We start from the raw sequence: 57,671 nt of genomic DNA, 5'->3' as shown, positions 1-57,671 counted from the left end.
GACCTCGTCGTCGGTGGCGACGGCACGTGGCAGGGGGTAGACGTCCCGGTGGCGTTCGAGGACGACGGTACGCACCCCGCGCCGGGCGAGCAGCAGGGCTGCGGTCACGCCCACGGGTCCGGCTCCGACGATCACAACCTGTACGTGCTCGGCGACGTCCGGGGGTGCGGCTTGGTCGGCGGTCATGTGCGGCTCACTTCAGGTCTCAGTGCGCGTCGGCCACGGGCGTGCGCTGCTTACCCAGGTCGATCCGGCCGTCCGGGGTGGCGATGGTGGCGGTGACGACGTCGCCCGCGTGCAGGTAGTGGGGGTTCTTGGCCTGGGCCTTGAAGAACGCCTTCCACTTCAGCGCGGGCGGCAGCAGCGCGCCGATCTTCTCGACCGGCTTCGGCGGTGCCTTCAGGGCCGTGCCGCCGGGGGTGCCGGTCAGCAGCAGGTCGCCAGCGTCCAGGGTCTGGAAGCGGGCCAGCAGCGTGAGTGCCTGCGCCGGACGGACGATCATGTCGGCGAGGGTGCGGTCCTGGCGCAGCTCGCCGTTGACGGACAACTTCAGCCGCAGATCGAGGAGATGGGCGAAGTCCTCCGGTTCCAGAAGGGAGAGGTACGGCCCGGTGGGCGTGAAGGTCGGGTACGACTTGCTCTCGTAGAACTGCGTCTTGGTCAGCTGGACCTCGCGGGCGCTGATGTCGTTGGTGATCACCAGTCCGGCGACGTACGAGGGAAGGTCGCGTTCCTCGACGACTGTGCCGATGGGCAGGGGTGCGCCCATGACCAGGCCGAGTTCGATCTCGTAGTCGAGGAACTTCACGTGGGAGGGCCGGACGATGGCTTCGCCGGGGCCGCTGACCGAGCCGGACGCCTTGCGGAAGAAGGCGGGCGGGATGTCACCGGTGAAGCCCGAATCACGGGCGTGGCTGCGGTAGTTGACCATCTGGGCGACGACCCGGCACGGGGTGGTGACCGGGGAGAGTGCGACCAGGTCGGCGACGGGCGTGCCCGCCTCGCCGCTCGCGGCGGCCTCGCACACCGCGGCCCGGTCGGCGAGCAGTTCGGCGGTGGTGACGGCCTTGGTGTCGACACGGACGGCACGGTCGCCGAGGACGGCCCACCAGCCGTCGGCGGTGCGCAGGACGTTGGTACTCATGAGTTCATCGCTTTCATCAGGCCCAGCAGACGCGCGGGGTCGAGTTCGTTGTCGCCGCGCAGCGCGTGCAGCACCTCGCGGAACTTGGCGGGGGACGGGCTGGCGCCGAGGAAGTCCCGGGTGACGGGCGGCCCCCACTGGGCCAGCCCGCTCGCCGACATCGGCGCCCAGCCGGGTTCGATGTCGCAGGAGAACAGGTCGCCGTCGGCGAAGTGCTCCAGCATGAAGCGGTCCGGGTCGCGCCAGTAGTCGAAGAGCTGGCTGCCCTGGATGTGCCGGCCGATGCCCCAGCTGCGCTGGTAGCCGCGTTCGTTCAGGTACTCGCCTCCGGCGGCGATCGAGTCCAGGTCGGTGACCTGGTAGGCGGAGTGGACGTACCCCGTGCCCGGCCCCAGGTGCATGGCCAGCGTGTGATGGTCGGCCGGCACGCTCCCCAGGTCACAGCGGATGAACGCCATCGTCGGACCACGACCGCGCTGCCCGTCCAGGAACAGGAAGTCCGACACGATCATCCCGAGGGTGTCCAGGTACCAGTCCAGGGCGCGGCTGAACACCCGTGTTTCCAGGACCACATGACCCAGACGCTGGATGCGGGAGGGTTCACGGGGCGGGCGCTGGGTGGCGTTCGTACGACGGTGCTGTGTGCCGAAGTTGAGAAGCAGCGGCCGCTGCTCGGGCAGCGCGGGCAACTGCTCGGCGCAGTGCGCGACCCGCACCGGGAAGCCGGACGGGTCGAGCAAGGCGACCACCTTGCCGCCGCCGGGCACGTCCGCGTCCCGTACGGCTGACCCCGTCGCCCGCGCCAGCCGGTCCAGGTCGGCCCGCTCGGCCGCGCGGAACGCCGGCCCGATGAAGCGGGACGCACGACCGCGCCGGATCACCATGCAGGGGGTGCCGGCGAAGCTGCCCCGCAGCCACAGCGCGCTCTCGGTGCGCGCCGCGATCTGGAAGCCGAAGTCAAGGGCGAAGACCTCGGCCCGGTCCAGGTCGGGCTTCTCGAACTCCAGCCAGGCCAGATCCGCCACCTTGATCACGGGGTTTCGGGACCGACCCGGATGTTCGCCGCGCAAGGCGCCCTGCTCACTGTGCAGGTCCTGGTGGGGCGTCGCGACGGCGGCTCCGGCCACGCGTGTTTCAGACATGGTGCCCTCCGAGCAACTTGCCATAATGAGGAAATCATCAGCTTTGACCGTAGCCTCGTCAATGGGTCGCGCCACATGTGATGAGGGTTTCATCAGAACTGTGGAAGTTCTGGACTCCGCGGTTAGACTCGGCCCATGCCCACGTCAGCCCCGCCCAGCAACCGGTTCGAACGGCGTCGCGCCGAGACCCGCAGGGCACTCGTCCGCGCGGCCCGGCAGATCCTCGCCGAGACCGGGGACACCAGCGCCAGCATCCAGGTGATCGCCGAGCGCGCTGATGTCGGCTTCGGCTCCTTCTACAACCACTTCGAGTCCAAGACGGAGCTGTTCGACGCGGCGGTGGTGGACGCCCTGGAGGAGTTCGGGCAGAGCTTCGACGAGCGACTCGCCGGGATCGACGACCCCGCGGAACTCGTCGCGGCCGGCTTCCGGCTCAGCGCCCGGATGGCCGAGTCCCACCCGGAACTCATGCAGGTGCTGCGCCGCCGCGGCCTCGGCCACCTCCACTCGGACAACGGCCTGGCCTCCCGGGCGCTGCGCGATCTTCAGGTCGGCATCGCCTCCCGCCGCTTCACCGCCGTCGATCCGGTCGTCGCCCTCTCCGCGCTGGGCGGGACCCTGCTGTCCCTGGTCGAGCTCCGCTTCGCCCGCCCCGACCTGGACGGCGACGAGGCCGCCGCCAACCTCGCCGAGATGGTCCTGCGCATGCTGGGCGTTCCACCGGACGACGCCTATGAGGTCGCCCGACGCCCGCTGCCCGACTTGGGCTGATGAGTCGGCGCCATAAGGAGATGGACACCACCCATGACCCGGCCGCACACCACGCGCAGGAAGCGCGTGAACGGGGTGAAGTCGCGGCAGCGCATCCTCGACGCAGCCGCGGAGATCGCGAGCGAGCGCGGGTACGAGGGTCTCATTGTGCTCACTGTTGTGAACAGAAGAACTTGACTGGGAAGGCAGCCCGCTACACGAGGTCGTCGCCGACCAGGACGTCATCGTCACCCCCGGCACCGCCACCCGGCTGACGATCACCGACCCGTTCAAGGCCGCCAAGGTCCTCCTGCAGGCCAAAGACGACAAGACCGGCAAGCTCCTGCCCGGCGCGACCGTGAACATCGGCACCGGCACCTCGACGCTGCTCACCCTGACCACGGGCGCCAAGGGCACGGCCTCCGGAGAACTGCCCGTGTCGAGCCGCAGGACTCAGTTCTGGGTCAAGGAAATCAAGGCCCCCGCCGGCTACGACCTCTACAAGCCGACGAAGACGTTCACTGCGGGCCCCGGCGCCCCGGTGACCGTGACCGTCACCAACGCCAAGACAGCCACCGACCCGAAGCCCGACCCCTCAGACAAGCCGACGCACAAGCCCACCGACTCCCCGTCCAGTCCGGGCAAGCCGAGCAGCGGTACCGGAGGGGCCACGCCCTCCGCCTCGGGCAGTGACACACCGGATGCCGACTCCTCGCCCGTGGCCGCGACCCCGGTCGGGGACTCCACGCCGAAGGCGCCGACGGGCTCCCTCGCCCACACCGGAGCCGACGCCACACCGTGGCTGATCGGCGGCGCGGCCGTGCTAATCGCAGCGGGCGGAGGCGGTCTCCTCCTGGCGCGCCGCAGCCGCACGGACAGTCACACCGACGACTCCACCGAGAGCTGACCCGCACTCCACACCTCTCCACGACTCAGAGCCCCCGGATTCCACAGCCTGGAATCCGGGGCTCTGTCGTCCACGAGCGCGCGCGGGCCTCGTTACGCTGCCGCAGTGATCGACCCCTCTTCGCTCCCCGGCATGACACGTAGCCGAGAGGCGGAGTCGGCGTGCTGATCGGTCACGGAGGGCATGATCGTCCCAGTCACGGGCCAGCCGACCGAGGGATGTATGCAGACCGACTCCAAGATCCACGCCTGGCGGATCGAACCCCGGGAGTACGCGCGGCAGGAGGAGAGGCGCGGCAGGCGGCACGCGTACGAGAGCCTCGACCCGGTGCGCACTGCGCTGATCGTGATCGACATGGTGTCCTTCTTCGTCGAGGCGAATCCGTACGTCCGCGGCGTCGTGCCCAACATCAACCGCATCGCTGATGCACTGCGCACAGTTGGCGGCCCGGTCGCCTGGGTGCTGCCAGCGAACGAGGCACCACTCGGGAGCGTTAGCAGCGAGTTCTATGGACCGGCAGTCAGCCAGACGTTCGCGGCGACAGGAGGCGAAGGCTCACTGTGCTCGCGCCTGTGGCACGCCCTCGACGCCCGGCAAGGCGACCTCGTGGTGGAGAAGACCGCCCACAGCGCCTTCTTCCCCGGACGCTCGCCGCTACCAGGACTGCTGGCGGAGCGCGGTATCAACACCGTCCTCATCACGGGCACACTCACGAACGTCTGCTGCGAATCCTCGGCCCGGGACGCGGCCACCACGGGCCTGCGCGTGCTGATGGTCGCCGACGCCAATGCGGCCCGGCGCGACCAGGACCACAACGCTGCGCTGCACACGATCTACCGGTCATTCGGCGACGTACGGACTACGGACGAGGTGCTGGGCTTGATCGGACGGCACCCGAACTGACTACGCTGGACCGGAGGGGTGCCGTGATTCGCCGTCGCCTCTATCTCAGCCGCTGCGCGGTCCGGGAAACAGCTGTAATGCCGCTACTGGTGGAGCGGGTCGGGGGCGAGGGTTACGGTCATCCAAGGCGCGGCTGACTCGCGGAAGCTGTGCCCGACAGGCTCCAGGCCGCTCTGCTCATTGAGGCTGAACGTTGTCACCATGATCATGACTGAATCGTCGGCGGCGGAGACGAGGTGTGTCCCGCAGCGCGGGCAAAAGCCACGGTGGAGGGTCGGGCCTGTTAACCGAACTAACTCAGCTGTCTTCGCAGGTCAGACCGGGTATCTGCTAGCTTCCCGGGGTGTTTGATGAGCAGCGGTCCGGAAGGGACCTGAGGAACTTTGTCCTGCCTGAGTTAGGCCAGTTGCTGAAGACGGGAGATCTCTGGGAGCCGTACAGGGTGCTGGATGGACGCGGGAGGCCGGTCGAGCCCGCTGCGCTCTACCTCAAGGAGCTGATGGCGAGGAACAGCTCGCCGTTGACGCCACGTTCGTACGGCATGGATCTGCTGCGTTGGTTCCGGTTCTTATGGGCGCTCGGGATCGAGTGGGACCGTGCGACCCGGGAAGATGCCCGGGACTTCATGTTGTGGATGAAGGTGGCGGACAAGCCGAAACGTGTCCATTGGCGCCATCGCGGCAGGGCTCTCTCCAAGGTCCCGCCGCCTCGCAGCGACAGGCCGGCACCGGGGACGCCGAATCCGGTGACGGGTAAACCCACGGTCGGGACCAAGTACTCACCGGCAACCCGTGCTCATTGCGAGACGGTGCTGCGGGAGTTCTACAACTTCCATCTGGATGAAAACACCGGTTCGTTGCTCGTGAACCCCTTCCCGTTGGTCCGTGGGCGCCGCTTGTCCCAGCTCGGGACACAGCGTGATGGCGGGAAGAAGCACCGGAACCGACGCACGGGCCTGTACCGGCCGACCGTTCCGCAGCGGGTCCCACGGCGGATTCCCGACGAGATGTACACCAAGGTCTTCGCCGGGCTCCGTTCTCATCGTGACCGCGCCTTGCTGGCCTTCTGGGTCGCCACTGGCGCCCGAGCCGAGGAGCTACTCACGGTCAAGCAGGGCGGCGCGGTCGTCGGCGAGCAGACCGTCAGTGTGATCCGCAAGGGCACCCGCGACTACCAGGACCTGGCCGCCACCCCGGACGCGTTCGTCTGGCTGCGGCTCTACCAAGAGTCCGCCTGGAAGAAAGGCGTCCCTCGGGGCCGCCATCATCCGCTGTGGTGGACGCTGCGGCGCCCATGGCGGCCGCTGGAGTACGACGCGGCACGCATGATGTTCAACCGCGCCAACGATCTCCTGGGCGCCAACTGGACCCTTCACGATCTGCGGCACACGGCGACGTTCCTCATGCTCGATGACCCGAACATGCCACCGGTTTACGTGCAGAAGATCCTCGGCCACAAGTACCTGTCGACCCTGGACATCTACAACCGTCCGACCAGGGACGACGTCATCAGAGCCGGCCTTGCCCACCACGCCCGCCAGGAGAAGCGACGCGAGGAGACTCCTGTGCCTGTTGACGAGCCGTCCTACAACCCCGACTCCTTGTCCATCCTCTTCGGCCGGGACGCGTCATGACGAGCACTGCGACCCACGTCGGCTCGAGCTTCGTTCCGCGGGTCACAAGCATGGTGGGCGCCGAAGCGCTCACGCTGATGAACCGATTCCCGCATCGGGAAAGACCAAGCACGTGGGAAGCGACCTCGATCACTCGTGAAGAGGTCCTTGAGCGGCTGGCTCGCCCACCGCTACGAGTTGTGGAACCCAGCGCCCAGGCGAATCGGATGTTCGGGGCACGCCTCCTGCTCGACTGGCTGATGACCTTTCCGGGAGAAACCTGGCAACAGCGGTGGCAGAGGAGCCCTGCACACGGCCAGCACATTGCGTCGTAGGGATGGAGGGATGACTTCGCAGCCTGGGCCCGCCCGGAAGGGCGAGTATCTCGCCGTGAAACGCTCCTCGTCGGTGTGCTGGCGCTGCTCTGCGCGGATGCCGTCAGACCCGACCCGGAATTCCTCATCGGGTCAAGATCGCGGCATCTTCGGCCGGCGCTGGAGACCACACGCGACCCCGAGGGGTTCGCCCGCTTGAGGGCTTCACTGCCGACCAACATCTCGGCTGCGAATATCTCGTCCGGGCTGAAGACCATTGCGGAGATCATGGCTTGCCATGGCGGCACTATCGAGGACATCGTCGTCGGCGACCTGCTGCTCTGGCAAAGCAAGAATCCGAGCAACAGCAATGGACGGATCCAGCTCGCCTATACCTGGCTACGCGACTTGGGTCTCTTTCCAGCAGACGCACCGCACACGCTGTTCCGGATCTCGAACCGTACCGGGCAACTCACCCCGGCAGACCTTGTCGACCGCTACGAACTGCAGTGCCGTCCGATCCGCGATCTCTTGGTCGCCTACCTCTCCCATCGGTCCGTAGGGCTCGACTTCACGACGCTGCAGGCGCTCACGATCTCGCTGGCGCTTCGGTTCTGGGGTGACCTGGAGCGGCATCATCCGGGCATCGACTCTCTTCGGCTTCCTGCCGAGGTGATCACTGCTTGGAAGGTCCGCCTGGCCACGAAGACCGTCCGCAAGCGTCTGCCTGACGGATCATTTCGTGATTTCACAGAGCCACGCCGAGGTGCGATCGGGATCAAAACCAGGTCAGAGCCTTCTACCTGGACCTGGCGGAGTGGGCAGTGGAGGACCCCGGCCAGTGGGCTGCCTGGGTGGCGCCCTGCCCGATCAGCGAAGCCGAGTGCTCGGGAAGAAAGGCTGAGAAGCAGCTCAAGGCCCGCATGGACCAACGTACTCGCGAGCGCCTGCCGGCGCTGCCCACGCTGGTGAAGACGGCTCACCGCCTGTTGAAAGAGGCCACGATGCGTCTCGATGCACTCAACGCAGCCCCACTCGGTTCGGATTTCAGCGTGCTTGGTGAGACGTTCAGGGTTCCGCGCTTCAGCAAGTGCGCTGACGGGCGCCCGATTCATGCTTGGGATGCGAAGGGCACCCGGCGCTCATTCGCGGGTGAGGAGCGCAGCGCATTCTGGGCGTGGGCTGCCATCGAGATCTTGCGGCACACCGGCATCCGCATCGAGGAACTCCTCGAGCTGGGGCATCACAGCATCGTCAGCTACAAGCTGCCCACCACCGGTCAGACCGTTCCGCTCTTGCAGATCGCCCCGTCGAAGACGGACCAAGAGCGACTTGTCTTGGTCACGCCGGAGCTGGCGGACGTGTTGAGTACGGTCGTCTCTCGAGTCCGAAAATCGGACGGGAGAGTTCCCGTTGTTCGTAGTTATGACCACTACGAACGGGTCTGGAACCCGCCGATGCCTCTCCTGTTCCAGGATCGCTCCAGTGGGTACCTGCGTCCGCTGTCGCCAGCGTCGATCCGTCGGGGACTCGACGTCACCTTGTTGGCCTCAGGTCTGACGGACAGCGCGGGTGCCCCCCCTCATCTTTCAGCCCCACGACTTCCGCCGGATCTTCATCACGGACTCCATCCTCAACGGCCTGCCACCTCACATCGCCCAGGTCATCGCTGGTCACGACCACATCGGAACGACGATGGGATACGCCGCGATCTACCCCACTGATGCCATCGAAGCACATCGAGCGTTCATCGCCCGGCGCCGGGCTCTGCGACCTGCCGATGAATAGCGCACCGTCACTCCTGAGGAATGGGGAGAGTTTCTCGGGCACTTTGAGCGCCGCAAGCTCGCCCTGGGCGACTGCGGCCGCGCATACGGAACTGACTGTGCTCACGAACACGCTTGTGTCAGATGCCCCGTCCTGATCGTCCACGCGACAGAGCGTCCCCGGCTTGTCGAAATCCGCGACAACCTCCTCACGCGCATCTTGGAAGCCGAAAGGGAAGGCTGGCTCGGCGAGATCGAGGGGCTGCAGAGCAGCCTGACCCACGCCGAGGAGAAACTTGCCCAACTCGACGCCCAGACCTCCCGGAAGCAGGAGTCTGTCGACCTGGGAATTCCTACCTTCCGGGAGATCGTTGCTCGCACCACTGCGGCGGCCAACCCGCCGGGGCCTGCGTGACTGAACAGCTGTCACTCCGGCGTGCTCAGCGGACACCGCCACCGAACGCGGCACTTGGACGAGCTTCATCCACGTGGATGATCTACACCACCCCGACCTCGGCCACGGGCCACGTTCTACGGGCGGCGGGCCAGCAGGTGGGTGTCGAGGAAGCCCCGCTCAGACGCCGGGTCGTGGAGCAACCGAGCCACCGTGACGAGTCCGGCCCCGGCCAGCAACTCGGCAAACTGCTCCGCCGGCCAGCTATAGGCAGGCGCCACCTTGTGGTCGAAGCGGACAGGCTCCGACCCTTCGGTTCCGAAGAAGGACGCCAGGAGCAGGCCCCCTGGTGCCAGGACACGCACCTGCTCAGCGAGTAGCGCGGGCAATTCTCCAGGTGGGGTATGGATCATCGAGTAGTGGGCCAGCACTCCGCCGAGCGCGCCGTCCTCGACCGGCAGGGCCTCCATTCGCGCTTCGTCGAACCGCAGCGCCGGATGGGCCCGCCGGGCGTGGGCGACCATAGCGGGGGAGAGGTCGAGCCCGAAGGCGTCCAGCCCCAAGTCGTGCAACATGGCCGTCAAATGGCCGGGTCCGCACCCGACGTCGGCTGCCCGCAAGTTCCCCGTCCCACGCACGAGCTCGGCGAAGGTGCCGATCATGTTCCGTGCGAACGGCTGCGTCTCCAACCGATTAGCGAACATCGACGCATACAGATCGACGACCCCGTCATAGGCCGCCCTGGTCTCGTCCTGGTGTCTTAACACGGGAAGGAAGCTAACACCCGCGCCGTTCACAGCGGTTCTCCGGCCCCAGACCGGCCCCTTCCCCGCAGGACCACCTGACCACGGGACGCCCCGGTAGTTCGGAGAAGCTCCAAGGACGGCCGGTTCTACCTCGGATGGTTCCCGCTCGGCCGCCTCGGCACGGACGGCGAGGGATGGAAGATCGCCGTCACCGGCACCGCCAAGGTCCGCGGCTACCACCTGTCGTTCGATACCGAGACGCCGGCCGACATCGTCGCCGCGACCGTAGCGCGCGTGCTGGAGACCTCACGCTGCCTCTGACAGCGCGGACACCGACGCGTAATGCCCGCCCTGTGAGCGCTGGCCATACCGAAGGCCGGCCCGTCCCGTTCCACTGCCCTGTTTTCCCCGCGCCCCAGGAGGCTGTTCGTGACGTCCCCGGAGATGACCGTCGGCGATCTCATTGACCTGTTGTCCGGCTGCGACCGGAGTGCTCCGGTCCGCCAGGCCATGAACCCGTTCTTCCCGATGGCGCACCGCTTGGCGCAGGTCCTGCAGTCGGTCGACGAGACCGACCGGACCGTCGTCTACCTCGCCGAAGGGCGTGACGAGGACGCACAGCTCGGCCACCTTCCGCCGGAGGTCGCCATCGAGCTGACGTGGCAGGGCCCCGTCCAGGCGCCCCCGCGCCGCCCACGGCGCCGCGCCGGCGGCAACTAGACCCGCACCGAGCCCTTGGAGGCGCCCCTGTACCCTGACTTCCCGCCCGACTCGTCCACCCCGCGCGGCGGCCAACCCGCGTTCTGGGTCGGCCCCCGGCACCTGGCCGGTGACGATGGACGCCTCTACGACGTCGTCGCCGACGCGCTCGCCGGCCTGGGTTGGACGAGCCTGACGATCGTCCGCGGACGGCACGAGCCGGACGAGGCGCCGGAGGACCGCCAGGTCTTGCGCAGCACCGTCCTGCACATCAGCCCCGACGCTTTGCGCTGGGCCCAGTGGGGCCTGGCGGACGAGCCGTTCCACCTGGGCGAGCTGCCGATCGCCTGGCAGATCTCCGCCCGAGCCGAGGCGAGCAGCCCGCTCGCCCAGTGGTCGGCCTACTTCACCCGTGACGTCCCCGGCGAGGCGGTGGTCGACTTCCTCATCGCGCTCGACGCAAGCGACCAGCCGGCCGTGCCGCTCGCCGGATCCGAGCTGGTCCTTGACGCTGTCGCCGCCCACGGATGGTTCCGCGACATCGACCAACCCGAGGCGGCGGCGACGGACCCGATGTTCACCTCGCACATCAGCCTCGGTGAGGTCCCGCCCCTCATCCAGGACGCCGACACGCGGGCCCTGTCCGCCGAGGACGACGAGACGGGACCGGCCGGATGGCAGGCGTGGGCCGAGCCCGCGCTCGGCGCACCGTGTCTGTGGGCGGCATCGTTCGCTGCCAGCGTCCCGCACGATCTCGTCGCCGCCTTCGCCGCCTCCCTCAGCTCGACCGCACCGGTCCTGCGGCGGGTGCTGCCCGAGGCCACCCAGGAGCGCCTCCTGCGCGCGCCGGCCATCTAACGTCCCGCGCACAACTCTCGACGATCGCAGTCCGGCACCCTCCCAGTTGGGGGTGCCGGACTTTCTTGCTTCTCGGGTGAAGTGGCCGTTCGGGGTTCGATGCCAGGAAGAGTTGCCGCCCGTTGATGGAACGATGCAGGATGCGGCAATGCCCCCAGCCCCGGCGCCTTTATGGTCATCGCTCTCATCGTCGCCGTGACGAGCGCGTTGACGGTCCGTTCACGCCGCAAGCGTACGGCTGCCCTCGCGGCGCAGTGGCAGGCATTTCAGCAGCACTGAAGCTCCGGGCAGGGGCAACTCCTCCATGTGTCGCGGGTCTACCAGCACGGCCGCCGTGGCTCCAAAGCTGTCGTGACCTGGTGCGACACCGGGCGGCAGCAGGACGCCTGGTTCTGGAACTGGCACGTTCCCGCAGGCGCGTACCTGCTCGTGAACGCCTGCAGCGGCTACGGGCCGCACAGTCACAACCCGAACGTGCTCTGCTTCCAGCCCGGCCAGGTCCGAGCCTGGGTACCAGGCCAAGCCGCTCGCGCCGCTCAACGCGTCAGCCAGTAACGAACTGCTGCCCCCGACCTGCGGTGGTCGGAGGCAGCAGCGTGACGTGCACGCAGGTCAGCTCGTTGCCGTGGCCTTGTCGAGGGCCTTGTCGAGGTGGCGGTCGACGAGGGCCGGGGAGCCGGAGACGACCAGCAGCAGGTTGCCGTCGCGGATCGCGGTCTGCTTGACCACGGTGCTCCGTCCCCCGGCGATAAACGTCAGAAGCTGGCTCCACCGCTCGTCACCGCTGGCGTGGGGTGCGGGCGCTTCTGCGAGGTCACGTCGACCGGGGTGCCGCCCGCGACGACCTGATAGGTCAGGCAGCCGGTCATGGCGTCGAAGATCCGGTCGATGCCGTCGGAGAGCTTCTTCGGGCTGTCGCTGTACAGCTCCTCGGAGATCTCCGAGGAGCTGCCGCCGTAGGTGAAGTCCGCCTTCGCCTTGTGCGGGAAGGCGAGCGTGCCGCCAGTCGCCGCGTCGCCACCCAGCTCGCTCAGGGCCGGGCAGCCGATGACGGTGACGTCTTCGTGCTGGCCGGACGCTCCGGCTTGGGGAGGTAGCCGCTGCCGAGGTCGCGCGGGTCGAGCAGGCGGGACTCGAGCGCGGCCGAGGAGAGCGCGGCCGGCTTCTGGACGGCGTCGGCCGACTTTCCCGTACGGGAGGAGGGGGTCTGGTGCTTGGACCCGGTGGTGTCGGTGGAGCAGGCGGGCACGGCGAGGAGGGCGGCGGTGATGCCGAGTACGGTGGTGGCGACGCGAACGCGCATGACGGAACTGACCCCTTGGTTCTAGTGACCTGAGTCGGAGATTCGTCGGCAGTAGGCGGCGACTTTGTCGAGGATCTCGTCTGCGGTCTTCGTCCAGACGAAGGGCCTGGGGTGCTCGTTCCAGTCGGCGAGCCAGGACCTGATGTCGCGTTCGAGTGCCTGGACGGAGCGGTGGACGCCTCGCTTGAGCTTCTTCTGTGTGAGCTCGGCGAACCACCGCTCCACCAGGTATAGCCAGGACGAGCTCGTCGGCGTGAAGTGCAGGTGGAAGCGCGGATGCGCCAGCAGCCACTGCTTGATGGCGGGCGTCTTGTGGGTGACGTAGTTGTCGAGAATCAGGTGCACCTCGAGGCCGGCGGGCACCTCCTTGTCCAGCTTGGTGAGGAACTTCCTGAACTCCACGGCCCGGTGCCGCCGGTGGAGGGAGCCGATCACTTTCCCTGTGGCGACCTCCAGGGCCGCGAACAGGGTGGTGGTGCCGGCCCGGACGTAGTCGTGGCTGCGGCGCTCGGGAACGCCGGGCACCATCGGCAGAACGGGCTGCGACCGGTCCAGGGCCTGGATCTGCGACTTCTCGTCCACGCACAGCACCAGGGCCTTCTCCGGCGGGTCCAGATAGAGCCCGACCACGTCACGGACCTTGTCGATGAATAAAGGGTCGGTGGAGAGCTTGAACGTCTCCGAACGGTGCGGGGCCAGGGCGAACGCCCGCCAGATCCGCGAGATCGCGGACTGGGACATGCCCGTGGCCGCGGCCATCGATCGGGTCGACCAGTGAGTGGCGTTCTTCGGCTTCTCCTCGAGCGTCTTGACGATGACGCGCTCGACATCCGCATCGGTGATCTTGCGGGGGACACCGGGCCTCGGCTCGTCGGACAGACCGTCCAGGCCCCGTTCCAGGAAGCGCCGCCGCCAGGTGCGGACCGTGTCCGGAGTGACCCCCAGCCGACGGGACACCTCCATGATATGAGCGCTGGGCCAGAGCCTGAGCCGTCGAACGACGACGCACCCAGCCCTCCAGCACAGCCCGCTGGGCGTCAGTGACCGACAACGGCGGAATCTTAGGACCCGGACGACTCATACCGAACCAACGACGAATCTCTGACTCAGGTCACTAGTGACCTGAGTCAGAGATTCGTCGGCAGTAGGCCGCGACTTTGTCAAGGATCTCGTCGGCGGTCTTCGTCCAGACGAACGGTCGTGGGTTGTCGTTCCAGTCGGCAAGCCAGGACCGGATGTCGCGTTCAAGGGCCTGGACGGAGCGGTGAACACCCCGCTTGAGCTTCTTCTGCGTGAGCTCGGCGAACCACCGCTCCACCAGGTTCAGCCAGGACGAACTCGTCGGCGTGAAGTGCAGATGGAAACGGGGATGCGCCAGCAGCCACTTCTTGATGACCGGCGTTTTGTGGGTGACGTAGTTGTCCAGGATCAGGTGCACGTCCAGGTCGGCGGGCACCTCCTTGTCCAGCTTGGCCAGGAACTTCTTGAACTCCACGGCCCGATGCCTGCGGTGCAGAGAGCCGATCACCTTCCCTGTGGCGACCTCCAGGGCCGCGAACAGGGTGGTGGTGCCGGCCCGGACGTAGTCGTGGCTGCGACGCTCGGGAACCCCGGGAACCATCGGTAACACGGGCTGGGACCGGTCCAGGGCCTGGATCTGCGACTTCTCGTCCACGCACAAGACGAGGGCCTTCTCCGGAGGGTCCAGGTAGAGCCCGACCACGTCACGGACCTTGTCGATGAACAGAGGGTCCGTGGACAGCTTGAACGTCTGCGAGCGGTGCGGGGCCAGCGCGAGCGCCCGCCAGATCCGCGAGATAGCGGACTGGGACATGCCGGTGGCCGCCGCCATCGACCGGGTCGACCAGTGGGTGGCGTTCTTCGGCTTCTCCTCCAGCGTCTTCACGATGACCCGCTCGACGTCCGCGTCGGTGATCTTCCGCGGGACACCGGGCCGTGGCTCGTCGGACAGGCCGTCCAGGCCCCGTTCGATGAAACGCCGCCGCCAGGTGCGGACCGTGTCCGGGGTGATCCCCAGCCTGCGGGACACCTCCATGATCGAGTGCCCCTCGGCGCATTCCAGCACGATCCGCGACCGCTGGGCCAGTGCCTGGGCCGTCGTGCGACGACGCACCCATCCCTCCAGCACGGCTCGTTGAGCATCAGTCACCGACAACGGCGGAATCTTCGGACCCGGACGACTCATGCCCCAACCAACGACGAATCTTCGACTCAGGCCACTAGGGTGCGCCGCCGCTCCTTCCCCTCGACGTCACTGATCCAGTCCTCCACCTGCTTCGGCAGCTTGAAGGCAAGCTCGTACGCACCTTCCTCGCCCAGGGGCGACAGCGTCCACTCCGCCGAACCGCCATTGCCGCGTCGCCGAATGTGCACTGCATGGTCCGGCTGGGCATCCGCGTACGTGGTGAACGCCAGGTGATCGCTGACAGCCAGCGGCAGGATGAATGGTGAGTCTGATCGCGGCAGCGGCTCGCGCTCTGCTCTGGCCGAATTTCAAACGTCCTTGACACCCGCCCTGTGCCACCGCCAAGAGTCACCGGACGAGCCACAGCCATGGTCGTGAGAATCGCCGGTTTGGCTAACCGGCGATCCGCCGCTATGTTGCCGCGCTGCTTCGGCCACTCAGATTCATAGAGCTGTGGGCGCCTCCTCCTTTGAGGCGGGATACGAGGGGCGTGGGCCAGCTGTCCCATGGCGGCGCGTGGTCCGACTTCCGGTCGAGCGCCTTCGCTCCTGACTACCGTCCAGACCGTCTGCGTGACGGTGATCACGGACGTCCTTCGGGGGGTGCTGCGTAGGCTTGGGCCGTCGCCACGGTGGGGTCCGCGAGAGTGAGCGAAGCCTTCCCCGGCTACCTGACGGGGCGTCAGGAAAGTCAGCAAGTGGTCAGCATGAGTCCTGAAGAACCTGGGGACAGCTGCCCGAACATGCGACTCGTTGTAGGGTGTGGAAACAGCCCTTGACCTGCAAAAATGCAGGCAGGGAGCCTACTTGTGGGAGTGCCCCGATGTTGCGTACTATGTTCAAGTCCAAGATCCACCGAGCCACCGTCACCCAGGCCGACCTGCACTACGTGGGATCCGTGACCATCGACGCCGACCTGCTCGACGCCGCCGATCTGCTGCCCGGCGAGCTCGTGCACATCGTCGACATCACCAACGGCGCCCGGCTGGAGACGTACGTCATCGAGGGGGAGCGCGGATCCGGCGTGATCGGGATCAACGGGGCCGCCGCCCATCTCGTCCACCCCGGCGATCTGGTGATCATCATCAGCTACACCCAGGTGACGGACGCCGAGGCGCGGGCACTCACCCCCCGGGTCGTGCACGTGGACCGCGACAACCGGATCGTGGCCCTGGGCGCGGACCCGTCCGAGCCGGTGCCCGGTTCGGACCAGCAGCGCAGCCCGCAGGCCGTCCGAGCCTGACCGACGTACAGGGGACAGGAGCGTGTCGTGAGCGACCCGGAGATCCGTGACGACCGGGCGGCGGGCCGGCTGGAGGCCGTGTCCGGCGGTGAAGTCGTCGGCCACATCGAGTACTTCGTGCTCGAAAGCCCCGAGCGGGCACTCGTGCCCGTCCACACGATCGTCGAGCCGGCCCACGAGGGCAAGGGCATCGCCGGTTCGCTCGCGCGCGAGCTCTTCGCCCTCGCCGATCGCGAGCACAGCGCGGTCGCCTCGCTCTGCCCCTACGTCACCCGGTGGATCGAACGCCACCCCGACGAGGCCTCGCCGGCCGGCCAGGACCTGCTGGCGGCGGCGAAGGACTGGCTGCGGGCCCACCCCGGCCGCTTCTGAACGGGGCTACCCCCGCCGCGCGCACCGCCCCGGCCGCTCCTGAACCGGGCCAGCCTCGCCACGCGCATCGTCCCGGCCCCCCTACCCCCACCTGGTCCCCTCCCGGTCCCGCCGGGGAGTGACTGCCGAGGCGGGGGCCGGGTAGGCGGGGGAGTAGTCCAGAGCCGGAGTCGTCCCACTGGCTGGAGGATCTGATGACGAACCCGATTCCCGACCCCGTGCCGCCGGCGCCGACCCCGGGCCCGGATCCCCAGCGCCCGGAGCCGCACCCCGACCCGGTGCCGAACCCACAGCCCCCGCCGGGCCCGGAGCCGACCCCGCCCCCACCGGCGCCCACTCCACCGGCGCCCCCGGCTCCCGGCCCCGTGCCGGGCCCCGACCCGTCCCCGATCCCCCCGGGGCCGGATCCCGTCCCGAGCCCGGAGCCCGGACCACCCCTGTCCTGACCCCCGATCCCGACCCGTACGCGAGCGGGGCGGTGGACGGCATCCCGTGCCGTCCACCGCCCCGCTCACGTCCCTCGGCGGCAGTCCTTACGCGGAGGTCTCCGACCGGTCCCCGCCCCACAGCGTGTGGAACGACCCGTCACGGTCGACCCTGCGGTACGTGTGCGCACCGAAGTAGTCCCGCTGTCCCTGCGTCAGCGCCGCCGGCAGCCGCTCCGCGCGCAGGGCGTCGTAGTAGGCGAGGGCCGCGGCGAACCCGGGCGTCGGCACGCCCTGGCGGGTCGCGGCGACCAGCACCTCGCGCCAGTCGTCCTGGGCGTCCCCGATCTCCTGCGCGAACGTCGCGTCCGACAGCAGGCTCGGCAGGTCGGGCCGGGCGTCGTACGCGGCGCGGATCCGGTCCAGGAACGCCGCGCGGATGATGCAGCCGCCCCGCCACAGCGCGGACACCGCGCCGAGGTCGATGTCCCAGCCGTACTCACCACGGGCGGCGTCGATCTCGTGGAAGCCCTGCGTGTACGACACGATCTTCGACGCGTACAGCGCCTGCTCGACCCGGTCAGCGAACGCCCGGGCCTCCGCCTCGCTCAGCGGCTGCGCCTTCGGGCCGGCCAGCTCGCGCGAGGCGTCCCGCAGGGCCGCGTGGCCCGACAGGGAGCGCGCGAACACCGCCTCGGCGATGCCGGACACCGGCACGCCCAGGTCCAGCGCGATCTGCACGGTCCAGCGGCCGGTGCCCTTCTGCTCGGCCTGGTCGACCACCACGTCCACGAACGGCTTGCCCGTCTCCGCGTCCACGTGCGACAGCACCTCGGCCGTGATCTCGATCAGGTACGAGTCGAGACGGCCCCGGTTCCAGGTCCGGAAGATCTCGGCGATCTCGGCGGGGGAGTACCCGGCGACGTCCCGCAGCAGCTGGTACGCCTCACCGATCAGCTGCATGTCCGCGTACTCGATGCCGTTGTGCACCATCTTCACGAAGTGCCCGGCACCGTCGGGACCGACGTGGGACACGCACGGTGAGCCGTCGGCGGCCTTCGCCGAGATCTTCTCCAGCATCGGGCCGAGCGAGTCGTAGGACTCCTTCGGGCCGCCCGGCATGATGCTCGGGCCGTTCAGCGCGCCCTCCTCGCCGCCGGAGACGCCCATGCCGACGAAGTGGATGCCCTGCTCGCGCAGGTCGCGCTCCCGGCGCCGGGTGTCCGCGAAGTGCGCGTTGCCACCGTCGATGATCATGTCGCCGGGCTCCAGCAGCGGCGCGAACTCCTGGATCACCGCGTCCGTGGGCTCACCGGCCTTCACCATCACGACCAGGCGCCGCGGCCGCTCCAGCGCCGCCACGAAGTCCTTCGCGCTCTCGCACGCGACGAACTCCCCCTCGCCGCCGAACTCCTCCACCAGGGCGTGCATGCGCGCGGGCGTCCGGTTGTGCACCGCGACCGTGTAGCCGTTGCGGGCGAAGTTGCGGGCGAGGTTGCGGCCCATGACCGCGAGACCTGTGACGCCGATCTGCGCTGTACTGCTCATTCGGTTCGCTCCTAAAGACCTCGGTATCGGTGCTGCCGGTGGGTGGTGCCCTCGGGCATCCCCGGCGACCATCCTTACGTGCCGCTACTTCGTCCGCACGCCCGGGTCGCACGGCGTGGCGCAGGCTGATACGGACGAGAGCCCCGTCGCACTCAGCCGTCGTACGCGTCCTCGCGCACGGCGCACCCGCGCACCGTGTGCCGTCCACGGTGCACCACCGTGGCGCACGTCGCGCAACAGGGGCCTCATACCGGCCATTTGGGCTCCCGGGCGGCGAAAAGCCGTCTTGTTCTGGCCGGTTCGCAGCGCTTACTTTTGCCCCTCCTGACGCATGTCTAGGGGGGCTTTCGATGGCCGTACGCGGCCGGCACCGCCGGTATCAGCCGAACAGGATCAACCGCGCCTCACTCACCGTCACTGCGGGCGGCGCGGGCATGGCACTGCCGTTCCTGGGCGCCGGCGCCGCCCAGGCGGCGGACATGGACACCTGGAACAAGGTCGCCGCCTGCGAGTCCACCAACAACTGGAGCATCAACTCCGGCAACGGCTTCTACGGCGGACTGCAGTTCACCCAGTCCACCTGGGAGGCCTACGGCGGCCGGGCCTACGCGGCCCGCGCGGACCTGGCGAGCAAGGACCAGCAGATCGCCGTCGCGGAGAAGGTACTCGACGGGCAGGGCCCGGGCGCCTGGCCGGTCTGCTCGGTACGGGCCGGACTGACCCGGGGCGGCGGCGAGCCCGACCTCCGGCCGGCCGCCGAGCGCACGAAGCAGAAGGACACGAAGAAGAAGACCTCGATCGAGGACGTACGGCCGCAGTCCACGCCGCAGTCCCGGGCGGGCAACGCGGAGATGTACACCGTGGTCCACGGCGACACCCTCTCCGGCATCGCGGACGACCAGGACGTCCGGGGCGGCTGGCGGGGCCTGTACGCGGCCAATCGCTCGGCCATTGGGTCCGACCCCGATCTGATCGTGCCCGGCCAGCGCCTCGCGCTGCGCGGCGAGGGCGCCACGAAGACGAGGCCGGCGCACCGGCCGGCGCCGTCGGCGAAACCCTCGACGAAGAAGCCGGTCCAGGACCGCGCCAAAGAGCGGCCGAAGGAGCGCTCCAAGGAGCGGTCCCAGGACGAGGGCAAGGAGCGCGCCGGTCGGTCCACGGCCACCCGGCAGGGCCTCGTCGCCCCCGTCGGCGCCTCACTCGGGACGCCCTACCGCAAGGCGGGCTCCTCCTGGTCGAAGGGCTACCACACCGGCATCGACTTCCCCGTGCCCACGGGCACGTCGGTCAAGTCGGTCGCGGCGGGCAGCGTCGTCAGCGCGGGATGGGGCGGCTCGTTCGGCTACCAGGTCGTGGTCCGGCACGCCGACGGCCGCTACAGCCAGTACGCCCACCTGTCGGCGATCTCCGTGCGGGACGGGCAGTCGGTGAGCGCCGGTCAGCGCATCGGCCGCTCGGGCTCCACCGGAAACAGCTCGGGCCCGCATCTGCACTTCGAGGTGCGGACGGGGCCCGGTTTCGGTTCGGACGTCGACCCGGTGGCGTACCTCCGGGCCGGCGGCGTCAGGATCTGACCCGCATGCGGTGGCGGTCGATCACGGGCAACGGGACGTACGGGATGCCGTAGAAGGGCACGTAGGAGAGCGGGCGATCGTCGCCGGAGGCCGCCGCCACCGACGATTCCCCGTTCTCGTACGGGGTCTCCGCTCCGGCAGCCGCCGTTGTCTCGGGCCCTGGCAGGTGCACCGCGGCCGGTGTGTCCGGTAGACCCACGGGGGCCGCCGCCGCCGTCGCCGCCGCCGCCATCGGCTCCGGCGCGAGCACGTCCGCCGCACCCCTCGGCCCCGACGCGGCGGCCGATGAATCCGGCGCGGGGACGGCAGCTGTCGCCTGCGGCCCCGGCACGATCACCGCTGCCGGTGCGTCCGCCGCTCCAGAGGCGAGCACCGCCGCCGTCGCTGCCGGCTGTGGCGACAGTACGGCGGCCGGGGTATCCGGCACCGGTACGCGCACGGTCGTCGTTTCCTGCGGCCTCGGCTCGAGCACCGCGGCCGGGGCGTCCGCTCCGGACGCGTGCACAGCGCCCGCTGTCGCCGGCACCGGTACGCGCACGGTCGTCGTTTCCTGCGGCCTCGGCTCGAGCACCGCGGCCGGGGCGTCCGCTCCGGACGCGTGCACAGCGCCCGCTGTCGCCGGCTCCGGTACGCGTACGGTCGTCGTTTCCTGCGGCCTCGGCACGAGCACCACGGCCGGTGTGTCGCGCCCCGGCACGAGGACCGCCGCCGTGGCCGCGGGCGTCCGCACGTCCTCCACGAGCAGCCGCCCTCCGGTGAGCCCGGCCCGCGCCCCGGCAGGGACCCGCTCGGGGACGTCGCCCGTGCCCTCCGGGCCACCCACCGGCCCGGGCAGACCGGCCCGGCCCGTCCGCTCCGGCACCGGGCGGGGGTCTTCGGCCGCCAGGGCCCGCGCACCCGGCCCGCTCGGTGCCTCCGTGGATCCGGCGGGAACCGCGTCCGGCTGCCCGTGCGTGAGCCGCTCCGTCGTCAGCAGGATCAGGCCGCCCGCGGCCACCACGCCGCAGCTCAGCGCGAGCGCCGTGCCCGCCGTGCCGTAGCGGAAGGTTTCTCCGAACATCGTGATGCCGACCGCGGCCGCCACCACCGGGTTCACGACCGTCAGCGTCGCCAGCGGGGCCGCGAGGCCGGCGCCCCGGTAGGAGGCCTGCGACAGCAGCATGCCGGCCGTGGCGAGGACGCCGATCACGGCGAGGGACGGCACGTCCGCCGCCGACACACCGCCGGTCCAGTCGACCGCGACGGTCTTGGTGAACACCGAGGACATGCCGAACGCGATACCGGAGGCGGTCGCCAGCAGCATGCTGCGGACCGCCGGGTGCCGGTGCGCCGCCCGGGCGGCGATCATCAGCGCCACGACCACACCGGCCGTGACGACGGCGACGGCCACCCGCTCCGCCGTGTTCAGGGACTGCGCGTCGGACGCGGCGACCAGGGACAGCAGACCGGCGAGCCCGACCGTCGCCATGATCGCGCCCCGCCAGGCCGTGGCACCGGCCTTGCGCCCGACGAACAGCGCCGCCATGGGCAGGGCCACCACGATGGTCAGCGCGCCGAGCGGCTGCACCAGACTCAGCGGCCCGTACGCCAGCGCCACCACGTGCAGCAGCCCACCGAGGCCGTTCAGCGCGACAGCCGCCCACCAGCCCGGCCGCCGCAGCGGCGCGTACTGCTCGCCCGGCGAGGACTCCGCCACCCGCTCCTGCACGATCGCCCCGCCCGCGTAGGCGAACGCGGAGACGAGGGACAGCAGGACGGACAACGCGAGGGCGCTCATCGGCTGATCCTCTGCGTCAGGCGGGGGCGCTCGGCCCGGCGCGGCGAAAGGTGGGCTTTCATGACCAACACCCTGCCGTGTCCAGGTCTTCCCGTCGTCGTCCCTGAGCACTCATTGGGTCCTACTGCCGATGGAGTACGAGGGGACCCCCATCATCCCCAGGGTGGGCGAGTCCGGTCGGGGGCCACCGGGTCGCATCCCTTAGGGGCCTTGGTACTACTGCTCTTCGTGGACCTCGACCCCGACCTTGCCGCGCTCCGCCCGCTCGCCGGCTTCTTCGTGCTGCGCACGGAAGGAGCATCGGCCGGGTCTCTTCCCACTCTCGCACAGGCCTACGCCCCAGTGGCACCGGATGTATCGGTAAATCCTCTGATTTTTCGCGTGCGAAAGGTCGCGACCGCCCTGCGGGTCCCGGAGTCGCGTGTCGCCGCGTCCGTCACCCACCAGGGACTCGCGGCCCGACTCTGGTCGATCGCCCTCGGCTGTGCCGCGCTCTACGGCGGCGTCCCCGACCTCGACGCCCGGCTGCTGCGCTGGGACGCCGACGGCAGCGCCCCCGACGACCTGTGGCTCACGGACGTACGGCCCCTCCCGGAGGACGCTGCGGCCCTCGCGGACGTCGTCCTGCACGGCCACCTCGTCCCGCTTGCGGCGTCGCTGCGCGCCCACCACCGCCTCCCCCCGGGCCTGCTGCGGGGCAACGCCGCCTCCGCGCTGGCCGGCGCCGCCCGGGAACTGGACCGCTGGGCCCGGCGGCACGGCCGTCCGGACGTCGCCGCCCGGGCCCGCTCCCTGGCCGCGGAACTCCTCGCCCACCCCCTGCTCACCGGCGCCGGGACCCTCGAAGGCACCGCCTTCCGGCGTCGCAGCTGCTGCCTGTACTACCGGGTGCCCGGCGGGGGCGTCTGCGGCGACTGTTGCTTCACACGGCCGCCCCGCTCTTCCCCACGCGCCCCTTCTGGGTGACCATGAAAGGGAACGGCCGCTGAGAGCAGGGAGTTGCGGGTGCGAGTGGGACTGCTGACCCGGGAGTACCCGCCGGATGTCTACGGCGGTGCGGGCGTCCATGTGGAGTTCCTCGCCCGCGAGCTCAGACCGCTCGTCGACCTGGACGTGCACTGCTGGGGCGAGGGCCGCGCCGACGGCGTGCGGCGCCACCGCCCCTGGTCCGCGCTCGACGGCACCAACGACGCGCTGCGCACCTTCTCCGTCGACCTCGCCATGGCCGCCGCCCTGGAGGGCCGCGAGCTGGTCCACTCCCACACCTGGTACGCCAACCTCGGCGGCCACCTCGCCAAGATGCTGTACGGCATCCCGCATGTGATGACCGCGCACTCCCTGGAGCCGCTGCGCCCCTGGAAGGCCGAGCAGCTCGGCGGCGGCTACGAACTGTCCAGCTGGGCCGAACGCACCGCGATCGAGGCCGCCGACGCGGTGGTCGCAGTCTCCGGAGCCATGCGCGAGGACATCCTGGCCTGCTACCCGGCGCTGGACCCCGAGCGGGTCCACGTCGTGCACAACGGCATCGACACCGCCCTCTACCGGCCCGACCACGGCACGGACGCCCTGGAGCGGATCGGGCTCGACCGCTCCCGCCCGTTCGTGCTGTTCGTCGGGCGTATCACCCGGCAGAAGGGCGTGCCCCACCTGCTGCGCGCGGTGCGGGACATCGACCCGGCCGCGCAGGTCGTGCTGTGCGCGGGAGCCCCGGACACGCCGGAGATCGACCAGGAGTTCCGCGAGCTGTTCGGGGAGCTGAGCGGGGTCCGCGACGGCGTGTTCTGGATACCGAAGATGCTGCCGCGCCCGGAGGTGATCCAGCTCCTGACGCACGCCGCCCTGTTCGTCTGCCCCTCGGTGTACGAGCCGCTCGGCATCGTGAACCTGGAGGCGATGGCCTGCGGCACCCCCGTGGTGGCCTCGGCGGTCGGCGGCATCCCCGAGGTCGTGGACGACGGCACCACCGGGCTGCTGGTCCCGCCCGGCGACGATTTCGAGGCGGGTCTCGCCCGGGCCATGGACACGGTTCTGGGTGATCCGGAGGCCGCCGGGCGGATGGGCGAGGCCGGGCGGGAGCGCGCGGTCGGCGATTTCGGCTGGGACGCGGTGGCCCGCCGCACGGTCCGGCTCTATGAGGAGATCGTCAAACAGGCTTAGTGGGTACTGCTCAGGGGCAGGCATCGGGAAATCGGCGTGAGGGGAGCGGCCATGCGTGGTGGTGGTCCTTCGGTCCTGGGGATCGTGCTGGCGGGCGGCGAGGGCAAACGACTGATGCCCCTGACCGCCGACCGTGCCAAACCGGCGGTGACCTTCGGCGGTACGTACCGCCTGGTCGACTTCGTCCTGTCCAACCTCGTCAACGCCGGTGTCCTGCGCATCTGCGTCCTGACGCAGTACAAGTCGCACTCGCTTGACCGGCACATCACGACCACCTGGCGGATGTCCAACCTGCTGGGCAACTACGTGACGCCCGTGCCCGCCCAGCAGCGCCTCGGCCCGCGCTGGTATCTGGGCAGTGCCGACGCGATCCTGCAGTCGCTGAACCTGATCTACGACGAGCGCCCCGAGTACGTCGCCGTCTTCGGCGCCGACCACGTCTACCGCATGGACCCGCGCCAGATGCTCGACCAGCACATCGAGAGCGGCGCGGGCGTGACGGTCGCCGGGATCCGGGTGCCGCGCACCGAGTCCTCGTCCTTCGGGGTGATCACGCCGGGCTCGGACGGCCAGACGGTGGAGCGCTTCCTGGAGAAGCCCTCGGCCCCGCCCGGGCTGGCGGACGATCCCAACTCCATCTTCGCCTCGATGGGCAACTACATCTTCACCACCAAGGCCCTCATCGAGGCGCTGAAGCGGGACGCGGAGGACGAGTCCTCCGTGCACGACATGGGCGGCTCGATCCTGCCCCAGCTCACCGACCGGGGCGAGGCCGCGCTGTACGACTTCAGCGCCAACCACGTGCCCGGCGAGACCACCCGCGACCAGGGCTACTGGCGGGACGTCGGCACGCTGGACGCCTACTACGAGGCCCACATGGACCTGATCGCCGAGCGCCCCGCCTTCAACCTGTACAACCGCAGCTGGCCCATCTACACGCACTCGTACCAGCTCTCGCCGGCCCGCTTCAACGCCGGCGGCATCGCCAGCGAGTCGATCATCAGCGCCGGTTGCCTGGTGCGCGGACAGGTCACGCGGTCCGTGCTGTCGCCGGGTGTGCTCGTCGACCCGGGGGCCGTGGTGCAGGGCTCGGTGCTGCACGACAACGTGCACATCGGCCGGGGAGCGGTGGTGCGCGGCGCCGTTCTCGACAAGAACGTCGAGGTGCCGCCGGGCGCGACCATCGGCGTCAACCCGGAGCGGGACGCGGAGCTGTACACGGTCTCCAAGGCCGGGGTCATCGCCCTCGGGAAGGGGCAGTTGGTCACCTGACGCGGGGCGGCCCCGGGACTTTGTCCTGCCTATGGACGAAGAGCGGAATCCGTGCTGTCATGCCACCTCCTGTACATGACAACGTTGGCATGGAGGTTCCGTGCGTCCCCGACGCCTCAGAAGCCGCCTCGCGTTAGTGCTCTCCGCACTCCTCGCCCTCACCGGCCTGGCCGCGGTACCCGCCCTGGCGGACGACCCCGCCGAGATCCACGGCCTCAAGGGCGAGTACTACACCCAGTCCGCCCCCGGCGCCTTCGACTTCCACACCCTCAAGGCGACCACGTTCGACCAGGACCTCGACTTCGACAACCTGGAGCCGCGCCTGAACTTCACCACCGGACGCTCCGACGACGTCAGTGTCCGCTGGACCGGCAAGATCGTCCCGGAGACGACCGGCTCCCACACCTTCTCGATCGCCGGCGACAACGGCTTCCGCCTCTGGATCGACGGACAGCTCGCCATCGACCACTGGGTCGACGACTGGGACCGCGAGCAGACGTCCCGGCCCGTCGACCTGACCGCCGGCCGCGCCCACGACATCAAGGTCGAGTACTTCGAGCACTACGGCGGCTCCAACCTCCACCTGCGCTGGACCCGGCCGGGCGCCGCCAAGGAACCCGTACCGCAGTCGGCGTTCCGCCTCCCGGACGGCTTCGACTACGACGGAGCCCTCGCGGCCACGGTCCAGGCCACCGGCCGCACCCTGAAGCTCGACTTCGCCCAGCCCCTCGCCGCACCCCCGGCGGGCTTCACCGACCACCTCGACGCCGTGATCGGCGGCGCCGCATGGCCCCTGGGCGCCGCCCGGGTCGACCCGTCCGACCCCACCTCGCTCCTCGTCGCGCTCGACGAGCCGGTCGTCGGCAACAAGACCGGCACGGCCCGCGGCACGGCAGACCTCCGCTACGACGGCGAGGGCGGTCTCGCCGACACCGAAGGCAACGTTGTCAAAGCCTTCTGGACCAGCGGCCCCAATCACTCGACGCACCAGCTGCGCACCCGCTGGGCCGACGAGGTGGGACCGGACAACGCCCACCCCGAGTACCCGCGGCCCCAGCTGACCCGGGCCGCCTGGCGCACTCTCAACGGCCGCTGGCAGTTCGCCGCCGCCGAGCCGGGCGAACAGCCGCCCGTCGGGAAGACGCTGAAGGAGCGCATCCTCGTCCCGTACCCGGTGGAGTCGCAGCTCTCCGGCATCGAACGGCACGAGGACCGCATGTGGTACCGCCGCACCTTCACGGTCCCGGCCGGCTGGGACATCGGCTCCGGCAAGCGGCTCAAGCTCAACTTCGGCGCCGTCGACTGGCGCTCCGAGGTCTACGTCAACGGCACGAAGGTCGCCACGCACGAGGGCGGCTACGACAAGTTCGCCGCCGACATCACCGACGCGCTGAAGCCCGGCCGCACCCAGGAACTGATCGTCGGCGTGTACGACCCGACCGACGCGGCGTCCGGTGAGAACCCGCCGCTCGGCAAGCAGCGCCTGGACCCCAGCGGCATCTGGTACACCCCGTCCTCCGGCATCTGGCAGACGGTCTGGATGGAGCCGGTGGCCCGCGACCACGTGGACTCCCTCAAGCTCACTCCGGACGTGGCCGGCGAGAAGCTGACCGTGGAGGCCCGGGGTGTCCGGGACGGCGTACCCATCACGGCGACGGCGTACGACGGTCGGCGCAAGGTGGCCACGGCGAGCGGCCGCACCGGCCGGCCGCTGACCCTCACCGTCCACGACGCGCACCTGTGGTCACCCGACGACCCCTTCCTCTACCGCCTGGAGGTGAAGACCCGCGCCGACCGGGTCGGCAGCTACTTCGGGATGCGCTCGATCGCCGTCGAGAAGATCGGCGGCGTGCCGCGCACGGTCCTCAACGGCAAGCCGGTCTTCATGATGGCCACCCTCGACCAGGGCTTCTGGCCCGACGGCCTGCACACCGCGCCCACCGACGAGGCCCTCGCCCATGACCTGAAGGCCCACAAGCGGCTCGGCTTCAACTCCGTCCGCAAGCACATCAAGGTCGAGCCGGACCGCTGGTTCTACTGGGCCGACCGGCTCGGGCTGCTGGTGTGGCAGGACATGCCCGCGATGACGGCCGGGGTGGACCCGGGTGCCGCCTCCCGCGCCCGCTACGAGCGCGAGATGAAGGAGATGATCGACGAGCACGTCAGCAGCCCGTCGGTCGTCATGTGGGTGACCTTCAACGAGGGCTGGGGCCAGTACGACGTGGGCCGGGTCGCCGAGCAGGCCAAGGCCTGGGACCCGACCCGGCTGGTCAACAACCAGTCCGGGCTGAACCTCGGTGCCGACGGCGGCACCGGCGACCTGATGGACGAGCACGGCTACCCCAGCCCCGCCCTGCCGCCCCGCCCGGACGGCGAGCGCGCCCTGGTCAGCGGCGAGTACGGCGGCCTGGGCCTCGCGGTACCCGGCCATGCCTGGTCGGTGCAGCAGTCCTATATCGACGTCGACCCCGCCACCTACACCGAGGACTATCTGACGAAGCTGGACGAGGTCCGGGCGCTGGTCTGCAAGGGGAGCAACGGGGCCGTGTACACCCAGATCGCGGACGTCGAGGGTGAGCTCAACGGCTTCCTCACCTATGACCGCGCGGTGCTGAAACCCGACACGTCGAAGCTGAAGGCCGCGCACGAGGCGTTGATCCGTGACGCCTCCCGGGTGACTCCCACGGGGTGCCCGGCGGCGCAACCTGTGCTGAACTGACCCCACATGCACCATAAGTCCCGCCCCCCTTTCGACGGGGCGGGACTTAATCTGCTGTTAACTGTACGTAGCGTGATCGTACTTGACCGTAATCGGCTGGGGGCGGTTGACTGCTGACCCACCCGTCGTCGACGCGAGGCAAGGCCTTGACTGCTGATCTGCTCGCTCCTCTCGACCTGGCGTTCTGGAACATCGAGTCCGCCGAACACCCGATGCACCTCGGCGCGCTAGGGATCTTCTCGGCCCACTCGCCCGCCGCGGGCGCCCACGCGGCGGACCTGCTCGCGGCCCGGGCCGCCGGTGTCCCCGGACTGCGGATGCGCATCCGCGACGTGTGGCAGCCGCTGCCCTCGGCCCTGCGCCGCCCGCTCGCCTTCGGCGGTGCCGCCCGCGAGGCGGACCCGGACTTCGACCCCCTGAACCATGTGCGGCTGCACGCGCCGACCGCCGACTTCCACACGGTCGCGGGCCGTCTCATGGAGCGCCCCCTGGAGCGCGACCGGCCGCCCTGGGAGGCCCACGTCCTGCCCGGCGAGGACGGTGTCTGCTTCGCCGTCCTGTTCAAGTTCCACCACGCCCTGGCCGACGGGCTGCGGGCGCTGACCCTCGCCGCGGGCGTCATGGACCCGATGGACATGCCCGCCCCCCGACCCCGACCCGCCGCGGCCTCCCGCCCTCTGGTGCCGGACGTGCGGGACCTGCCCGGGCTGATGCGCGGCGCCCTGTCCGACATGAGCCGCGCCCTGGACATCGGCGCCTCCGTCGCCCGCTCCTCCCTCGACGTGCGCTCCACCCCCGCGCTCACCTGCGAGCCGAGCGGCACCCGCCGCACCGCCGGAGTGGTGCTCGACCTCGACGACGTGCACCGCGTCCGCAAGACCGTCGGCGGCACCGTCAACGACGTCCTCATCGCGGTCGTCGCAGGCGCCCTGCGCCGCTGGCTCGACGAGCGCGGCGACGGCAGCCAGGGCGTCGCGCCACGCGCCCTGATCCCCGTCTCCAAGCGTCGCCCGCGCACCGCGTACCCGCAGGGCAACCGGCTCTCCGGGTACTTGATGCGGCTTCCGGTGGACGACCCGGACCCGCTGGCCCGACTGGCCTCGGTCCGGGACGCGATGGACCGCAACAAGGACGCCGGCCCCAACCGGGGCGCGGGCGCCGTCGCCCTGCTCGCCGACCACGTCCCCGCCTTCGCCCACCGGCTCGGCGGCCCACTGGTCGGCCAGGCGGCCCGGCTCTGGTTCGACCTCCTGGTGACCAGCGTGCCCCTGCCGAGCCTCGGCCTGAAGCTCGGCGGACACCCGCTCACCGCCGTCTTCCCCTTCGCCCCGCTGGCCCCCGGCCACTCCCTGGCCGTCGCGGTCTCGACGTACCGGGGGAGCGTCCACTACGGCCTCGTCGCCGACGGCGAGGCGGTCCCCGACCTCGGTCTGTTCGCCACGGCCGTCTCCCAGGAGGTGGCGACGCTGATCAAGGCCTGCCGGTCGTGATCAAGGCGACTTTGGCGGTGCGGCCCGACGCTCCGTAGAATTCGCCCTTCGAATGCGGGCGCGACCGGCGCGCCGCGACGGCAGAGCAGGGAACGACAGCGGCGATGACGGTGACAGAGGACGGCCCGCAGGCCATGGACGGGACCGGCGGGCTCTCGTACGGACCCGGCATCGACCCGGAGCGCCTGGCCGTCTGCCTCGGTGTGCTCGAGGAACTCGACAAGCTGGACGTCGACCACCCGGACGCCATCGCCGTGCGCCGGGCCACCGCGGGCATCTACCGCACGGTCAAGCAGCGCCGCCGCCAGGAGCGCCGGGCCGCCAAGACCGCCCACGACAAGGCGGTCACGGAGGCCACGGCGACCGGCTCCGCCCAGCGCATCGACGACGAGACCGAGGGTCTGCTGCCGTCGTCGAACACCGAAGAGGGCAGGTTCGCGGGGATACTCCAGCGCCCGCGCTCCTGCTACACCTGCAAGTCCCGGTACGTGGAAGTCGACTACTTCTACCACCAGCTCTGTCCGGACTGCGCCCGCGTGAACCGCGAGAAGCGCGACGTCCGCGCCGACCTCACCGGCAAGCGCGCCCTGCTCACCGGCGGCCGGGCCAAGATCGGCATGTACATCGCGCTCCGGCTGCTCCGCGACGGCGCGCACACCACGATCACCACCCGCTTCCCCAAGGACGCCATCCGCCGCTTCAAGGCCATGGACGACTCCGCGGACTGGATGCACCGCCTGGAGGTCGTCGGCATCGACCTGCGCGACCCCGCCCAGGCCGTGGCCCTCGCGGACCAGGTCGCCGAGGCGGGACCGCTCGACATCCTCGTCAACAACGCGACCCAGACCGTGCGGCGCCTGCCCTCCGCCTACGCCGCACTGGTCGAGGGCGAGAGCGCCCCGCTGCCCGCCGGCGAGCTGCCCGCCCACCACGTCATCGGCGCCTTCAACTCCGGCGCGGTCGACGGCATCGCGGCGCTGCCCCTCGGCATCAGCGGCCTCGACGCCCAGCAGGTCGCCGACCTCGCCCTCGTCGCGGGCAACGCCAGCGTCGAACGGCACCTGGACGGCACGGCGATCGACGCGGGCGGCCTCGTGCCCGACGTGGTCGACTCCAACACCTGGGTGCAGACGATCGAGCAGATCTCGCCCGTGGAGCTGCTGGAGACGCAGCTGTGCAACTACACGGCGCCGTTCATCCTGATCAGCAAGCTGCGGCCGGCCATGGCCGAGGCCGCGAAGAAGGCGGAGAGCGGCCGCGCGTACGTCGTGAACGTGTCCGCGATGGAGGGCGTCTTCGGGCGCGGGTACAAGGGCGCGGGACACCCGAACACCAACGCCGCCAAGGCCGCGATGAACATGGTGACGCGGACCAGCGCGCAGGAGATGTTCCAGACCGACGGCATTCTGATGACCTCGGTGGACACGGGCTGGATTACGGACGAGCGGCCGCACTACGACAAGCTGCGGCTCGCCGAGGCCGGGTTCCACGCCCCGCTCGACCTGGTCGACGGTGCGGCCCGGGTCTACGACCCGATCGTGCGGGGCGAGGCGGGCGAGGACCTGTACGGCGTCTTCATGAAGGACTACGCGCCGGGCAAGTGGTAGGCGGGGCCGGCTCCCCGCGCCCTTGAACCGGTCGTGCCCACAAGGCCTTACAGGTGGTGGCGGCCCGTCAGTCCACCGCTCCGAGGCGGGAGGTGCGGGCCGCCAGCAGTTCCAGGACCGTGCGCCAGTCCTCCAGGACCCCGGCGTCGAAACCCGCCGTGCGGCCCTCCTCGGTCGCCTGGCGGAGGGTGAGGAGATCGTCGTCGGCCGGGGCGTCCGGGCGGGGACAGCGGCGTACCAGGGGGAGACCCTCCCCCCAAGCCCACAGCAGCCCGCCGACGGGCTGCACCAGGCCCGCGACTTGGAGCTCCTTGTCCGCCGGACGGCCGCGGCGCAGCAGCGCCGCGGTCCGCAGCGCGTGGTCGTGCAGGTCGACCGGCGGGCGGGCGCGGACCGGGACGTCCCGGGTGCCACGGCAGGCGTACAGCAGATCCATCAGCTCCTCGACGCTGCGCAGCTCCATGCGTCAGTCCTCCCGCGAGACAGCCGTTGCGTACGGCAGCAGAGCATGGCGAGCTTGCGACGCGGCCAACACCGTTTGAACTGCGCAACCGTCTGGAAAGCGCTGCCGCCGACGTACGCCGTTCGAGTGATTTGCAAAACGGCCTTATGCGCACAAACCCGTACGGAAACACGAGTTGAACGGCAGATGACGCGTGATTGTTACCGGCTGTTTTCAGCCCCATCGAGCGGGGCTCCGCTCATCTGGTTAGTCTGATGCGGACGGACAGCAGTACGGGGTCCTACCCACACCCACGGTCCGTCATGGGACCAGCCGGTTCACCACGGCCTGCTCTCCCGTGAGTCGACCGGCGCCACCGCGTCCGAACTGCATTTGACATAGAGGCCCGAGCGGGCGTCAGGCGCAGCAGGACCGGCGCGTACGTCCCGAGGGTGACCGACACATAAGGAGTGCGCGGTGACACCGGAGAAGACGAATCGCGATCAACGCCCCAAGGAACGCGGCGAGCGCGCCGGCCGACGGGCCGACGAGCTCGGCAGCCTCGACGTGTGGGCCCGTTCCGCCCCGATCCGCCTCGCGGGCTACGAGGACGACCTCGCAGAGCCCCACATCCTGCCCAGCGTCGACTGACCCCGGGCGGACCCCTCCGCGACCTCCGAGCGCATGGCCGTGCCAGACTCACGGCCATGCTGATCAGGGAAGCAACGGCTGACGACTGGCCTCGCATCTGGCCGTTCTGGCACCGCATCGTCGCCGCGGGCGAGACCTACGCATGGGACCCGGGTACCTCCGAGGAGGAGGCCCGGGTCCTGTGGATGAACCCGGCGAAACGCGTCTACGTCGTCGAGGACGACAGCGGAGCCGTCGTCGCCTCCGCCTACCTCACCCCCAACTACGGTGGCCCCGCCGCCCGCATCGCCAACGCCGGCTTCATGGTCGACCCCGGCCGGGGCGGCCGGGGCTACGGCCGCGCCCTCGCCGGGCACCTCCTGACCGAGGCCCGGGCCGCCGGTTACCGCGGCATGGTCTTCAACGCCGTCGTCGAGACCAACCCGGCCGTGACGCTGTGGACCTCCCTCGGCTTCACGGTCCTCGGCACCGTCCCCGACGCGTTCGACCACCCCCGGCACGGCCGGGTGGGGCTGCACATCATGTACCGGGCGCTGTAGGGCGACCAGGCGGTCGCGGCGGTCGCCGCTCTCAGGGCCGGGCGTACGGCCGGGTCATGATCTCCATGTTGTGGCCGTCCGGGTCGTCGAAGTAGGCGCCGCGACCCTCGAAGAGGTCGTTGACCCGGCCGGGCCGGGTGTGGTTCGGGTCGGCGTAGTAGGTGACGCCGAGCGCCTCCAGGCGGTCGATCATGCCGTCGAACCGCTCGTCGGGCACGAGGAACGCGTAGTGCTGCGACTGGATCGGCTCGTCGGTCATCTCGTAGTAGTCGAGGGTCACGCCGTTGCCCAGGTCGACGGGCAGGAACGGGCCGAAGGGGGCGCCGACCTCCAGGCCCAGGACGGCCGCCAGGAACTCCGCCGACAGGTGGCGGTCGGAGGCGTAGACGGCGGTGTGGTTCAGATGGGCGATGGTCGTCGGAAGGTCGGTGGCGTGCCGGGTGTCGGACATGCGTGGGTTCGTCTCCGGGTCTCGGGATCCGTGGTGAAGCGCCGCTGAGGGGCGCGGGGATGAGGACACGAAGAACGGAAGGCGGGGCGCGTGCCCTCTCCGGCTCTCGGGCGGGCCCGGGCGGGGTCACCCCCGCCGCGCTCACTCCGAGGCCGGGCGCCTCACTCGTGCATGGCCTACGGCCGACCCGGCAGTCACCCGGCCGACCCTAGTCCATCGGCGCCGTCCGCTGCCACGGGTTTCGCTCCTCCAACTGCCCGGCCAGATCGAGCAGTCGGGACTCCGTGCCGGGCCGGCCCACCAACTGCACGGCACAGGGCGCGCCGGAGGGGAGGGTCCCGCACGGGACGGACATGGCGGGCCAGCCGGTGAGGTTCCACGCCGGCGTCAGGGGCGAGTAGTTCGTGTTCGCCAGCACATTGCTCAGCCAGCCCCGCTCGTGCCAGGGGCCGGCCTTCGGGGAGCGGCGGGCGAGCGCCGGCGTGAGCAGCACGTCGTGCTCGGTGAAGAACGGCTCCAGCCTCCGGCGCAGCTGCTCCCGGCTCGCCCCGGAGCTCACCGTGCGCAGGAAGGGCCGGCCGAGCCGGGCGTGGACGCGGGTGCGCCGGGTCAGCAGCCGGGGGTCCAGGGGCCGGGCGTCCGCGGCGGTCCCCGCCGTCCAGTGGGCCAGGGAGGTCGTGGCGAGCGACAGCGGGTAGGGCGGGTCGGCGCGCCGGACCTGATGCCCCGCCCGCATCAGCAGGCCGGCCGCGTCCCGGGCGGCCGCCGCGTACGGGCGGCTGATGGTGACGCCCGCCAGGGGGCTGCGCAGCGACACGGCGACCCTGAGGACGCCGGGCGCGGACACGGGAGCGGGCTCGGTGCCGGCGAGGACCGAGAACATCAGGCGGGCGTCCTCGACGGTCGTGGCGAGCGGCCCGTTCTCCGACATGCCGAACCAGGTGCTGTCCCCGTCGCCGGTCGGGACGACTCCCCGCCCCGGCTTGATGGTGACCAGGCCGCAGTTGGCGGCCGGTATGCGCAGGGACCCCATGCCGTCGTTGCCGAGGGCGATCGGCACCATGCCGGCGGCGACTGCGGCCGCGCTGCCGCCCGACGAACCGCCCGCCGAACGCGTGGGATCCCAGGGGTTGCGGGCGATGCCCAGCACGCCGTCCGTCGTACCGAAGACACACAGCTCGGGGACGTTCGTCAGCCCCACGACCACCGCGCCCGCGGCCCGCAGCCGGGCCACCGTCACATGGTCCTGCGAGGCCGGGGTGTCCGGCGTGGCGGCCGAGCCGATCCGCCGGGACTCGCCACGCACGGCGAGGTTGTCCTTGACGGCCACGGGCACCCCGGCCAGGGGCAGTTCGGCGAAGTCGCCGCGCGCCGCCACCTCGTCGGCCTCGGCCAGGGCCGCCTCGGCGCGCACCGTGCGGAAGGCCCCGACCCGGCCGTCGAGCCGCTCGATCCGGGCGAGGTGCTCGGCGACCACCTCGCGGGGCGTGACCCGCTTCTCGCGTACGGCGGCGGATATCTCGGCGGCGGTGCGGCCGGCCCAGGTGGTCACAGCGGCTCCTCGGAGGGGAGAGGGCGGACTTACTGACGAGTACGTAGGGAGAACTGTGCACCGGTCCGGGGCCGCCCGTCGAGGTCGCCGACCGCTTTTGCGGGTCCGTGGTGGGGTGTCAGCGCAGGTGGCGCGCGAGGAAGGCCTCGGTGACGTCCATCGAGGCCGCCCACTTCGGCCCGAACGTGTGCCCCTCGCCGCTGACGGTGCGGAGCTCGACGTCCTTGCCGGCCTCCTGGAACGCCGCGGCGGCCTCGCGTGACCAGGCGAGGGGGCAGGTGTCGTCCGCGGTGCCGTGCTGGATCAGCAGGGGGTCGGACACGCGGTCGGCGTGGGTGAGCGGGGAGACGCCGCGCCAGAACGCCGGGTTCTCCTCGGGCGTTCCGTGCTTCTCCTCGATCTCGGTGACGAGGGGGTCGCCCTCGGGCCGCTGGAAGTGGTCGATGTTCTCCTCCGGGTGTGCGCTGACCGGCGCGTACGCGACCGCCGCGTCGAACAGACCGGGCGCCACGACCAGCGTGTTGTAGACGACCCCGCCGCCCATCGACCGCCCGAACAGCCCGATGCGGTCGCCGTCGATCTCGGGGCGCCCGGAGTCGCGCAGGGCCAGGGCGGCGCCGATGACGTCCTCGGTGTAACCGAGACGCAGGTTCACGTCGTTGTCAGGGTCCTGGTCGGAGCGGGCGTGGTTGCGGTAGTCGGTGTGCAGGACGACATAGCCGCTGCGGGCCAGACGGTCCTGCTCGCGGGGCATGCCCTGGCCGCTGAAGTAGACGTCCGGGTCGATGTAGCCGTGCGCCAGCACCAGCGCCGGGAAGGGCCCGTCGCCCTCCGGGATGTTCATGGTCCCCGAGATCGTCAGGCCGTTCGCCTCGTAGGTGACGGCGTAGCGGGTGTAGGCGGAGGTGCGGTCGAGCACCTCGCCGAGGCGTAGGCCGGAGCCGGTGTGCTCGCGCTGCATCAGGGCCTGGAGGGAGACGGGGTCGGCCGGGGTGGGGGAGGGCGCGGTGCGGGGGCCCTCACCGGCGGCCCTCTCGCCGGTGGCCCGGGCCGTCGCCGGAGACGTCGCGGGTGCGGCGTCCTCCGCACCGCCGGTGCAGCCCGTCGCGACGGCCAGCAGCAGTCCGGCGGCCGCGCAGGCGGTGCCCCGAAGCCGCATACGGTCCAGTGTGACCCCGCCGGGGACGGGACGGAAGCCGGCCGGGCCGTGTCCGCACCGCCCCGCGTACCCAGGGCGACCTGGGGAAAGCCCGGTCTGGCCCAGGGCGACCTAGACCGTGCCCCGCGCCGGCCCCGTACTGTCCCGTTCGATCAGCCCCGGCACCGGCACCCGCACCGTCCGGGCCGGGCCGCCGTCCAGCAGGGCGGTCAGTTCCCGTGCCGCCGTGCGGCCGAACTCCACGCTGTCCCGGGAGAGTGCGGACAGCCACGGCTTGACCAGGCGGCACAGGGCGGAGTCCTCCCAGGCCACCACCGACACGTCCGCCGGCACCGCGAAGCCCCTCTCGGTCGCGGCGGCGACCCCGGCGACGGCCATCACGTCGTTGTCGTAGATCAGGGCCGTCGGAGCACCGGGACCGTCCAGTACCCGGCGCGTGACGGCCGCGCCCGCCTCGTCCGAGTAGTCGGTCGGCACCGACTGCACCTCGGTCAGGCCGCGCCGTTGCGCCTCGGCCCGCAGTGTGCGGATCCGGCGCTCGGTGTGGGCCAGCCCGGGCAGCCCCGCGATGTGCGCGATCCGGCGATGGCCCAGCGCGTACAGCCCGTCCACCACCGCCGCCATCGCACCCGCGTCGTCCGCCCACACCGTCGAAAGACCCGGGTGACGCTCGTCCGGCTCGCCTCCGATCACCACGGCGGGCAGGCCCAGTTCGTCCAGGAGGCCGGGCCGGGGGTCGTCCGTGCGCGGGTCGACCACCAGCACCCCGTCCACCCGGTGCTCGGCCCACCAGCGCCGGTACACCGCGCACTCGTCGTCGATGTCCTCGGCGATCTGGAACAGCAGCCCGAGATGACGCTCGGCCAGCACCTCCTGGATGCCCGAGACCAGTTGCAGGAAGAACGAGTCCACCCCCAGCGTGCCCGCCGGACGCGCCAGCACGAAGCCGACCGTCGCCGCGCCCTCCCCGGACAGGGCGCGGGCCGCCGTGCTGGGCCGCCAGCCCAGTTGCTCGGCGACCCGGCGCACCCGGTCCCGGGTCACCTCGGAGACTCCGGGTCTTCCGTTGAGCGCGAAGGACACCGCGCTCTCGGACACCCCGGCCCGCCGGGCGATGTCCTTCATCGTCGGCCGCCGCGCCGGTGAGCGCTTTCCCGTCACGCGTGCTCTCCATTCGACCGACGCCGTGCACTAATGCGCTTGAGCTTCCATAGCCTAAAGCGCATTAGTGATCGACTGCAACGGGCGTTCATTTAGGGCTCTGACCTGCATTTATGTGCAACTAATGACTTTAGCTGAGCAGAATCCATTGACTTGTCCGAAGAGAACGATGCAAGGTCTGGCCCGGCGTCATTTCCGCCGCCCTCCCGCCACCCTGTTCCCAAGGAGCCGGTCACCGTGCGCATCTCCCGCAGAGCCTTCGCCGCCGCTGCCGTCGCTGTCGTCCTGCCGCTGAGCGCCTGCGGTTCAGGGGGCGAAGGAGGCGGTTCGGGCGACGCCTCCGGCAAGGTCGAGGGCGGCATCACCTTCCAGACCTGGAACCTGCGCGCCAACTTCAAGCCCTACTTCGAGGGCCTGATCGCCGAGTTCGAGAAGAAGAACCCCGGCACCCATGTGAAGTGGGTCGACCAGCCCGCCGAGGGCTACGCCGACAAGATCAGCGCCGACGCGGCGGGCGGCACCCTGCCCGACGTCGTCAACGTCTCCCCGGACCTGGTCGCCCCGCTCGCCAAGGCCGGTCTCGCCCTCGACCTGGACAAGGCCGCCCCGCAGTACGAGAAGGAATACCTGCCCGGTGCCTGGGCCGGCCACCGGATACCGGGCCAGCCCGGCACCTACGCCTTCCCCTGGTACCTCAACACCGGCCCGCTCTTCTACAACAAGTCCCTGTTCAAGAAGGCCGGGCTCGACGCGGAGAAGCCGCCGACGACGTACGACGACCTCTTCGCCGACGCCCTGCAACTGGCGAAGAAGAGCGGCGGCAAGGTCGCCACCCTCGCCAACGTGCCCACCATCGAGGACTTCGGCCGCTACGGCGTGCCCCTGATGAACAAGGAAGGCACCGGCTTCACCTTCAACGACGCCAAGGGCGTCGAACTCCTCACCCAGTACAAGGAGTTGTACGACGCAAAGGCCCTCGACCCGCAGGCCCTGACCGCCACCCCGGAGTCGTCCGGCAAGAAGTTCCTCACCGGGGCCGTCGCCATGAACCCGGGCAGCGCCCTCGACCTCGGCAACTTCAAGAAGCAGGCGCCGAGCCTGTACAAGAACATCGGCATCACCGACCAGATCACCAGCACCGGGCACGTCAACATGTACGTGATGGGCGTGATGGTCAACGCCCAGTCGAAGCGCAAGCCCGCGGCCGTGGCCTTCGCGCACTTCGTGACCGATGCGGCCCACCAGATGTCGTTCGCCAAGAAGGTCGCCATCTTCCCCAGCACCGCCGGTTCGCTGGACGACCCGTACTTCACCAAGGAGGACGGCACCGACGAGACACGCGTCCGCGTGGCCGCCGCCAAGTCCCTGAAGACCGCGGTCAACTACACGCCGGTGCTGTTCAGCGAGCAGATGAAGATCGCGCTGCGCAACGAGGTCGCCAAGGCGCTCCAGGGCAAGCAGAGCCCCGAGGAAGCTCTCGACAACGCTGTCAAGGAGTGCGACCGGCTCCTGACGCAGCAGGGCTGACGCACCATGGCTCTCTCCGGCATCTCCCGGGTGCGGCGCCAACTCCCCACCAGTCCGTGGCTGTTCGCCGCGCCCGGCCTGCTCGTCACCGGCGCGTTCGTGCTCTACCCCTTCGTCTCCACGCTGGTGAACTCCTTCACCGACCGCCGCACCCTGATCCCCGGGCGGTTCGTGGGGCTCGCCAACTTCCGCGAGCTGCTGCACGACGACATGTTCTGGACCGGACTGCGCAACAGCACGCTCTACGTCCTCGGGGTCGTCCCGCTCCTCGTCGTCCTGCCGCTGCTGCTCGCGCTGCTCGTGCAGAAGAACATCCCGGGCATCACCTTCTTCCGGTCCGCCTTCTACACCCCCGTCGTCGCCTCGATCGTCGTGGTCGGGCTGATCTGGGTGTGGCTGCTCGACGACCGCGGACTGGTCAACGCGGTGCTGGAGACGGTCGGTGTGGGCCGGGTCGGCTTCCTCAGCGACCAGTGGCTGCTCCTGATGAGCGCCATGGCCGTCACGGTGTGGAAGGGCCTCGGCTACTACATGATCATCTATCTGGCGGCGCTGGGGAACGTGCCCCGCGAGCTGCACGAGGCCGCCGCCGTGGACGGCGCCGGGGCGGTGCGCCGCTTCCTGTCCGTCACCGTGCCCGCCGTCCGCTCCACCATGGTGCTGGTCGGGGCGCTGTCCTCGGTCGCCGCGTTCAAGGTGTTCTCCGAGGTGTACCTGCTGGCGGGCCCGAGCGGCGGACCCGCGGGCGAGGACACCACCCTCGTCATGCTCGTCCAGCGCACCGGCACCGGACTGACCGGCCGGGTCGGCTACGCCTCCGCGCTCTCCGTCGTCGTCTTCGCCGTCACCGTCGCCCTGATGCTGCTGGTGCTGCGCGCCGACCGGAAGGAGGACTCGTGAGCGTCCTCGAGAAGACCCGGGCCCCCGAAGAGCCCGCCGTGGCCCGTGAGCCCCGGGTCACCGACGAGCACGGCCGCCGCATCCGGGTGTGGGAACTGGTCCTGCGCTACGCCCTGTTGCTCGCCGTGCTGGCCCTGACCATCGGCCCGTTCCTGTGGCAGCTGTCCACCTCCCTCAAGGGGCCGACCGAGGACATCTACAGCTCCCCGCCGACGTTCCTGCCGGGCGATCCGACCCTGCACAACTACGAACGGGTCGCCGACACCATCCCCGTCTGGGACTACGCGCTCAACTCCCTGAAGGTCGCCACCGCCAACGTCGTCACCAACTGCGTCGGCTCGGCCCTCGCCGGATACGCCCTGGCCCGGCTCCGCTACCGCGGCCGCCGCGTCGCCACCCTGGCCTTCATCCTGGCGATGCTCGTGCCCGTCGAGGGCATCATCATCGCCCAGTTCACGACCATGCGGGAGCTCGGCCTCAACAACACCCTGATCGGCGTGGTCCTGCCGGGCTGCATCGGCGCGATGAACGTCCTGCTGATGCGCAACGCCTTCCTCAACCTGCCCTACGAGATCGAGGAAGCGGCCTTCGTCGACGGCGCCAACGTCTGGCAGCGGTTCCTGCGCATCGCCCTGCCATCGGTGAAGGGCACCCTCGCGGTCGTGGCGATCTTCGCCTTCATGGGCGCCTGGGACGACTTCCTGTGGCCGCTGATCGTGCTGAGCGACCCGTCCAAATTCACGCTGACCATCGGCCTCAACTACCTGCACGGCACCTTCGCCAACGACGAGCGTCTCGTCGCCGCCGGGACGATCATCGCCGTCGCACCGCTGATCGCCCTCTTCGCCTGCCTCCAGCGGTACTTCTTCCGCGGTGTGGGCGAGGGCGCGGTGAAGGGCTGAGGGTTCAGGGCCGAAGGGCCGACCCCCACCGAACACGCAAGGACACCGCATGCCTCCTGCCGTGCGCTTCGGCGTCAACTACACCCCCAGCGAAGGGTGGTTCCACCACTGGCTCGACTTCGACCTCGACTCCGTCCGCGCCGACCTGGACTCGATCGCCGCGCTGGGCCTCGACCACATCAGGGTCTTCCCGCTGTGGCCGTACTTCCAGCCCAACCGCACGCTGATCCGGCCCCGGGCGGTGGAGCAGCTCGTCGCGCTGGCCGACGCCGCCGCCGAGCGCGGCCTCGACGTCAACGTGGACGGTCTGCAGGGCCACTTGAGCAGCTTCGACTTCCTGCCCGCCTGGACGCGCACCTGGCACCGGCGCAACCTCTTCACCGACCCGGACGCTCTCGACGGCCAGGAGAACCTCCTGCGCACGCTCGCCGCCGCCCTCGCCGACCGGCCCAACTTCATCGGCATGACCCTCGGCAACGAGGTGAACCAGTTCTCGTCCGGCCCCCACCCCGACCCCGACCGGGCCACGCCCGGCGAGATCGACACCTGGCTCACCCGCATGCTCGCCGCCTGCGAGGAGGGCGCCCCGGGCCGGCTGCACCTGCACGCCGAGTACGACGCGACCTGGTACCAGGACGACCAGCCCTTCACCCCCGGCCAGGCCGCCCGGCACGGCGCCGTCACCGCCGTGCACTCCTGGGTCTTCAACGGCACCGCCCAGCGCTACGGCCGTACCTCCGTGCCGAGCGAGCACCACGCGGCCTACCTCGTCGAGCTGAGCAAGGCCTGGGCCGACGATCCGCACCGCCCGGTGTGGCTCCAGGAGGTCGGCGCACCCGCGCCCCTGGTCCCGCCCGAGCACGCCGCCGCCTTCACCGGGGCCACCGTGGCGAACGCCCTGGACTGCCCGGGCCTGTGGGGCATCACCTGGTGGTGCTCCCACGACGTCTCCCGCAGCCTCGCCGACTTCCCGGAACTGGAGTACGGACTCGGCCTGCTGACCAACGACCGCAAGCCCAAGGACACGGCTCGGGTGCTGGAACGGGCGGCGCGGGAGTCGTCGTACACGCCCACGAACCGGACGACCGCGCTCGTCGTGCCCGCCGACCCGGCCGTCCGCTCACGGTGCGCCCCGGGCGGGCCCGTCTTCGAGGCCTACTTCCGGCTGGTCGCCGACGGGGCCCGCCCCACCACTGTTCTCGACACCCGGGCCGCCGATCGGGAGCACCTGTCCGCACGAGGCATCACCGAGACCGTCACAGTCGACCAGATCCTCGAAGGAGGAATCCGCCCGTGACCCCCACCAGACGCACGGTCCTGCTCGCCGGCGCCGCGGCCGCCCTGTTCCCCGCCCTGCCGGCGACGGCAGCGCCGCGAGCCGCCGCCGGCCGGCCCTACGCGTCCTACTGGTACCCGGACTCCCTCCCCGAGGGCGCCCCCGGCCCCGGCATCACCTGGCGCAGCCTGAAGTCCTGGCGCGCCGACACCGACCCGGACCTCGCCTTCAACGCCGCGTCCGTGCCCCTGGCCCGCCGCTTCACCCCGGCCCCCGCCAACCCCACCGCCCGCGCAGGCCAGGCCCGCATCCAGTCCCTGGTCTCCTTCGGTCCGACCGCGAGCAACCCCTCGCAGGGCTCGGCCACCGCCGACACCTACGCCCTCACCCACTGGGCCTACATCGACGAGCTGGTGTTCTGGGGAGGCTCGTCGGGCGAGGGGCTGATCCTCGCCCCGAACGCCCCGATCGTGGACGCCGCCCACCGGCACGGCGTACCCGTCCTCGGCAACGTCTTCCTGCCGCCCGTCGCCTACGGCGGACAGCTCCGGTGGACCCGCGACCTCGTGCAGAAGGACGCCGTCGGGCGGCATCCGCTCGCCGCCCGGCTGGTCGCGGTCGCGGAGGCCCACGGGTTCGACGGCTGGTTCGTCAACGCCGAGACCGGGGGCGGGGACGCCGCGCTCGGCCGGGACATGCTGAGCTTCGTACGGGAGCTGAAGTCCCTCGCGGCGGCCAGGGGGCAGCGGGTCACCTGGTACGACGCGATGACCGTGCACGGCTCGGTGAACTGGCAGGGCGCGCTGAACGTGCAGAACGAGGCGTTCTTCCGGACCTCCGACGACATGTTCGTCGACTTCCGCTGGTCGGCGGGCAGCCTGGTCTCCTCCGGGCAGCGAGCCGAGCAACTGGGGCGCAGCCGCTACGAGTTGTGGGCCGGCGTCGACGTCGAGGCGAACGGCTGGAACTCGTCCGTGCGGTGGGACGCGATCGTGCCGACGGACCAGAAGCACATCGCGTCGGTCGGCCTCTACCGCCCCGAGTGGACGCGCAACCAGCTGCCCGCCGACCAGCGGGACCCGGCCGCCTTCCACGCCGCCGACGACCGGTTCTGGACCGGCCGCTCCCTCGACCCGTCCCGGCCGGACGGAAACGACGGCTGGCGAGCACCCGCCGTCTCCGTCGCCGACCGCTCCACGATCACCTCCGTGCCCTTCGCCAGCGCGTTCAACACCGGCCATGGGCTGCGCTGGTACGAGGACGGCAAGGTCACCTCGGACACGCCCTGGAACCACCTGGGGTTGCAGGACCGCCTGCCGTCCAGACGTTGGGCCGTGCACACCGAGGGCAGCCGTCCGGCCGTGGGCTTCGACTTCGAGGACGCCTGGCGCGGCGGGAGCAGCGTGCTCGTCGACGGTGCACTCGACGCGCCCGCCGTCCTGGACGTGTACGCGACCCGGTTGCCGCTCACCGCCGACACGGTTGTCGAACTCACCCACCGGACCGACACCGGCTCGGTGCGCGTCGAGCTGGCCGTCGCCACCGCCGACCCGGACTCGCCCGGGGCGACACCGCCGTACACGTATCTCCCCGTGACGTCGGCCGGCACCTGGCAGACCTCGACTGTGCGGCTCGGCGGCCTGACGGGCACCGTCCACGCGATCGGCGTGCGGCTCACTCCGACGGACGCCGGTGGCCCGGTGCGGTGGCGGCTCGGTGGCATCGCCGTCCGGACGGCCTCCCGGGCCACTCCGGCCGCTCCCACGGGGCTGCGCGTGAGCGCCGCGTCCGGCGGTGACCTGCGCCTGGTCTGGAACCCGGCCCGCGGCACCGTGCGGCACTACACCCTCCACCGCCTCCTCCCCGACGGCACCCGCCGCTTCCTCGGCGGTACCTGCCAGCGCGCGTACTTCGTCGCCGGGCTGAAACCCGAACAGGGCGAGCGGGCCGCACGGTTCGAACTGCGCGCCGTGGGGGAGCTCTACACCTCGTCGGCCCCCGTGACCCTGACCCACCCCTGGTAACCACCCCTCTCTAGGGAGCACTCCGCATGCATGACGACCGCAGCCTGGTCGAAGCCCGCCTCAAGCGCGTCCTCGACGAGCGCGTCCGCCCCGCCGTGTACCCCGAGTCCGTGCCGCTGGACGTCGCGGTGTGGCACGCGCCCGGCGAGCCGGTGCCGGTCGCCGAGGGACTCGCCGCCGAGCCCGAGCCGATCGAGGTGGGCGCCCGGTGGGGTGCTCCCTGGGGCACCAGCTGGTTCCGCGTGACCGGCACCGTCCCCGAGACCTGGGCCGGGAGGACCGTCGAGGCGATCCTCGACCTCGGCTTCGACGAGAACATGCCCGGCTTCCAGTGCGAGGGCCTGGTCCACCGGCCCGACGGCACTCCGGTGAAGGGCCTCAACCCGCGCAACCAGTGGGTCCGCGTCGGCGCCCCCGCCGAGGGCGGGGAGCAGGTGCGGCTGCACATCGAGGCCGCCTCCAACCCCGTCATCCTCGACTACCACCCCTTCCTGCCCACGCGGCTCGGCGACAAGGAGACCGCCGGCAGCGAACCGCAGTACACCCTCGCCCGCATGGATCTCGCGGTGTTCGACGACACCGTGTGGCAGCTCGTGATCGACCTGGAGGTGCTCGGCGAGCTGATGGCCGAGCTGCCCGTGGAGTCCGCGCGCCGCTGGGACATCCTGCGGGCGGTCGACAAGGCGCTCGACGCCCTTGACCTCCAGGACGTCAACGGCACGGCGGACCGGGCCCGTTCGCGACTCATCGAGGTCCTCGCCACCCCCGCCGCACCCTCCGCCCACCGGATCAGCGCCGTCGGGCACGCGCACATCGACTCGGCGTGGCTCTGGCCGCTGCGCGAGACCGTGCGCAAGGTGGCCCGGACGACGTCCAACATGACCGCGCTCCTCGACGACGAGCCCGACTTCGTCTTCGCCATGTCCCAGGCGCAGCAGTGGGCGTGGGTGCGCGACCACCGGCCCGAGGTGTGGGCCCGGGTGAAGAAGGCCGTGGCCGACGGGCGGTTCGTGCCGGCCGGTGGCATGTGGGTGGAGTCCGACACCAACATGCCCGGCTCGGAGGCGATGGCCCGGCAGTTCGTGCACGGCAAGCGGTTCTTCCTCGACGAGTTCGGCATCGAGAACGACGAGGCCTGGCTCCCCGACACCTTCGGCTTCGCCGCCGGACTGCCGCAGATCATCAAGGCGGCGGGCTCCAAGTTCCTGCTGACGCAGAAGATCAGCTGGTCACAGACGAACAAGTTCCCGCACCACACGTTCCGGTGGGAGGGCATCGACGGCACCCGGATCTTCACGCACTTCCCGCCCGTCGACACCTACAACTGCTCCATGAAGGGCGGCGAGATCGCCCACACGGCCCGCAACTTCAAGGACAAGGGCGTCGCCCGCCACTCCCTCGCGCCCACCGGCTGGGGTGACGGAGGCGGCGGCACGACTCGCGAGATGGTCGCCAAGGCGGCCCGCCTGCGCGACCTCGAAGGCTCGGCCACGGTGACCTGGGAGACCCCGCAGGCCTTCTTCGAGAAGGCGTCCGCCGAGTACCCGGAACCACCGGTGTGGGTCGGCGAGCTCTACCTCGAACTGCACCGCGCCACCCTCACCAGCCAGGCCAAGACCAAGCAGGGCAACCGCCGCAGCGAACACCTGCTCCGGGAGGCCGAGCTCTGGGCGACCACGGCGGCCGTGCGCAGCGGGTTCCCCTACCCCTACGAGGACCTGGACCGCATCTGGAAGACGGTGCTGCTGCACCAGTTCCACGACATCCTGCCCGGCTCGTCCATCGCCTGGGTGCACCGGGAGGCCCGGCGCACGTACGAACGGGTCGCCGAGGAGCTGAACCGGATCATCGAGTCCGCCCAGCGCTCCCTGGCCGGCGAGGGCGACACCCCGCTCGTCTTCAACGCCGCCCCGCACACCCGGGCCGGCGTCCCGGCGGGCGGTGCGCGCACCCCGGCCGGTCAGGACCGCACGGCCCTGACCGACCGTCCCGGCGGCGGGCACGTCCTGGACAACGGCCTGCTGCGTGTCGAGATCGACGTCCGGGGGCTCGTGGTGTCGGCGTACGACATCGAGGCCGACCGCGAGACCGTCGCACCGGGCCGGGCCGCGAACCTCCTCCAGCTGCACCCCGACTTCCCGAACATGTGGGACGCCTGGGACGTGGACGAGTTCTACCGCAACACGGTCACCGACCTGACCGACGCGGACGAGGTCGCCCCGGACGGCGACGGCGTACGGGTCGTCCGGACCTTCGGCGCCTCCCGCGTCACCCAGGTGCTGTCCCTCGCACCGGGGGAGCGGCGGCTGGTCGTGGACACGGAGGTCGACTGGCACGAGACGGAGAAGTTCCTCAAGCTGGCCTTCCCGCTCGACGTGCACGCCGAACGGTACGCGTCCGAGACGCAGTTCGGGCACTTCCACCGGCCGACCCACACCAACACGTCCTGGGAGGCCGCCAAGTTCGAGGCGTGCAACCACCGCTTCGTCCACCTGGAGGAACCCGGCTTCGGCGTCGCGATCGTCAACGACTCGACGTACGGCCACGACGTGACGCGCACCGTCCGCACCGACGGCGACGGCGGTACGACCACCACCGTCCGTGCCTCCCTGCTGCGCGCCCCGCGCTTCCCCGACCCGGAGACCGACCAGGGCGTCCACCGGTTCCGGCACGCGCTGGTGCCCGGCGCGGGCATCGGGGACGCGGTGCGCGAGGGCTGGCGGATCAATCTGCCGGAACGCCGCCTCAGCGGGGCCGCCGAGGTGGCGCCGCTGGTGACGTCGGACCAGGACGCGGTGGTCGTCACGGCGGTCAAGCTGGCCGACGACGGCAGCGGTGACGTGGTCGTCCGGTTCCACGAGGCGTTCGGCGGCCGGGCACGCGCCACGCTCACCGCCGGGTTCGAGGTCGCCGGTGTCGCGGTGACGGACCTGCTGGAACGCCCGCTCGCCGACGCGGCGGCACCGGAGATCCGGGACGGGCGGATCGCTCTGCGGCTGCGGCCGTTCGAGCTGGTCACCCTCCGGCTGCGGCGCGCCTGACGGCAGACGGGAGACGCAGGTCACATTCGTCGATGTCACATCGTGGTGGGCCGCTGCCTCATAGGGGTGTACGCACCGACAACGGCTAAGGAGCTCACCATGAGCGCACGACTGGACATCTTCGGCAGCCCGACCGCGAGCAAGCTCGTCAAGCAGTTCACCTCCGTGGGGCGGCTGGTGGTGGAGTCACCGCTGCCGGCCGCCACACGGGAACTGGTCTCGCTGCGGGTGAGCCAGATCAACGGGTGTGCGGTCTGCATCGACATGCACACCAAGGAGGCCACCGCCGCGGGCGAGAGCGCCGTGCGGCTTCATCTGGTCGCGGCGTGGCGGGAGGCGACGGTCTTCACCGACGCCGAGCGTGCCGCGCTGGAGCTGGCCGAGCAGGGGACCCGGATCGCGGACGGCGCCGGCGGGGTGCCGGACGAGGTGTGGGAGCGGGCCGCCAAGCACTACGACGAGGAAGAGCTCATGGCGCTGGTCACCCTCATCGCCTTCATGAACACCGCGAACCGGCTGAACGTCCTGCTCGAGCAGCCGGCGGGCGACTACCAGGCCGGACAGTTCAAGTAGTCGCGGAGCACCGGGCCCTGAGACCCCCTCAGGGCCCGAGCTGCGCGCGCAGCCACTGTTCCACCTCGCCCACGTGCGCGGCCGCCGCCGCGCGGGCCGCCTCCGGGTCACGGGCCGCCAGGGCGCGGTGGATCGCCGCGTGCTCGCGGCGGGTGCGGGCGAAGGCGCCCTCCTCCTGGTAGCCGCGCCAGACGCGGGCCCGGAAGGTCCGTGACGACAGGCCCTCCAGGATCGCGGCCATCGTCTCGTTGCCCGCGGCCGCCGCGATCTCCCGGTGGAAGGCCAGGTCGTGGGCGAGGATCTCCTCCGGATCGTCCGTGGCGTTCATCGCCGCCAGGTGCTTCTCCACCTCGGCCAGCTGGTCCGGGGTGATCCGTGCGGCGGCCAGCGCCGTCGCCGTCGACTCCAGGATCCGCCGGATCTCCAGCAGTTCCACCAGTTGCGGGCCGCGCGACAGGTCCGCCACGACACCGAAGGTCTCCAGCAGGTCGCCGGCCTCCAGTTGCGTGACGTAGATGCCCGAGCCGTGCCGGGCCTCCAGGACGCCCAGCACCGTGAGCGCGCGGATCGCCTCCCGCATCGAGCTGCGGGAGATGCCGAGCTGGACCGCCAGATCGCGTTCGGTGGGCAGCCGCTGCCCCGGCTCCAGCCGGCCCTCGCCGATCATCGCCTTGATCCGCTCGATGGCGCGCTGCGTCACGGTGCCCTTCTGCGGGGCTGTCTCGTCGTCCACGCCACTCCTCCGATCACCGCGCTCCGGCGCAGTCTAACCAGCAAGGTGGTCGGACCACTACGAGCCTGAAGCGGGAAAATCCGGCGTCGAAGGGTGTTCTGGCGGGGGAGTGGTCTGATAAGTATGCGGGCATCTGCTGGAAGACCGGTCGATGGGAGCCCCCTGAGATGCCCGGAAGCACAGTGCGGAAGCGGAACACGTCCCGGATGCTCGGCGCGGTGGCCCTGGCCGCCGGAGCGTCCCTGGTGCTCGCCGCGTGCGGCAGTACCAAGGACACCGGAGCCTCCGGGGCCGGAGGCGGTGACGGCACCGGCAAGGTCGGGGTGGTGCTGCCCCTGCTGACCTCGCCGTTCTGGCAGTCGTACAACGACTACGTGCCGAAGATGGCGAAGTCCGAGGGCGTGGACGCGATGAAGACCGTCAACTCCAACAGCGACCCCTCGCAGCAGATCACCGACATCAACAACCAGCTGAACCAGGGCGTCGAAGGCCTGGTCGTCGCGCCGCTGGACAGCGCCGCCATCGAGGCCGGACTCGACCAGGCCGAACGCAAGGGCGTGCCGGTCGTCGCCGTGGACGTGGCGCCCGACAAGGGCAAGGTCGCCATGGTGGTCCGGGCGAACAACGTCGCGTACGGCGAGAAGGCGTGCCCGTACCTCGGCGAGCACATCACCTCCGGCAAGGTCGTGCAGATCATGGGCGACCTCGCCTCGGTCAACGGCCGCGACCGCTCCGAGGCGTTCCGCGCCTGCGTGAAGAAGAACTTCCCGAAGCTGAAGGTGCTGGAGATCCCCGCCAAGTGGGAGTCCGACACCGCGGCCTCCAAGCTCGACACCCTCCTCAACGCCAACCCCGACATCAAGGGCATCTACCTGCAGGCGGGCGGCGTCTACCTCGCGCCCACCCTCCAGACCCTCAAGTCCAAGGGCATGCTGAAGAAGGCCGGGCAGTCGGGCCACATCGCCATCGTCTCCAACGACGGCATCCCGCAGGAGTTCGACGCGATCCGCAAGGGCGAGGTCGACGCCACCGTCTCCCAGCCCGCCGACGCCTACGCCAAGTACGGCATGTACTACATCAAGGCGGCGATGCAGGGGAAGCGGTTCAAGCCGGGCCCGACGGACCACGACTCGACCATCGTCAAGCTGCCCAGCGGCATCCTGGAGGACCAGCTGCCCGCCCCGCTGGTCACCAAGGACAACGTCGACGACCCCGAGCTGTGGGGCAACACGGTCGAATGAGCAGCCCACTTGTCGAGGCACGGGGCGTCGTCAAGCGCTACGGCCCCACCACCGCCCTCGCCGACGGCCGGCTCACCGTCCTGCCCGGCGAGTCCCATGCCCTGGTCGGCCGCAACGGCGCGGGCAAGTCGACCCTCGTCCGCATCCTCACCGGGCTCCAGGCCCCCGACGAGGGCACCGTCCACTTCGACGGGGAGCCCGCGCCCCCGCTCACCGACCGGGACGCCTGGCGCCGCAAGGTCGCCTGCGTCTACCAGCATCCGACGGTCGTCCCCGAACTGACCGTCGCCGAGAACCTGTTCATCAACCGACAGCCCCTGAGGAAGGGCTTCATCAGCTGGCGCCGCCTCAAGTCCGAAGCGGCCGCACTCCTCGACACCTGGGACGTGCGCGTCGACCCCGAGGCCCGCACGGCCGACCTCAAGGTCGAGGACCGGCAGATGGTGGAGATCGCCCGGGCGCTGTCCTTCGGCGCCCGCTTCATCGTCCTCGACGAACCCACCGCCCAGCTCGACAACCGGGAGATCGAGCGCCTCTTCACCCGCATGCGGGCCCTCCAGGACTCGGGCGTCACCTTCCTGTTCATCTCGCACCACCTCCAGGAGGTGTACGAGGTCTGCCAGACCGTCACGGTCCTGCGCGACGCCCGCTGGATCACCACCGCACCGGTCGCCGACCTCCCGCGCCAGGCGCTGGTGGAGGCCATGGCGGGGGAGACGATCGCCGAGGCGGCCGAGCGGCAGCGGGCCGCCGAGCCCGCGGGCCCTGTCCTCCTCGACGTTCGCGGCCTCCGCTCGACGGCGTACGACAACGTCGACCTCACCGTCCGCCGCGGGGAGGTCGTCGGACTCGCCGGGTCCAGCGCCAGCGGCAAGATCGAGCTGGCCGAAACGTTCACGGGACTGCACACGCCCACCGGCGGGACGGCCCGGCTGGACGGAGCGCCGCTGCCGTTCGGCGACGTCCGCAGGGCCCTCGAAGCCGGCGTCGGCTTCGTGCCCCGCGACCGGCACGACCAGGGCCTCGTCTTCGGCATGTCCATCGGGGACAACGCCACCCTCAGCGTCCTGGACCGGCTCGGCCGCTTCGGCTTCGTCGGCACCGAGCGCAGGCGCCACGTCGCCACCGCGCTGATCGAACGGCTCGACATCCACGCCGAGGGACCCGAGCAGCCCGTCTCGGACCTGTCGGGTGGCAACGCGCAGAAGGTCGTCATGGCCCGGGCCCTCGCCTCCGACCCCCGGCTCCTGGTCCTCGTCAACCCGACCGCGGGCGTCGACGTGAAGTCCAAGGAGTCCCTGCTCGCCCGGGTCGACAGTGCCCGCGAGGACAGCACCGCCGTGCTGGTCGTCTCCGACGAACTCGACGACCTCAGGCGCTGCGACCGGGTCCTCGTCCTCTTCCACGGCCGTGTCGTCGCCGAACACCGCGCGGGCTGGCGCGACCACGAGCTCATCGCCTCCATCGAAGGAGTGGACCATGGCTGACACCAAGGCCCCGCCGGTGAAGCCGGTGCTCGTGACCGGCACCGGGTCGGCGCGGACCGTGCTGCTGCGCCGGGCCCGCGAACTGGCCCTCGTGCCGGCCCTGTTGCTGCTCATGGTGCTCGGGACGATCGTCAACGACTCGTTCCTCACCGAGCGGAACCTGATCTCGATCCTCGGCGCCTCCGCCGCCCTCGCGATGGTCGTGCTCGCCGAGTCGCTCGTCCTCATCACCGGCAAGTTCGACCTGTCCCTGGAGTCGGTGGTCGGCATCGCGCCCGCCGTCGGAGCCCTGCTCGTGCTGCCCGCCGCCCAGTCCGGCTGGGGCACCGAGTTCCCCGCCGCCCTGGCCCTGCTCGCCGTCCTGGTCGCGGGCGCGGCCGTCGGCGCCTTCAACGGCGTCCTGGTCGTGAAGTTCAAGCTCAACGCGTTCATCGTGACGCTCGCGATGCTGATCGTGCTGCGCGGCCTGCTGGTCGGCGCGACCAAGGGCAAGACGCTGTTCGGCATGCCCGACAGCTTCTACTCGCCGGCCACCACCACCTTCCTCACCGTCCCGCTGTCGGTGTGGCTCGCCGCGATCGCCTTCGCGGTCGCCGGGCTCGTCCTGAAGTACCACCGGGTCGGACGCGCCCTGTACGCCATCGGCGGCAACCCGGACGCGGCACGGGCGGCGGGCATCCGCGTGGAGCGCGTCATGCTCGGCGTGTTCGTCGTCGCGGGCGTCCTCGCCGCGGTCGGCGGCCTCATGCAGACCGGCTACGTCGGCGCGATCAGCGCCAACCAGGGCCAGAACATGATCTTCACGGTGTTCGCTGCCGCGGTGATCGGCGGCATCGCCCTCGACGGCGGCAAGGGCACCATGTTCGGCGCCCTGACCGGCGTACTCCTTCTGGGTGTCGTGCAGAACCTGCTCACCCTCGCGCAGGTCCCGTCGTTCTGGATCCAGGCCATCTACGGCGGGATCATCCTGGTCGCCCTCATGATCGCCCGCGTCACCACCGGCCGCGCCCAGGACTGACCTCCCGCCCTTGCACCCGACCGAAAGGCACTCCGTGTCCCCGACGCCCGCCCGCATCACCGCGGTCGACACCCACGACATCCGCTTCCCCACCTCGCGCGAGCTCGACGGCTCCGACGCGATGAACCCGGACCCCGACTACTCGGCGGCCTACGTCGTCCTGCGCACGGACGCGGCCGACGGGCACGAGGGGCACGGATTCGCCTTCACCATCGGGCGGGGCAACGAGGTACAGGTCGCCGCGATCGAGGCACTGAGCGGGCACCTGGTCGGCCGGGACCTGGACGAGCTGTGCGCCGACCCCTCCACCCTGAACCGCGACCTGATCGGCGACAGCCAGCTGCGCTGGCTCGGACCCGAGAAGGGCGTGATGCACATGGCGATCGGCGCCGTCGTCAACGCCGTGTGGGACCTGGCCGCCAAACGAGCCGGACTGCCGCTGTGGCGGCTGCTCGCCGAGGCCGAACCCGAATGGATCGTGCGCCAGATCGACTTCCGCTACCTCACCGACGCCCTCACCCCCGAGGAGGCCCTGACCCTCCTGCGCCGGGGCCGCGAGGGCGCCGGGGAACGCACGGCCCGTCTGCTGGAGTCCGGCTACCCCGCCTACACCACCTCGCCCGGCTGGCTCGGCTACGACGACGAGAAACTCACCCGGCTCGCGGCCGAGGCCGTCACCGAGGGCTTCCGGCAGATCAAGCTCAAGGTCGGCGCCGACCTCGACGACGACATCCGCCGCTGCCGCGTGGCCCGTTCGGTCATCGGCCCCGACGTGCGCATGGCCGTCGACGCCAACCAGCGCTGGGACGTCGACGAGGCGATCCGCTGGACCAAGGCGCTCGCCGAGTTCGACCCGTACTGGATCGAGGAACCCACCAGCCCCGACGACATCCTCGGCCACGCGGCGATCCGCCGGGCCGTCGCCCCCGTGAAGGTCGCCACCGGCGAACACGTGCAGAACCGGATCGTCTTCAAGCAGCTCCTCCAAGCCGGAGCGCTCGACGTCGTCCAGATCGACGCGGCCCGCGTCGGCGGCGTCCCCGAGAACCTCGCGGTCCTGCTGCTCGCGGCCAGGTTCGGCGTGCCGGTCTGCCCGCACGCGGGCGGCGTCGGCCTGTGCGAACTCGTCCAGCACCTGTCGATGTTCGACTACGTGGCCCTCTCCGGCACCACCGAGGACCGCGTCATCGAGTACGTCGACCATCTGCACGACCACTTCCTCGACCCGGTGGTGATCCGCGAGGGTCGGTACACGGCACCCACCGCGCCCGGCTTCTCGGCGGCCATGCGGACCGAGTCGCTGGCGCGGTACACCTACCCGGGCGGTGCGTTCTGGGCCGCCGACCTCCGGAAGGAGCAGGCTGAATGAGCGACTTCGAGGGCTTGAGGGCCCTGGTGACGGGCGGCGCCTCCGGCATCGGCCGGGCCACCGCCGAGCTCCTCGCCGAGCGCGGCGCCCGGGTCGCCGTCCTCGACCTGGACCCGTCGCCGGTCGGCAAGCCGCTGCTCGCGTACCGCGCTGACGTCACCGACGACGCGTCCGTGCGCGAGGCCGTCGCCGCCGCCGTCGCCGACCTCGGCGGGCACGGCGTCCTCGACGTACTGGTCAACAACGCGGGCATCGGCGCCCAGGGCACCGTCGAGGACAACCCCGACGGCGAGTGGCACCGCGTCTACGACGTCAACGTGCTCGGCATGGTCCGCACCACCCGCGCCGGCCTGCCCCACCTGAGGGCCTCCGCGCACGCCGCGATCGTCAACACCTGCTCCATCGCCGCCACCGCCGGCCTGCCGCAGCGCGCCCTGTACAGCGCCACCAAGGGCGCGGTGTACTCCCTCACCCTCGCCATGGCCGCCGACCATGTCCGTGAGGGCATCCGCGTCAACTGCGTCAACCCGGGCACGGTCGACACCCCGTGGGTCGGCCGCCTCCTCGACGCCGCACCCGACCCGGCCGCCGAACGAGCCGCCCTGGAGGCCCGCCAGCCCACCGGCCGTCTGGTCTCCCCGGCCGAGGTCGCGGGCGCCATCGCCTACCTGGCGAGCCCTCTGTCCGGCGCCACCACCGGCACCGCGCTCGCCGTCGACGGCGGCATGCAGGGCCTGCGGCTGCGCCCGGTGGCCCGGTGAACCGGCTCGGCCGCAGCCGCGTCGAGGTCAGCGCCCTGTCCTTCGGCGCCGCCGCCATCGGCAACCTGTACACCGAGGTCGGCGAGGCGCAGGCGCACGACGCCGTGGAGGCCGCCTGGCAGCGGGGCATCCGCTACTTCGACACCGCCCCGCACTATGGCCTCGGCCTCTCCGAACGCCGCCTCGGCGCCGCCCTGCGCGACCACCCCCGCGACCGGTACACCATCTCCACCAAGGTCGGTCGCCGCCTGGAACCCTCGGACGGCGGCGGCGACGACCTGGCGGGCGGCTTCGCCGTGCCCGCGACCCACCGCCGCGTGTGGGACTTCAGCGCCGACGGCATCCGCCGCACCCTGGACTCCAGCCTGGAACGCCTCGGTCTCGACCGGGTCGACGTCGTCTACCTCCACGACCCCGACGAGCACGCCGAACAGGCCTTCCGCGAGGGCTACCCGGCGCTGGAGAAGCTCCGCTCCGAGGGCGTGGTCGGCGCGATCGGCGCCGGCATGAACCAGGCGGAGATGCTGACCCGCTTCGTCCGCGACACCGACGTCGACGTGGTCCTCTGCGCCGGCCGCTACACCCTGCTCGACCAGAGCGCCCTCTCCGGCCTGCTGCCCAAGGCCCAGGAGCGCGGCACGTCCGTCGTCATCGGCGGCGCCTTCAACTCCGGCCTGCTGGCCAACCCCGAGCCCGGGGCGAGGTACAACTACACCGTCGCGCCCTCGGCACTGGTCGAGCGCGCCCTGCGTCTGAAGTCCGTCGCCGACCGGCACGGCACCACGCTGCGCGCCGCCGCCCTGGCCTTCTGCGCCGCCCACCCGGCCGTCGCCAGTGTCCTCGTCGGCGCCCGCTCGGCCCACGAAGTGCGCGACTGCGCCCACCAGTTCGCCGCCCGGGTGCCTGCCGGGTTCTGGCAGGACCTGCGCGCCGAGGGCCTGTTGCCCGCCGACGCGCCCGTACCCGCAGAGGCGTCGTCCGAGGAGCCGTCATGAGAGTCGCCCTGCACACCAAGGTCTGCGCCGACCGCATCGCCGCGTACGAGGCGGCCCACCGCGAGGTCCCGGAAGAACTCACCGACGCCATCCGGGCCGCCGGCGCCACCTCCTGGACCATCTGGCGCAGCGGCACCGACCTCTTCCACGTCCTGGAGTGCGAGGACTACGCCCGGCTCCTCGCCGAACTGGAGAAGCTGCCGGCCAACGTCGCCTGGCAGGCCCGCATGGCCGAACTGCTGGACGTCGTGCACGACTACTCCGGCGCGGGCGCCGACGCCGGCCTGCCCGTCGTCTGGGAGCTGCCGGCATGACCGTGGTCGACGCCCACCACCACGTGTGGGACCTGTCCGTACGGGACCAGGACTGGATCACCGGCCCCGAACTCGCTCCGCTCCGGCGCGACTTCACCATGAAGGACCTCGGATCCGAGGCGAGAGCGGCCGGAGTGACCCGCACGGTCCTCGTCCAGACGGTCACCGTGCCCGAGGAGACCCCTGAGTTCCTCGCCCTGGCCGCCGAGCACGACCTGATCGCGGGCGTCGTCGGCTGGACCGACCTCACCCGCCCCGACGTCGCCGACGAACTCGCCCGCCTGCGCGCGCTCCCCGGCGGCCCCTACCTCAAGGGCATCCGCCACCAGGTCCAGGGCGAACCCGACCCCGGGTGGCTGCTGCGCCCGGAGGCGCAGCGCGGACTGGCCGCCGTCGCCGACGCCGGGCTGGTCTACGACCTGGTGGTGCTCCCGCACCAGTTGCCCGCCTGCGTCCGGGCCGCCGCCGCCCTGCCCGGCCTGACCTTCGTCCTCGACCACCTGGGCAAACCGCCCATCGCCGCCGGTGCCCTCGAACCCTGGGCGAGCGGCCTGCGCGCCCTGGCCGCCCTGCCCAACACGGTCGCCAAATTGTCCGGCCTGGTCACCGAGGCCGACCCGGCTTCCTGGACCGTCGAGGACCTGCGTCCCTACGCCGACGTGGCCCTGGAGGCCTTCGGGCCCGGCCGGCTGATGTACGGCTCGGACTGGCCGGTGTGCACCCTGGGCGCGGCGTACGGCGACACCCTGGACCTCACCCGCCGGCTGACCGACCCCCACGACCACCCGCAGATCCTCGAGACCACCGCCACCCGCGTCTACGGCCTCTGAACCGGCCCCGCCAGCCGCGTCGGCGGCAGAAAGTCCCTCACGTACGTCCGCTCCCAGCACGCACCCGTCTCCCGCAGCTCGCGCCACGTCGTGTAGCGGTACCGGAACAGGCGGGCGCGCACGAACCGAGGGGGCGCGTCCGGTGGGAACGGGGAACGGCGCAGCAGCTTCAGGGTGGCCCGGTCGTTCTCCAGCAGCCGCTCCACCAGCGTCCCGAACCAGGGGTCGGCATAGGCGGGGGAGAGGGCCGCGAACCACATCAGCCAGTCCAATCGCAGATGGTAGGGCGCGAACTGGCGCGGCCAGCGCCGCGGATCGCCCGGCTTGCCCCTGAACTCGTACTCCAGCCAGCCCGCGTCCTCGCGCGGCACGTCGTCCGCGGTGCCCTCCACCACCACCTCGTACCGCACCCGGCTCACGCTGCCGAACGCCCCGTAGGTGTTGACCAGGTGGAGCGGGTCGAAGGAACGGTTCATGACCTGGCGGCGGGAGAGCATGTTGCGGACCGGCCGGTAGCCGAGGCCCAGGAGCGAAACGGCCACCGCGAGCACCACCACGACGTACCACAGCGGTGCACCGGGCACGTCCGGCGGATCGGCCGGGAACCGGACGGCCGACAGCGCCAGGACGATCGTGATCCAGTTCAGCCAGGAGAAGTTGCCCGACAGCACCAGCCACACCTGGGTGACGATCATCAGCGACGCGGCGGCCGTCGCGACGGGCTGCGGGGTGAACAGCAGGAACGGCACCACGAGCTGGGTGACGTGGTTCGCGGCCACCTCGACGCGGTGCAGGGGTTTGGGGAGATGGTGGAAGAACCAGCTCAACGGGCCCGGCATCGGCTGGGTCTCGTGATGGTGGTCCAGGCAGGTGAGCTCGCGCCAGCAGGCGTCCCCGCGCATCTTGATCAGGCCCGCGCCGAACTCCACGCGGAACAGGATCCACCGCAGCAGGAACAGCACGACGACCGGCGGGGCCACCTCGTCGTTGCCGAGGAACACGGCGAGGAACCCGACCTCCAGCAGCAGCGACTCCCAGCCGAACGAGTACCAGGTCTGCCCGACGTTGACGATCGACAGGTACAGCACCCACGGCACCAGCCACAGCAGCATGCCGCCCCACAACGGCAGCAGCGAGTCGAGCCCCGCCAGCAGCGCCGCCGACACCGCACAGCCCGCCCAGGTGCAGAGTGCGAAGAAGCGGTCCGAGTAGTGCCACTGGAACAGGCTCGGCGCCCGCTTGAACGGCACCCGCTCCACGAACCGCGGCACCGGCAGCATGCCGCGCCGCCCGATCAGCGGGCGGAACTGGAGCACCGCCGTCAGGAACGCCACCAGGTAGACGGCGGCCAGCGCCCGCTGGAAGACCAGCCGGGTCAGCCAGTAGTCGGACGCGCCGAACCAGTCCACGGGGTGCGGTCCTCCTCCCAGTGTGGCGCCCTGCCCGGGCGTCACGCTCCGTGTGCCGCCGCTCCGGTTGCGTGACACAAGTGACCGAAGCAAACAATAGTGACGAACGGCCCCGAACGGGCCGAGGTGAGCGGGAGGACGAGGTGCGGACACCCACCGGGACCGTCGTCCTGGCCTGTGTGCTCTCGGCGGCGCTCCTCCTCTCGGGGTGTGTCGGCCACACCACCCGGCACCCCGACACCACCCGCCTCGGCGACGACGCGGGCACCGGTGGAGAACTGTTCCTCCTGTCCGCCGCGGCTCCGGGGCCCGACCCCTTCACGGACTCCACGGCCCTCACGGCGGCTACCCCGTCCCCCGCCCCGCGAACGCCCGCCGCCGGCGGACCA

General features: G+C 70.8%; 48 protein-coding genes and 6 pseudogenes (2 of these 54 running past the window's edge). 35 read left to right on the top strand and 19 right to left on the bottom strand.

Going from position 1 to position 57,671, the window contains the following annotated elements; all coding sequences use genetic code 11:
• The 3 genes in view from mhpA to IE153_RS01880 are tightly spaced (at most 19 nt apart) and all read right to left on the bottom strand, a layout consistent with a single transcriptional unit that may run on beyond the window.
• Nucleotides 1-186: the 5' end (the start) of a bifunctional 3-(3-hydroxy-phenyl)propionate/3-hydroxycinnamic acid hydroxylase MhpA gene (mhpA, locus tag IE153_RS01890; RefSeq protein WP_189587827.1), read on the bottom strand. 1,413 nt of this gene lie to the left of the window's left edge; the window shows 186 of its 1,599 coding nt (coding positions 1-186); the start codon lies at nt 184-186; the stop codon falls past the left edge of the window.
• A gap of 19 nt (nt 187-205) precedes the next feature.
• Nucleotides 206-1,144 carry a fumarylacetoacetate hydrolase family protein gene (locus IE153_RS01885; RefSeq protein ID WP_189587826.1) on the bottom strand — a complete coding sequence of 313 codons (939 nt, stop codon included), beginning with the start codon at nt 1,142-1,144 and terminating at the stop codon, nt 206-208.
• Entirely contained in the window at nt 1,141-2,286 is a 1,146-nt protein-coding gene (locus IE153_RS01880) for a VOC family protein (RefSeq protein ID WP_189587825.1), read from the bottom strand. Before IE153_RS01880 ends, IE153_RS01885 begins: the two co-directional genes overlap by 4 nt.
• A 135-nt stretch (nt 2,287-2,421) precedes the next feature.
• On the opposite strand from IE153_RS01880, the gene IE153_RS01875 reads away from it, so the two are divergent.
• The 3 genes and pseudogenes from IE153_RS01875 to IE153_RS01865 all read left to right on the top strand — a co-directional run bounded on the left by IE153_RS01875 (nt 2,422) and on the right by IE153_RS01865 (nt 4,846).
• On the top strand, nt 2,422-3,057 hold the full coding sequence (locus IE153_RS01875) for a TetR/AcrR family transcriptional regulator (RefSeq protein ID WP_189587823.1): 636 nt from the start codon (nt 2,422-2,424) through the stop codon (nt 3,055-3,057).
• A 184-nt stretch (nt 3,058-3,241) separates the two neighbouring features.
• Nucleotides 3,242-3,943: pseudogene (locus tag IE153_RS01870) on the top strand (LAETG motif-containing sortase-dependent surface protein); the annotation flags it as partial.
• Nucleotides 3,944-4,126: 183 nt separating this feature from the next.
• A complete protein-coding gene (locus tag IE153_RS01865) occupies nt 4,127-4,846 on the top strand; it encodes a cysteine hydrolase family protein (RefSeq protein ID WP_229828644.1) in 720 nt (239 codons plus the stop codon).
• Nucleotides 4,847-4,929: 83 nt separating this feature from the next.
• On the opposite strand, the pseudogene IE153_RS01860 reads toward IE153_RS01865, so the two are convergent.
• Nucleotides 4,930-5,127, bottom strand: a pseudogene (locus tag IE153_RS01860) (GFA family protein); the annotation flags it as partial.
• Between the two features lie 62 nt (nt 5,128-5,189).
• Between IE153_RS01860 and IE153_RS01855 the strand changes: the two are divergent.
• A complete protein-coding gene (locus tag IE153_RS01855) occupies nt 5,190-6,479 on the top strand; it encodes a tyrosine-type recombinase/integrase (RefSeq protein WP_229828641.1) in 1,290 nt (429 codons plus the stop codon).
• Nucleotides 6,480-6,868: 389 nt separating this feature from the next.
• The gene (locus tag IE153_RS41390) at nt 6,869-7,744 is read left to right on the top strand and encodes a hypothetical protein (RefSeq protein ID WP_229828638.1); all 876 of its coding nucleotides are present in this window, start codon (nt 6,869-6,871) and stop codon (nt 7,742-7,744) included.
• Nucleotides 7,745-8,308: 564 nt separating this feature from the next.
• On the opposite strand, the gene IE153_RS42850 is transcribed toward IE153_RS41390, so the two are convergent.
• Together IE153_RS42850 and IE153_RS01845 are read right to left on the bottom strand one after the other, a co-directional pair.
• A complete protein-coding gene (locus IE153_RS42850; protein WP_438817890.1) occupies nt 8,309-9,022 on the bottom strand; it encodes a hypothetical protein in 714 nt (237 codons plus the stop codon).
• A gap of 47 nt (nt 9,023-9,069) precedes the next feature.
• Nucleotides 9,070-9,699: a class I SAM-dependent methyltransferase gene (locus tag IE153_RS01845; protein ID WP_189587821.1), complete on the bottom strand. Its 630-nt coding sequence runs from the start codon at nt 9,697-9,699 to the stop codon at nt 9,070-9,072.
• 96 nt (nt 9,700-9,795) lie between these two features.
• Between IE153_RS01845 and IE153_RS01840 the strand changes: the two are divergent.
• From IE153_RS01840 to IE153_RS01830, 3 genes and pseudogenes are all read left to right on the top strand, one after another.
• Nucleotides 9,796-9,999, top strand: a pseudogene (locus tag IE153_RS01840) (SPDY domain-containing protein); the annotation flags it as partial.
• 108 nt (nt 10,000-10,107) lie between these two features.
• Entirely contained in the window at nt 10,108-10,398 is a 291-nt protein-coding gene (locus IE153_RS01835) for a hypothetical protein (RefSeq protein ID WP_189587819.1), read from the top strand.
• Between the two features lie 15 nt (nt 10,399-10,413).
• The gene (locus IE153_RS01830; RefSeq protein ID WP_189587817.1) at nt 10,414-11,235 is read left to right on the top strand and encodes an SPDY domain-containing protein; all 822 of its coding nucleotides are present in this window, start codon (nt 10,414-10,416) and stop codon (nt 11,233-11,235) included.
• A 612-nt stretch (nt 11,236-11,847) separates the two neighbouring features.
• Here the strand turns inward: IE153_RS01830 and IE153_RS01825 are convergent.
• The 4 genes and pseudogenes from IE153_RS01825 to IE153_RS01810 form a co-directional block, all read right to left on the bottom strand.
• Nucleotides 11,848-12,538, bottom strand: a pseudogene (locus tag IE153_RS01825) (hypothetical protein).
• A gap of 21 nt (nt 12,539-12,559) precedes the next feature.
• A pseudogene (locus tag IE153_RS01820) lies at nt 12,560-13,619 on the bottom strand (IS630 family transposase).
• Nucleotides 13,620-13,652: 33 nt separating this feature from the next.
• Nucleotides 13,653-14,744, bottom strand: coding sequence for an IS630 family transposase (locus tag IE153_RS01815; protein WP_189587815.1), 1,092 nt, complete (start codon nt 14,742-14,744; stop codon nt 13,653-13,655).
• A 26-nt stretch (nt 14,745-14,770) separates the two neighbouring features.
• Nucleotides 14,771-14,932: a hypothetical protein gene (locus IE153_RS01810; RefSeq protein WP_229828632.1), complete on the bottom strand. Its 162-nt coding sequence runs from the start codon at nt 14,930-14,932 to the stop codon at nt 14,771-14,773.
• A 634-nt stretch (nt 14,933-15,566) separates the two neighbouring features.
• Between IE153_RS01810 and panD the strand changes: the two genes are divergently transcribed.
• Both panD and IE153_RS01800 read left to right on the top strand, forming a co-directional pair.
• Entirely contained in the window at nt 15,567-15,986 is a 420-nt protein-coding gene (gene panD, locus IE153_RS01805) for an aspartate 1-decarboxylase (protein WP_189587813.1), read from the top strand.
• 27 nt (nt 15,987-16,013) lie between these two features.
• Nucleotides 16,014-16,358 (top strand): GNAT family N-acetyltransferase, encoded by a 345-nt coding sequence (locus IE153_RS01800; protein WP_189587811.1) that lies wholly within the window; start codon nt 16,014-16,016, stop codon nt 16,356-16,358.
• Nucleotides 16,359-16,891: 533 nt separating this feature from the next.
• On the opposite strand, the gene gnd is transcribed toward IE153_RS01800, so the two are convergent.
• Nucleotides 16,892-18,331: an NADP-dependent phosphogluconate dehydrogenase gene (gene gnd, locus IE153_RS01795; RefSeq protein WP_189587809.1), complete on the bottom strand. Its 1,440-nt coding sequence runs from the start codon at nt 18,329-18,331 to the stop codon at nt 16,892-16,894.
• A gap of 350 nt (nt 18,332-18,681) precedes the next feature.
• Here gnd and IE153_RS01790 point away from each other — a divergent pair, with 350 nt between their 5' ends.
• Nucleotides 18,682-19,905: a transglycosylase family protein gene (locus tag IE153_RS01790; RefSeq protein ID WP_189587808.1), complete on the top strand. Its 1,224-nt coding sequence runs from the start codon at nt 18,682-18,684 to the stop codon at nt 19,903-19,905.
• A 559-nt stretch (nt 19,906-20,464) separates the two neighbouring features.
• Here IE153_RS01790 and IE153_RS41380 read toward each other — a convergent pair.
• Nucleotides 20,465-21,682 (bottom strand): annotated as a pseudogene (locus IE153_RS41380) (DMT family transporter); the annotation flags it as partial.
• A gap of 210 nt (nt 21,683-21,892) precedes the next feature.
• On the opposite strand from IE153_RS41380, the gene IE153_RS01780 reads away from it, so the two are divergent.
• The 6 genes from IE153_RS01780 to IE153_RS01755 all read left to right on the top strand — a co-directional run bounded on the left by IE153_RS01780 (nt 21,893) and on the right by IE153_RS01755 (nt 30,927).
• Nucleotides 21,893-22,648, top strand: a complete 756-nt coding sequence (locus IE153_RS01780) for a (2Fe-2S)-binding protein (protein WP_189587804.1) — start codon at nt 21,893-21,895, stop codon at nt 22,646-22,648.
• Between the two features lie 39 nt (nt 22,649-22,687).
• Complete coding sequence (glgA, locus tag IE153_RS01775; protein WP_189587803.1) at nt 22,688-23,839, top strand: glycogen synthase; 1,152 nt, start codon at nt 22,688-22,690, stop codon at nt 23,837-23,839.
• A 51-nt stretch (nt 23,840-23,890) separates the two neighbouring features.
• Entirely contained in the window at nt 23,891-25,111 is a 1,221-nt protein-coding gene (glgC, locus tag IE153_RS01770) for a glucose-1-phosphate adenylyltransferase (RefSeq protein ID WP_189587801.1), read from the top strand.
• Nucleotides 25,112-25,211: 100 nt separating this feature from the next.
• Nucleotides 25,212-27,830 carry a PA14 domain-containing protein gene (locus tag IE153_RS01765; protein ID WP_189587799.1) on the top strand — a complete coding sequence of 873 codons (2,619 nt, stop codon included), beginning with the start codon at nt 25,212-25,214 and terminating at the stop codon, nt 27,828-27,830.
• Between the two features lie 146 nt (nt 27,831-27,976).
• Nucleotides 27,977-29,320, top strand: a complete 1,344-nt coding sequence (locus IE153_RS01760) for a wax ester/triacylglycerol synthase family O-acyltransferase (protein ID WP_189587798.1) — start codon at nt 27,977-27,979, stop codon at nt 29,318-29,320.
• Between the two features lie 104 nt (nt 29,321-29,424).
• A complete protein-coding gene (locus tag IE153_RS01755) occupies nt 29,425-30,927 on the top strand; it encodes an SDR family NAD(P)-dependent oxidoreductase (protein WP_189587796.1) in 1,503 nt (500 codons plus the stop codon).
• A 67-nt stretch (nt 30,928-30,994) separates the two neighbouring features.
• Here the strand turns inward: IE153_RS01755 and IE153_RS01750 are convergent, their stop codons facing one another.
• Nucleotides 30,995-31,390, bottom strand: coding sequence for a hypothetical protein (locus IE153_RS01750; RefSeq protein ID WP_189587793.1), 396 nt, complete (start codon nt 31,388-31,390; stop codon nt 30,995-30,997).
• Nucleotides 31,391-31,846: 456 nt separating this feature from the next.
• Here IE153_RS01750 and IE153_RS01745 point away from each other — a divergent pair, with 456 nt between their 5' ends.
• Nucleotides 31,847-32,020, top strand: coding sequence for a hypothetical protein (locus IE153_RS01745; RefSeq protein WP_167526749.1), 174 nt, complete (start codon nt 31,847-31,849; stop codon nt 32,018-32,020).
• Nucleotides 32,021-32,076: 56 nt separating this feature from the next.
• Nucleotides 32,077-32,559 carry a GNAT family N-acetyltransferase gene (locus tag IE153_RS01740; protein WP_189587791.1) on the top strand — a complete coding sequence of 161 codons (483 nt, stop codon included), beginning with the start codon at nt 32,077-32,079 and terminating at the stop codon, nt 32,557-32,559.
• 31 nt (nt 32,560-32,590) lie between these two features.
• Here IE153_RS01740 and IE153_RS01735 read toward each other — a convergent pair whose 3' ends face one another.
• The 4 genes from IE153_RS01735 to IE153_RS01720 form a co-directional block, all read right to left on the bottom strand.
• Complete coding sequence (locus tag IE153_RS01735) at nt 32,591-33,010, bottom strand: VOC family protein (protein ID WP_189587789.1); 420 nt, start codon at nt 33,008-33,010, stop codon at nt 32,591-32,593.
• Between the two features lie 208 nt (nt 33,011-33,218).
• Nucleotides 33,219-34,562 (bottom strand): amidase, encoded by a 1,344-nt coding sequence (locus IE153_RS01730; protein WP_189587787.1) that lies wholly within the window; start codon nt 34,560-34,562, stop codon nt 33,219-33,221.
• 118 nt (nt 34,563-34,680) lie between these two features.
• Entirely contained in the window at nt 34,681-35,721 is a 1,041-nt protein-coding gene (locus IE153_RS01725) for an alpha/beta hydrolase family protein (protein WP_189587785.1), read from the bottom strand.
• A 111-nt stretch (nt 35,722-35,832) separates the two neighbouring features.
• Nucleotides 35,833-36,846 (bottom strand): LacI family DNA-binding transcriptional regulator, encoded by a 1,014-nt coding sequence (locus IE153_RS01720; protein WP_189588523.1) that lies wholly within the window; start codon nt 36,844-36,846, stop codon nt 35,833-35,835.
• Between the two features lie 273 nt (nt 36,847-37,119).
• On the opposite strand from IE153_RS01720, the gene IE153_RS01715 reads away from it, so the two are divergent.
• From IE153_RS01715 to IE153_RS01685, 7 genes are all read left to right on the top strand, one after another.
• Nucleotides 37,120-38,409, top strand: a complete 1,290-nt coding sequence (locus IE153_RS01715; protein WP_189587783.1) for an ABC transporter substrate-binding protein — start codon at nt 37,120-37,122, stop codon at nt 38,407-38,409.
• Nucleotides 38,410-38,415: 6 nt separating this feature from the next.
• Nucleotides 38,416-39,309 (top strand): carbohydrate ABC transporter permease, encoded by an 894-nt coding sequence (locus IE153_RS01710; RefSeq protein ID WP_189587781.1) that lies wholly within the window; start codon nt 38,416-38,418, stop codon nt 39,307-39,309.
• The gene (locus tag IE153_RS01705; protein WP_189587779.1) at nt 39,306-40,211 is read left to right on the top strand and encodes a carbohydrate ABC transporter permease; all 906 of its coding nucleotides are present in this window, start codon (nt 39,306-39,308) and stop codon (nt 40,209-40,211) included. The genes IE153_RS01710 and IE153_RS01705 overlap by 4 nt, the downstream gene beginning before the upstream one ends.
• Before the next feature lie 49 nt (nt 40,212-40,260).
• Nucleotides 40,261-41,508 carry a glycoside hydrolase 5 family protein gene (locus tag IE153_RS01700; RefSeq protein ID WP_189587777.1) on the top strand — a complete coding sequence of 416 codons (1,248 nt, stop codon included), beginning with the start codon at nt 40,261-40,263 and terminating at the stop codon, nt 41,506-41,508.
• A complete protein-coding gene (locus IE153_RS01695) occupies nt 41,505-43,511 on the top strand; it encodes an endo-beta-N-acetylglucosaminidase (RefSeq protein WP_189587775.1) in 2,007 nt (668 codons plus the stop codon). Before IE153_RS01700 ends, IE153_RS01695 begins: the two co-directional genes overlap by 4 nt.
• Nucleotides 43,512-43,537: 26 nt before the next feature.
• A complete protein-coding gene (locus IE153_RS01690; RefSeq protein WP_189587773.1) occupies nt 43,538-46,552 on the top strand; it encodes an alpha-mannosidase in 3,015 nt (1,004 codons plus the stop codon).
• A gap of 99 nt (nt 46,553-46,651) precedes the next feature.
• Nucleotides 46,652-47,125, top strand: coding sequence for a carboxymuconolactone decarboxylase family protein (locus tag IE153_RS01685; RefSeq protein ID WP_189587771.1), 474 nt, complete (start codon nt 46,652-46,654; stop codon nt 47,123-47,125).
• 28 nt (nt 47,126-47,153) lie between these two features.
• On the opposite strand, the gene IE153_RS01680 is transcribed toward IE153_RS01685, so the two are convergent.
• Nucleotides 47,154-47,858 carry a FadR/GntR family transcriptional regulator gene (locus IE153_RS01680; RefSeq protein ID WP_031107763.1) on the bottom strand — a complete coding sequence of 235 codons (705 nt, stop codon included), beginning with the start codon at nt 47,856-47,858 and terminating at the stop codon, nt 47,154-47,156.
• A 167-nt stretch (nt 47,859-48,025) separates the two neighbouring features.
• Between IE153_RS01680 and IE153_RS01675 the strand changes: the two genes are divergently transcribed.
• From IE153_RS01675 to IE153_RS01640, 8 genes are read left to right on the top strand one after another with little or no spacing between them, the layout of a single operon-like run.
• Nucleotides 48,026-49,099, top strand: a complete 1,074-nt coding sequence (locus IE153_RS01675) for a sugar ABC transporter substrate-binding protein (RefSeq protein WP_189587769.1) — start codon at nt 48,026-48,028, stop codon at nt 49,097-49,099.
• Nucleotides 49,096-50,586 (top strand): sugar ABC transporter ATP-binding protein, encoded by a 1,491-nt coding sequence (locus IE153_RS01670; protein ID WP_189587767.1) that lies wholly within the window; start codon nt 49,096-49,098, stop codon nt 50,584-50,586. Before IE153_RS01675 ends, IE153_RS01670 begins: the two co-directional genes overlap by 4 nt.
• Nucleotides 50,579-51,604, top strand: a complete 1,026-nt coding sequence (locus tag IE153_RS01665) for an ABC transporter permease (RefSeq protein ID WP_189587765.1) — start codon at nt 50,579-50,581, stop codon at nt 51,602-51,604. The genes IE153_RS01670 and IE153_RS01665 overlap by 8 nt, the downstream gene beginning before the upstream one ends.
• 34 nt (nt 51,605-51,638) lie before the next feature.
• Nucleotides 51,639-52,973, top strand: a complete 1,335-nt coding sequence (locus tag IE153_RS01660; protein ID WP_189587763.1) for an L-fuconate dehydratase — start codon at nt 51,639-51,641, stop codon at nt 52,971-52,973.
• On the top strand, nt 52,970-53,734 hold the full coding sequence (locus IE153_RS01655; RefSeq protein ID WP_189587761.1) for an SDR family NAD(P)-dependent oxidoreductase: 765 nt from the start codon (nt 52,970-52,972) through the stop codon (nt 53,732-53,734). Before IE153_RS01660 ends, IE153_RS01655 begins: the two co-directional genes overlap by 4 nt.
• On the top strand, nt 53,731-54,729 hold the full coding sequence (locus IE153_RS01650) for an aldo/keto reductase (protein WP_189587759.1): 999 nt from the start codon (nt 53,731-53,733) through the stop codon (nt 54,727-54,729). Before IE153_RS01655 ends, IE153_RS01650 begins: the two co-directional genes overlap by 4 nt.
• Complete coding sequence (locus IE153_RS01645; RefSeq protein WP_189587757.1) at nt 54,726-55,043, top strand: L-rhamnose mutarotase; 318 nt, start codon at nt 54,726-54,728, stop codon at nt 55,041-55,043. The genes IE153_RS01650 and IE153_RS01645 overlap by 4 nt, the downstream gene beginning before the upstream one ends.
• A complete protein-coding gene (locus IE153_RS01640; RefSeq protein ID WP_189587755.1) occupies nt 55,040-55,873 on the top strand; it encodes an amidohydrolase family protein in 834 nt (277 codons plus the stop codon). Before IE153_RS01645 ends, IE153_RS01640 begins: the two co-directional genes overlap by 4 nt.
• Here the strand turns inward: IE153_RS01640 and IE153_RS01635 are convergent.
• Entirely contained in the window at nt 55,861-57,282 is a 1,422-nt protein-coding gene (locus IE153_RS01635) for a lipase maturation factor family protein (protein ID WP_189587753.1), read from the bottom strand. The genes IE153_RS01640 and IE153_RS01635 overlap by 13 nt on opposite strands.
• Before the next feature lie 143 nt (nt 57,283-57,425).
• Here IE153_RS01635 and IE153_RS01630 point away from each other — a divergent pair, with 143 nt between their 5' ends.
• Nucleotides 57,426-57,671, top strand: partial view of a DUF6777 domain-containing protein gene (locus tag IE153_RS01630; RefSeq protein WP_189587752.1) — the beginning only. The gene runs 834 nt beyond the window's last position; 246 of the gene's 1,080 nt are visible here — the first part of the coding sequence; it begins with the start codon at nt 57,426-57,428; its stop codon lies off the right edge, out of view.

The organism is Streptomyces massasporeus (assembly GCF_014648995.1).
In the GTDB taxonomy this organism is placed as follows: domain Bacteria; phylum Actinomycetota; class Actinomycetes; order Streptomycetales; family Streptomycetaceae; genus Streptomyces; species Streptomyces massasporeus.
The sequence above is the reverse complement of the archived record's forward strand: the minus strand, read 5'-3'. Positions and strand labels throughout refer to the sequence as shown.

Bases quoted from the DNA above. Each gene is read 5' to 3' on its own strand.
- IE153_RS01645 (WP_189587757.1), top strand. From the start codon at position 54,726: ATGAGAGTCGCCCTGCACACCAAGGTCTGCGCCGACCGCATCGCCGCG.
- IE153_RS01670 (WP_189587767.1), top strand. From the start codon at position 49,096: ATGAGCAGCCCACTTGTCGAGGCACGGGGCGTCGTCAAGCGCTACGGC.
- IE153_RS01790 (WP_189587808.1), top strand. From the start codon at position 18,682: ATGGCCGTACGCGGCCGGCACCGCCGGTATCAGCCGAACAGGATCAAC.
- IE153_RS01725 (WP_189587785.1), bottom strand. From the start codon at position 35,721: ATGCGGCTTCGGGGCACCGCCTGCGCGGCCGCCGGACTGCTGCTGGCC.
- IE153_RS01655 (WP_189587761.1), top strand. From the start codon at position 52,970: ATGAGCGACTTCGAGGGCTTGAGGGCCCTGGTGACGGGCGGCGCCTCC.
- panD (WP_189587813.1), top strand. From the start codon at position 15,567: ATGTTGCGTACTATGTTCAAGTCCAAGATCCACCGAGCCACCGTCACC.
- IE153_RS01750 (WP_189587793.1), bottom strand. From the start codon at position 31,390: ATGGAGCTGCGCAGCGTCGAGGAGCTGATGGATCTGCTGTACGCCTGC.
- IE153_RS01755 (WP_189587796.1), top strand. From the start codon at position 29,425: ATGACGGTGACAGAGGACGGCCCGCAGGCCATGGACGGGACCGGCGGG.
- IE153_RS01675 (WP_189587769.1), top strand. From the start codon at position 48,026: ATGCCCGGAAGCACAGTGCGGAAGCGGAACACGTCCCGGATGCTCGGC.
- IE153_RS01700 (WP_189587777.1), top strand. From the start codon at position 40,261: ATGCCTCCTGCCGTGCGCTTCGGCGTCAACTACACCCCCAGCGAAGGG.
- IE153_RS01640 (WP_189587755.1), top strand. From the start codon at position 55,040: ATGACCGTGGTCGACGCCCACCACCACGTGTGGGACCTGTCCGTACGG.
- IE153_RS01815 (WP_189587815.1), bottom strand. From the start codon at position 14,744: ATGAGTCGTCCGGGTCCGAAGATTCCGCCGTTGTCGGTGACTGATGCT.
- IE153_RS01740 (WP_189587791.1), top strand. From the start codon at position 32,077: ATGCTGATCAGGGAAGCAACGGCTGACGACTGGCCTCGCATCTGGCCG.
- IE153_RS01720 (WP_189588523.1), bottom strand. From the start codon at position 36,846: ATGAAGGACATCGCCCGGCGGGCCGGGGTGTCCGAGAGCGCGGTGTCC.
- IE153_RS01885 (WP_189587826.1), bottom strand. From the start codon at position 1,144: ATGAGTACCAACGTCCTGCGCACCGCCGACGGCTGGTGGGCCGTCCTC.
- IE153_RS01880 (WP_189587825.1), bottom strand. From the start codon at position 2,286: ATGTCTGAAACACGCGTGGCCGGAGCCGCCGTCGCGACGCCCCACCAG.
- IE153_RS01865 (WP_229828644.1), top strand. From the start codon at position 4,127: ATGATCGTCCCAGTCACGGGCCAGCCGACCGAGGGATGTATGCAGACC.
- gnd (WP_189587809.1), bottom strand. From the start codon at position 18,331: ATGAGCAGTACAGCGCAGATCGGCGTCACAGGTCTCGCGGTCATGGGC.
- glgC (WP_189587801.1), top strand. From the start codon at position 23,891: ATGCGTGGTGGTGGTCCTTCGGTCCTGGGGATCGTGCTGGCGGGCGGC.
- IE153_RS01665 (WP_189587765.1), top strand. From the start codon at position 50,579: ATGGCTGACACCAAGGCCCCGCCGGTGAAGCCGGTGCTCGTGACCGGC.
- IE153_RS01710 (WP_189587781.1), top strand. From the start codon at position 38,416: ATGGCTCTCTCCGGCATCTCCCGGGTGCGGCGCCAACTCCCCACCAGT.
- IE153_RS01735 (WP_189587789.1), bottom strand. From the start codon at position 33,010: ATGTCCGACACCCGGCACGCCACCGACCTTCCGACGACCATCGCCCAT.
- IE153_RS01690 (WP_189587773.1), top strand. From the start codon at position 43,538: ATGCATGACGACCGCAGCCTGGTCGAAGCCCGCCTCAAGCGCGTCCTC.
- IE153_RS42850 (WP_438817890.1), bottom strand. From the start codon at position 9,022: ATGAAGCTCGTCCAAGTGCCGCGTTCGGTGGCGGTGTCCGCTGAGCAC.
- IE153_RS01685 (WP_189587771.1), top strand. From the start codon at position 46,652: ATGAGCGCACGACTGGACATCTTCGGCAGCCCGACCGCGAGCAAGCTC.
- IE153_RS01875 (WP_189587823.1), top strand. From the start codon at position 2,422: ATGCCCACGTCAGCCCCGCCCAGCAACCGGTTCGAACGGCGTCGCGCC.